Origin of the sequence: Pantoea sp. SM3, from assembly GCF_000963995.1 — a bacterium.
GTDB classification, from domain to species: Bacteria; Pseudomonadota; Gammaproteobacteria; order Enterobacterales; family Enterobacteriaceae; genus Pantoea; species Pantoea rwandensis_B.
The window spans coordinates 57,672-115,342 of sequence record NZ_JZRD01000014.1 but is presented as its reverse complement, the minus strand read 5'-3'; the positions used below and the strand labels follow the sequence as shown (position 1 = coordinate 115,342).

Sequence of the window (57,671 nt, the reverse complement as noted above, 5' to 3'; positions counted from 1 at the left end):
AATGCGGCTGCAGAAACGCGCGAAAATCGCGCCGCTAACCTTCATTGCCATGCTCAAAAGTTTGCTCTGCTAGCTCCTCTTGATTGCCATGCTCAAAAGTTTGCTCTGCTAGCTATCCTTGATTGCCATGCTCAGAAGTTTGCTCTGCTAGCTCCTTTTGATTGCCATGCTCAAAAGTTTGTTTTGCTAGTTGCCCTTCCTTGCTCTGCTTAGCAGCCCAATCGTCTGGCTAAACATTACTTCTCAATCGGTAAATCGTCACGGCTGCCCCATTCGCCCCATGAGCCGTCATACAGCGTGACGTCACGCACGCCCAGCGACGTTAGCGCCAGAATCACTACCACCGCCGTCACACCCGAACCACAGCTGGCGACAATGGGCTGATCCAGTTTAATACCTGCTTTTTCAAACAAATCGCGGAGTTCAGCCGCTGGTTTCAGTTCGCCGTTTACCACCAGATTATTCCACGGCATATTCAGGCTATTCGGGATGTGTCCGCGCAGCAGACCGGGGCGAGGCTCATCCACTTCAGCATTGAAGCGATTGGCGGCACGGGCATCAACGATTTGTGCGCCGCCTTCGTGGCTGATCAACAGCACATCGGTCAGGCGCTTCACCAGCCCACTGTCGTAGTTAGCTTCAAATTCGCCCTCCGGCAGATCAACCGGGCCCGAAGCATTCTCAAAACCTGCCGCTTTCCAGCCCTGCAAACCGCCCGCCAGAATCGACACATTGACGCAGCCAAAGGCGCGCAGCATCCACCATGCACGGGGCGCGGAGAACAGATTGCCCTCGTCATACACCACCAGATGTTTATCCTGATTGACCCCCAGTTCGCGCATCGCCACGGCAAAAGCTTCCGGGCGCGGCATCATATGTGGATATGCGCTGGTGTGATCGGACAAGGCTTCGATATCGAAGAACGGCGCATCCGGTAAATGCCCTGCCAGATATTCCGCCTGAATATCGCGAACCGCTGCCTGACCTGGCGGCAACATGCGCGCATCTAAAACCTGCAACGTTTCATCGGTGTAATGCTCTTTTAACCAATCGGCAGAGACAAACAGGGGAGCTGTCATCGCAACAACCTCTTCTCAATCATCAGAAAACGGAAAGACCCAGTGTCCGGGAATGTGAACGCTATCTCAAGGGTATCGTTGCTAATGTGAGTAGGTTGATGTGAAATTGCGCAGCATACGACTTTTAACCTTTTGGGGCTGGTGAGGGACTTACCATGGTAAAACGTGTTGATCGACTGCTGCTCAGCGTGCTGTTCGGCGGGATACTTTTAGGCGGCACATTGCTGCCGGTGCAAGCGGTTGATGCGCCAGCGGTACAACGCGCGCCACAAGCGCTTTCCGTTATTGACCTCTCAGAGTTGCAACTGGATGGCGCTGCGGCGTTAGTGTTGACCTTCAACACCGCTATCGATAACAAGCAGGACCTCAACGCGCTGATCCACATCAGCGATGAAAAAAGCGGCAAAGTGGATGGCGGTTGGGAGCTGGCGCAAAACGGCAAGGCGCTGCGCTTCCGTCATCCTGAACCTGCGCGCAAGCTGACCATCTCAATTGATTCAGACCTGAAAGCCGCCGATGGTCGCACCTTAGGCAGCCCTTTCAGCCAGACACTTACCACCCGCGATATCCAGCCGATGGTGGGCTTCGCCAGCCGCGGATCGCTGCTGCCGCTGCGCCTGACGCAGGGATTGCCGGTGCTGGCGCTTAATGTGAACAACATTGATGTTGATTTTTTCCGGGTAAAAAGTGCCGCCCTGGCCGATTTTCTCGCCCAGTGGAATTACGGCAATAATCTGTCGTACTGGGAATCACGCGACCTGCTAAAAAATGCCGATCTGGTCTACAGCGGACGTTTTGATCTCAATCCGGGCCGCAACACGCGTGAGAAGATGCAGTTGCCGCTCGGCGACGTTGATGCGCTTAAACAGCCTGGTGTTTATCTGGCGGTGATGAAACAGGCCGGCACTTATAACTACACTCAACCGGCAACCCTGTTCACGCTCAGTGACATTGGTTTATCACTGCACAGCTTTCCGGATCAACTGGAACTCTTTACGCAAAGTCTCGCCAATGGCGCACCGCTGGAAGATGTTAACGTGCGACTGCTGGACGATAAAGGCCAGCAGCTGGCGAGTGGCGCCAGTGATAGCAATGGCCATCTGCGCCTGCCAGCTAACGCCAAAGGCAAACTGTTGCTGGCAACGCAGAAAGGGCAAACCTCGCTGATCGATCTCAATCGCCCGGCGCTGGATCTGGCCGAATTCCCGATTGATGGTCCGCAGGGCTACGATAAACAGTTCTTCCTGTTCGGTCCGCGCGATCTCTATCGCCCTGGTGAAACGGTCATCGTTAATGCGCTGCTGCGTGATGCCGATGGCAAGCCGTTGCCGCCACAGCCGGTCAAAGCCGAAGTGGTGCAACCCAATGGTGAAGTCACCCAGACCTTCGTATGGCAGCCAGAAAATGGGGTATACCAGCAGCGCTTTGCTCTTCCGGCTTCAGCCATGACCGGTGAATGGACGCTGCGCATCAACAGCGGTGATAACCAGCCGCGCAGCTGGTCGTTCCACGTAGAAGATTTTCTGCCTGAACGCATGGCGCTGGCACTAAGCAACAGCGCACAGCCCGTGAAACCAGATGCAGCAGTGACCTTTGATGTTGAGGGTCGTTATCTGTATGGCGCACCGGCCGCCGGCAATGAGTTGCAAGGGCAGCTGTTCCTGCGCCCGGCGCGTGAAGCCGTGGCAGCGCTGCCCGGCTATCAATTTGGCGATATCACTGAAGAACTAAAACGCAGTCTCGATGACGTTGATGACAAGCTGGATGAGAGCGGCAAACTGCAGTTAAACGTGGAAAGCAGCTGGGCAGAAAGTCACTCGCCGCTCAACCTCATCCTGCAAGCCAGCCTGCTGGAAACGGGGGGCCGTCCGGTGACACGCCGCGCGACCCAATCGATCTGGCCCGCGCCCGCGCTGCCGGGGATTCGTCCGCTGTTCAATAGCGAATCGGTGTATGACTATCGCACCGATCGTTATCGTGACGAACCCACCGTACCGGAGAACGGTCTCGCGGAGTTCGATGTGGTGTATGCCAACCCGCAAGGTGAGAAGCTGGCTGCACAGGATCTGGATGTGCGTCTGATTCACGAACGTCGTGACTATTACTGGAGCTTCTCGGACAGCGAAGGTTGGCAGTCACGCTATGACCAAAAGGATCTGCAGGAAGATGAGCAGCGGATCAACATTGCGGCGGGGGGCAGCCAGAAAATCAGCTTCCCGGTGGAGTGGGGTACTTATCGTCTGGAAGTGCATGCGGGTGAGAATATCATTAGCAGCGTGCGCTTTAATGCGGGTTACTGGTGGCAGGACAACACTGATGGCACCGGTGCGTTACGTCCCGATCAGGTCAAACTGAAAATTGATAAAAGCGCCTACCAACCGGGTGATACTGCAAAAGTACAGGTGGAATCACCGGCTGCGGGTAAAGGCTATCTGATGGTGGAGTCCAGCAGCGGCACGCTGTGGTGGCAGCCACTGGATGTTCCTGCCGGTGGCACGACCATTGATGTACCGATTAATGAGAGCTGGAAGCGTCACGATCTCTATCTCAGCGCCATCGTGGTGCGTGACGGCGATAAAGCCAACGGCACCACGCCGAAAAGGGCGGTGGGGCTGCTGCATTTGCCGATGGCGACCGAAGCGCGACGTCTCAATCTGGCGATGGATGCGCCTGAAAAAATCCGCCCTGAGCAGACGATAAAAGTGAAGGTGAAAGCCAGCCGTGAAGGCGGCGAGTTGCCTAAGCAGGTTCAGGTCTTGCTGTCAGCGGTGGACAGTGGCGTATTGAGCATCACTGATTACCCAACGCCGGATCCGTGGGACGCCTTTTTTGGCCGTAAGCGTTACAACGCCGATCAATATGATGTGTATGGTCAGTTGATCGAAGGCGGCGGCAAGCTGGCGGCACTGCGTTTCGGTGGTGATGGCGACGATGCCGATGCATTGTCACGCGGCGGTAAAAAGCCGGTCACCGATGTGCAGATCGTTGCACAACAATTGCAGCCAGTCACGCTGGATGCCAACGGTGAAGGCACGATCGAACTCCCCATTCCGGCCTTTAATGGCGAGTTACGCTTGATGGCGCAAGTGTGGAGTGCAGACAGCTTCGGCTCAGCAGAACGCAAAATGGTCGTGGCCGCGCCGCTCATCAGTGAACTGGCGACGCCGCGCTTTATGGCCAGCGGTGACCAGTCGACGCTGGCGCTGGATCTCACCAACCTGACCGATCAACCGCAGACGTTAAAAGTCGATGTGACCACACAGGGGCTGATAGCCCTGAACGGCACAGTCACCTCCAGCGTGCAACTGGCGAAGGGCGCACGCACGACCTTGCCAATCCCGGTTAAAGCGCAGGGCGCCTTTGGTGAGGGGGCAGTGCAGGTCAAGGTCTCAGGTATGAGTCTGCCGGGTGAGACGCTGGCGTCGAGCGAGCGTAAATGGACCATTGGCGTGCGTCCGGCTTATCCGGCCCAAACCCTGAGTTTCGACAACGTGATGCAAACTGGCCAAAGCTGGCAGGTGGTGGCAAGTGCCTTTAACGGCCTGCAAAAGGATACGCTGACGGGACAGTTGTCGCTGAGTAATCGTCCACCTCTGAATATCGCCAGCTTTATCAGTCAGCTGTATGCCTATCCCTATGGCTGTCTGGAGCAGACCGCCAGTGGCATCTGGCCATCGGTGTTCACCAACAAAGCGCAGCTGGATGCGCTGGGTATCAAAACCAGCACCGATGAGGCTCGCCGGGCATCGATTGCCACGGGTATTGCGCGCCTGGCGGGTATGCAGCTCGGCAATGGCAGCTTTGGTTTGTGGAGTAAAGAGAGTCAGGAAGAGTTCTGGCTGACAGCTTACGTCACCGATTTCCTGCTGCGTGCCAGCGAAGCCGGTTACAGCGTGCCGGAAGGGGTGATCGGCCGTGCCGATGAGCGCTTGCTACGTTATCTGCAAGATCCGGCGCAAATCGAAACCAGCTGGAGCAGCGATGCTGATGGATTGCGCTTCAGTGTGCAGGCTTATGCGGGTCTGGTTTTGGCACGTCAGCAGCAGGCGCCGCTCGGTGCTTTGCGTGCGCTGTATGAAAAGCGTGAGCAGGCGAAGTCTGGCCTGGCGCTGGTGCAGTTGGGAGTGGCGCTGAAGCTCATGGGCGATCAGCAGCGTGCGCAGTCAGCGCTGGCGCAGGGCATCGGGCTTGAGCGCAAACCCAACAACTGGTTAGGCGATTACGGCAGCCCGGTGCGTGACCGTGCGCTGATTCTCGCACTCCTCACAGAAAATCAGTTACTGCCCGATATGCAGGGGCCGCTGTTGATTGATTTGGCAAAAGCGGTACATGGCCAGCGCTGGTTCTCCACCCAGGAAAACAATGCGCTGTTCCTCGCTGCACGTACCTTGCAGCAGCACAAAGGTGAACAATGGCAGGCCACGCTTCAGGGAAGAGGCGAGCCGCTGAGCAGCAATCAGACGCTCAATATGGGCATCAGCGAAGATCAGCTGCGACAGGGCTTGTTGGTGAAGAGCGACAATGCCTCACCGCTGTACGGCACGCTCAATGTCGTAGGCTATCCGCAAACGGCACCGTCGCCGATCAGCAACGTGCTGAAGATCACCCGTGAGTATTTCACCCTGGACGGTAAGCCTGCCGACCTCACCAACCTGAAAAGTGGTGAATTGCTGGTGGTGCGATTGAAAGTGGCGGCCAGCGAGCGGGTCAGTGATGCGCTGGTGGTGGATTTACTGCCTGCGGGGCTGGAACTGGAAAACCAGAACCTGAGCGACAGCAGCGCCAGCCTGGGCGACAGTGCTGATGCGCTGAAGGAGAGCATGATGGATATGCAGCAGGCCAACATCAAACACATCGAGTTCCGCGATGATCGCTTTGTCGCCGCACTGGCGCTGGATGGCTACACGCCGGGCACGCTGCTGTATCTGGCGCGAGCCGTGACGCCGGGCAGCTATCGCCTGCCGCCACCGCAGGTTGAGTCAATGTATGTGCCAGAGTGGCGCGCGATTGGCACCACGCCGGAAAAATTAAATGTGCGCTAAGCGGTAATGAAAAAAGGTTACGCATGGAAGCGGTGGCGCTGGCTGCCGCTTTTTTTACTGCTGATGCTCGTCGGTATAGGGCTACTGGATCGACTCGATCCCCTGCCGCTGCAGGAAGTGCAACCTGCGCGCGTGGTGGTCGCTGAGGATGGCACGCCGCTATGGCGTTTTGCCGACAAGCAAGGCATCTGGCGCTATCCGGTGACGCTTGAAGAGGTTTCACCCGAGTATATTCAGGCGCTGCTGACTTACGAAGACCGTTGGTTCTGGCACCATCCCGGTATCAATCCGATGGCGATTGTGCGTGCCATCGGGCAAAACCTGCTGCATCACGGCATCGTCTCAGGTGGCAGTACGCTGACCATGCAGGTAGCGCGGTTGATCGATCCACAACCGCGTACGCTGCGTGGCAAGGTGGTGCAGGCCTGGCGAGCGCTACAGCTGGAGTGGCACTTATCCAAGCGCGACATTCTCACACTCTATCTCAATCGGGCGCCGTTTGGCGGCACGGTGGAAGGCATTGGCGCAGCAAGCTGGATGTGGCTGGGTAAGCCGCCGTCTCAGCTCACCAAAGGTGAGGCAGCGTTGCTCGCCGTGCTGCCACAGGCACCAAGCCGTCTGCGCCCGGATCGCTGGCCGCAACGTGCGGAAGTGGCGCGCAATAAAGTGCTGGATCGACTGGCAGAGTATCAGGTGTGGTCAGCGCAGGATGTAGCGGAGATCAAACAGGAAGCGGTGTGGCTACCGCCGCGTCAGGTTCCACAAATGGCACCGTTGCTGGCGCGTCGCCTGTTGTCGCTCTCACCCGACAACAAAATTCGTTCGACCATTGATGTGTCGCTGCAGCGCGAGCTGGAAAGTCTGGCGTCATCGCTAAAAAACCAGCTGCCACCGCGCACTTCGCTGGCGTTGCTGGTGGTGGATCACCGCAGCATGAAAGTGCGCGGCTATGTTGGCTCAGTGTCCTTCAATGACGACAGTCGCTTTGGGCATGTCGATATGATCTCCAGCGTGCGATCCCCCGGATCGGTGTTGAAACCTTTTGTTTACGGCATGGCGCTGGATGAGGGGCTGATCCACGGTGAATCACTGCTGCAGGATGTGCCACGCCGTTTTGGTGATTACCGTCCCGGTAATTTTGACGCCGGTTTTCACGGCCCGGTAAGTGCCAGCGAGGCGCTGGAGCGTTCACTGAATTTACCTGCAGTCCAACTTCTGGATGCGCTTGGCCCGAAAACGGTGGCGGCGCGTCTGCGTAACGTTGGATTGAATCTGCGCTTTCCGGCAGGGGCCGAACCCAATCTTTCACTGGTGCTCGGCGGCACGGGTGCGCAGCTGGATGAGATTGTCGCGGCATATAGCGCTTTTGCCCGTCAGGGGAGTGCCGCGCAGCTGCGCTGGCTGCCCAATCAGCCATTGCAAGAGCGGCCACTGCTTTCGCCGGGCGCAGCCTGGATTGTGCGGCGCATTCTGGCTGGAGAAGCTCAGCCATCAGGCGCCGTTCCGGATATTGCACCGCTGGCCTGGAAAACCGGCACCAGTTATGGCTACCGCGATGCATGGACGATTGGCATTACGCCCCGCTATTTAATCGGCGTGTGGGTTGGCAGACCGGATGCCACACCGGTTGCCGGTCAGTTTGGTTTTGCTTCTGCGGTACCGGTGATGAACCAGGTCAATAATCTGCTGGCGGGGCATATGTCAGTGCGCGCTGCGCCGCGCGATCCGCGGCCGGATTCAGTCAGCGCCATGAGCATTTGCTGGCCCGGAGGCCAACCCTTGCCAGTGGGTGACGATAACTGTCGCCAGCGTCGCCAGAGCTGGATACTGAACCGAACTGTGCCACCCACACTGCTGGCACCCGGTCAGGAAGGTGTGAATGGTTTACGTCAACGTTATTGGGTCAACCTTCAGGGCTTACGTGTGGCGGCAGATTGCCCCGGCGCACAGAGCCAGGAGAGTCTGATGTGGCCACTGCCGCTGGAACCCTTGCTGCCGCTGTCTGAGCGCCGCGAGCAGCGCCTGCCGCCGGTCGATTCTCGCTGCCCACCCTTAAATCAGGGCAGCGCGCCACCGCTCTTAATCACCGGCGTGATTCAGGGGCAACGCGTGCAGCCGTTGCCGGGCAAAGTGGTATTGGTGCTGCCGGTTGCCGTACAGGGCGGAAGGGGATCGCAGCGCTGGTGGTTTTTGAACGGGCAGCCGGTCGAACAGCAAGCGGGGCAAAACAGTGCGGCGCTGGTCCTCAGTGAACCGGGCCAGTATCAACTGGTGGTCATGGATGAATCGGGTCAACTGGCATCCGTCTCATTTATTCGGGGTTAAATAGCCGCGTATGCCAGATTCTGCGCGTGTTCGCCCCGACAAAAATCAATTATTTTCGATAATTCCACCAATCGGCAATAGGCAACGCCCGATGATGTCCCTATAATCGGCGCGTTTTCTTACCGGGAGCGAGTTCCCGGTTTCTTCAGGATGCTAACTAGAGGTCATCATGGCAATCGAACGTACTTTCTCAATCGTTAAACCAAACGCCGTCGCTAAGAACGTGATTGGTGCTATCTACAACCGTTTTGAAAGCGCAGGCTTCAAAATCGTTGGCGCGAAAATGCTGCACCTGACCAAAGAGCAGGCTGAAGGTTTCTACGCTGAGCACAAAGGCCGTCCATTCTTCGATGGTCTGGTTGAGTTCATGACTTCTGGTCCCGTTGTTGTTTCTGTTCTGGAAGGCGAAAACGCCGTTCAGCGTCACCGTGACCTGATGGGTGCAACCAACCCAGACAACGCGCTGGCCGGTACTCTGCGTGCTGACTACGCTGACAGCTTCACTGAGAACGCGACCCACGGTTCTGACTCAGCTGAATCTGCTGCACGCGAAATCGCTTACTTCTTCGCTGAAAACGAAGTTTGCCCACGCACTCGCTAAGTGCGTTGCTGCCGATGCGGATAAACGTCTTTACACCTTTTCAACATCGGTAAAGTCGTTCCCCTGGCATCATGCAGCAGATGTAGTACAATAATGCGCCCTTGTTGAGCCCGTCTCAGCGAGGGCGCTATTTTTTCCTATTCTTAACCAGAGCCGTAACGTGTAACAACGAGGCCAGAGAACATTATGTCCGAACAGATTGTGACGCCGTCGTCCGCTTCCTCCGTGGTTGTTTCCCCAAAAAACGAAAAAATTAACCTGCTGGATCTTAACCGTCAGCAGATGCGCGAATTCTTTTTAGAGATGGGTGAAAAGCCGTTCCGCGCCGATCAGGTCATGAAGTGGATGTACCACTACTGCTGTGATGATTTCGAGCAGATGACTGATATCAACAAAGTGCTGCGTGGCAAATTGATGCAACGCGCTGAAATCCGTGCGCCGGAAGTGGCGGAAGAGATGCGTTCCAGCGATGGCACCATCAAGTGGGCGATTCGCGTGGGCGATCAGCTGGTCGAAACCGTGTATATCCCGGAAGCTGACCGTGCAACACTGTGCGTCTCCTCACAGGTAGGCTGTGCGCTGGAGTGCAAATTCTGTTCGACTGCGCAGCAGGGCTTCAACCGTAACCTGCGCGTTTCCGAAATCATTGGTCAGGTATGGCGCGCGGCGAAAATTATCGGCGCGGCGAAAATTACCGGCCAGCGTCCGATCACCAACGTGGTGATGATGGGCATGGGCGAGCCATTGCTCAACCTCAACAACGTGGTACCAGCGATGGACATCATGCTGGACGACTTCGGTTTTGGTTTGTCTAAACGTCGCGTGACGCTGTCAACCTCGGGTGTCGTGCCGGCGCTGGATAAACTGGGCGATATGATCGACGTGGCGCTGGCGATTTCACTGCATGCGCCGAACGATGCCATCCGTGACGAAATTGTGCCGATCAACAAAAAGTACAACATCGAAACCTTCCTCGCGGCGGTTAAACGCTACATTGGGAAATCGAACGCCAATCAGGGCCGCGTGACCATTGAGTATGTGATGCTGGATCACATCAATGACAGCACCGACAATGCGCACGAACTGGCTGCACTGCTGAAAGAAACGCCGTGCAAAATTAACCTGATTCCATGGAACCCGTTCCCAGGCGCGCCTTATGGCCGCAGCTCAAACAGTCGTATCGATCGCTTCTCCAAAGTGCTGATGGATTACGGTTTCACCACCATTGTGCGTAAAACGCGTGGCGACGATATTGATGCGGCTTGTGGTCAGTTAGCGGGGGATGTTATCGACCGTACCAAGCGCACCTTGCGTAAGAAGATGGCCGGTGAAGCCATCTCTGTGAAGGCGCTCTGAAACACAGTGCCTGGTGATACCCACCGGGCGTAAGCCATGCCAGTCTCTCCGCTCGATGTCAGAGGGAGAGACTGAAATGCACAAAGGATTATCGGCAGTGGTGTTGGCGGGCTTTGTTGTAACCGGTTGTGTCAACCCGCCGGTTCAGCAAGGTGCTGCGGATATCAGGCTACAGCTAGGGTTGCACTACCTGGCGGTGAAAGATTTTGCTGCAGCACAGCGTAATTTATTGCGCGCTGAGCGGGCAGCACCGCGAGATTATCGTGTGCCGTTGGCGCTTGCACGGCTGGCACAGGCGCAGCAGAATAGCGCGCAGACCCATTGGCACTACCAACGCGCCCAGCAGTTAGCGCCAGCGAATGGCTACATCGCTAACAATTACGGTGCGTTTCTTTGCGGTTTAAGGCAGTATGGCGAAGCGCATCAACAGTTTAAGCTGGCGATGGCTGCACAGGAAATCGAAGCTCGTCAGGATGCATTTCTGTTTTCGGGCTATTGTTACCTGCAGGCTGGAGAGAGTGCCTCAGCGCGCGAGTCTTTGAGCAACGCGCTGATTGCCGCACCGGAGCAGGGCAGTCAACTGCTTTTGGAAGTGGAAAGGCGGCTTGAACAGCAGGATCGCATGGCGGTTCCGCTGCTATTAGAAGTGTACCACCAGCGTTTGCCCGCAACGGCAGAGAGCCAGTGGTTACAAATACGTTTCGCCGCGCAACAGGGAAACGCTGCTGACGTTACACGTTATGGCGACCGGTTGGCGCGAAGTTTTCCACAATCGATACAGTACCAGCGTTATTTAGCTAATGAATACTGAAGCCACTCAAGAGAATTCTGCAGTACATTCCACAGGTGAACGCCTGCGTCTGGCCCGTGAGCAGATGGGGCTGACTCAGCAAAATGTCGCTGAACGCCTGTGCCTGAAACTTTCTACCGTACGAGACATTGAAGAAGATAAGTCGCCAGCTGATTTAGCTTCGACGTTCTTGCGCGGTTACATTCGTTCTTATGCTCGTCTGGTGCATGTGCCGGAAGATGACCTGTTGCCGATGATGGCGAAGCAGGCTCCCGTGCGCGCGGCCAAAATTGAGCCAATGCAGAGCTTCTCGTTAGGTAAGCGGCGTAAAAAGCGTGATGGCTGGTTGATGATTTTCACCTGGTTGGTGATTTTTGTCGTCATCGGTCTGACCGGCGCGTGGTGGTGGCAAAATCATAAAGCCTCGCAGGCCGATCTGGTCTCAATGGCTGACCAGAATGGCAGCAGCAACGATAACAGTCAGTCTATTCCGCTGGGTGAAAACAGCACTGACAGCGCGACCGACAGTGATACCAATGCCGCCGGTACGCCGGTGGATAACGGTGCCGGTGCGGTTGCGACACCGAGTACCAGCAACAACGCCGCTTCGGCAGCCAACACCACTGCGCCTGCGACCAGCAGCGATAACGCCGTGGTTTCGCCGAGCCAGGCACCGATCGATAACGCACCGCCAGCAGCCACCTCTCCGGCACCTGCCAACAGTGTACCGGCAGGTCAAATGCCGACCAGCAACGCGGCGGTCAGTCAGCCTGCGGGCGACCCAAATGCGGTTGTGATGAATTTCAAAGCCGATTGCTGGCTGGAAGTCACCGACGCCACTGGCAAGAAGCTGTTCAGCGGATTGCAACGTAGCGGCGGTAAGCTCAGCTTGTCCGGAACGGCTCCGTATCGTCTGAAAATTGGCGCACCGAGTGCGGTTGACGTGCAATATCAGAATCAGCCCGTTGATTTAAGTCGTTTTATCCGTAATAACCAGGTTGCCCGTCTGACGCTGGGTGCGCAATAACGCGCAGCGCGCTTTCCGGGTAATTGTGGAGAGAGAATATGCATAACGAAGCACCCATTATCCGTCGCAAATCAACACGGATTTACGTCGGCAAGGTGCCGGTTGGTGATGGCGCGCCCATTGCCGTTCAGTCAATGACCAACACCCGCACCACGGATGTGGACGCCACGGTTAACCAGATTCGCCAGCTTGAGCGTGTCGGTGTCGATATCGTGCGCGTCTCTGTTCCAACCATGGATGCGGCGGAAGCGTTCAAACTGATTAAGCAACAGGTCAATGTGCCGCTGGTGGCGGACATTCATTTTGACTATCGTATCGCACTGAAAGTCGCCGAATATGGCGTCGATTGCCTGCGCATCAACCCCGGCAATATCGGTAACAATGAGCGTATCCGCCAGGTAGTGGATTGTGCCCGCCATTACAACATTCCTATTCGTATCGGCGTGAATGCCGGTTCACTGGAAAAAGATCTGCAGGAAAAATACGGTGAGCCAACGCCACAGGCGCTGCTCGAATCCGCGATGCGCCATGTTGATCACCTTGATCGCCTCAACTTTGATCAGTTCAAAGTGAGTGTAAAAGCCTCTGACGTATTCCTTGCCGTTGAATCCTATCGTCTGCTGGCAAAAGCTATCGATCAGCCACTGCATCTCGGTATTACCGAAGCGGGTGGCGCGCGCGCCGGTTCAGTAAAATCAGCGATCGGCCTGGGCTTGCTGCTGGCGGAAGGGATCGGCGATACGCTGCGCATCTCTTTGGCGGCGGATCCGGTGGAAGAAGTCAAGGTCGGTTACGACATTCTGAAATCGCTGCGCATTCGCTCTCGCGGCATTAACTTTATTGCCTGCCCAACCTGTTCACGTCAGGAATTTGATGTGATCGGCACGGTGAATGCGCTGGAAGAACGTCTCGAAGACATCATCACGCCAATGGATATCTCGATTATTGGTTGTGTGGTGAACGGTCCTGGCGAAGCCACGGTTTCCACCATGGGCGTGACCGGCGGCAGCCGCAAAAGTGGTTTCTATGAAGACGGCGTGCGCCAGCGCGATCGCCTCGATAACGACAACATGATCGACCAGCTGGAAGCACGTATTCGTGCCAAGGCCAGCATGCTGGATGAAAGCCGCCGCATTAACGTGCAGCAGCTGGAAAAATAAAGGACGGTGCGCGCCCGCCGCGCGCCAGTTTGTGATTGAACCTGTGCGGTTTCATCCTCATAAGGTATGATGCCGGACAGGTTTTTTTGTATTAAGAGATTCTAACGTGGCGAAGAATATTCAAGCGATCCGTGGGATGAACGACTACCTGCCGGCGGACACCGCGATTTGGCAGCGTATTGAGGGCACCCTGAAGCAGGTGCTGGCCAGTTATGGCTTTAGTGAAATCCGTTTGCCGATTGTAGAGCAGACCCCGCTGTTTAAACGCGCTATCGGTGAAGTCACCGATGTGGTTGAAAAAGAGATGTACACCTTTGACGACCGCAACGGTGAAAGTCTGACCCTGCGTCCGGAAGGCACGGCGGGCTGTGTGCGCGCCGGTATTGAGCATGGTCTGCTGTACAATCAGGAACAGCGTTTGTGGTACATCGGTCCGATGTTCCGCTATGAGCGTCCGCAGAAAGGCCGTTACCGCCAGTTCCATCAGATTGGTGCGGAAGTGTTTGGTCTGCAAGGCCCGGACATCGATGCTGAACTGATTATGATGACCGCGCGCTGGTGGAAAGCGTTAGGTATCGCTGAACACGTGAGTCTCGAACTCAACTCTATTGGTTCACTGGAAGCACGCGCAAACTACCGCGATGCGCTGGTGGCCTTCCTTGAGCAGCATAAAGACAAACTGGATGAAGATTGCAAACGTCGTATGTATAGCAATCCGTTGCGTGTACTCGACAGCAAAAATCCTGACATCCAGCTGTTGCTGAACGATGCGCCGACGCTGAATGAATATCTCGATGAAGACTCACGCGCGCACTTCGACGGGCTGTGCAGCCTGCTGAATGACGCGGGTATTGCTTACACCGTGAACCAGCGTCTGGTGCGTGGCCTCGATTACTACAACCGCACCGTGTTTGAGTGGGTGACCAACAGCTTAGGTTCACAGGGCACCGTCTGTGCCGGTGGACGCTACGATGGTCTGGTTGAACAGCTGGGTGGTCGCGCTACGCCAGCGGTCGGTTTTGCCATGGGTCTTGAGCGTTTGGTATTGCTGGTTCAAGCGGTTAATCCAGAATTTGAACCGACGCGCATTGTTGATGTCTATGTTATCGCTTCGGGGCAGGGCGTTCAGTCCGCCGCGATGCAACTGGCGGAAAAACTGCGTGATGCAGATCCGGCGCTGAAGCTGATGACCAACTTCGGTGGTGGTAACTTCAAGAAGCAGTTTGGCCGTGCAGACAAGTGGGGCGCACGCATTGCGCTGGTGCTGGGCGAAGACGAAGTGAAAGCGGGCCAGGTGGTGATTAAAAACCTGAGCACTGGCGATCAACAAACCGTTGCCCAAAGCGAAGCCGCTGCGACATTGCGCACGCTGCTGCAGTAAACGCAGCACTGCAACAGCCATTTAAAGGAGAGGGATTGCGTGGAAGTTTACAGCAACGAAAACGAACAGGTTGACGCACTGCGTCAGTTCTTTGCGAATAACGGCAAAGCGCTGGCTGTGGGTGTGATCATCGGCATTGCTGCACTGGGTGGCTGGCGTTTCTGGACCAGTCATCAGGATGGTGCGGATAAAGCTGCGTCGGCACAGTATCAACAACTGACCACCGCGATGCAGGCGGACAAGCCGCAAACGCTGGAAGCGGTTGCCGCCTTTGCCAATGAAAATAACAACACTTATGGCGCACTGGCTTCGCTCGATTTAGCGAAACAGTACGTTGAAGCGAATCAGTTAGATAAAGCCATTACGCTGCTTCAGAGCGGGCTGAAAGATACCAAAGATGCCAACCTGCAGGCGGTGATTAACCTGCGTCTGGCGCGCATTCAACTGCAGCAAAATCAGGCCGATGCCGCACTTTCAACCCTTAACAATGTTAAGGGTGATGGCTGGACAGCCATTATTGCGGACATTCGTGGCGAAGCACTGCTGAGCAAAGGCGACAAGCAGGGCGCACGTGATGCCTGGAGCAAAGGTGCTGAATCGCAGGCCTCTCCTGCGTTGAAGCAAATGCTGCAGATGAAGATGAATAACTTAAGTTAAGCCAGTCAAGAGAGCGCACATGGAATTACGTAAATACCTGCTGCCAGGGCTGATTTCAGTCACTCTGCTCAGCGGTTGCTCGCTGTTCAGCGGCGAAGAAGATGTAGTAAAAATGGCTCCGCTGCCGAAAGTGGAAAACCAGTTTACGCCACAGACTGCCTGGAGCACCTCTGTGGGTGATGGCGTTGGCGATTTCTATTCCAATCTGCATCCGGCCTGGCAGGACGGCACCGTCTATGCGGCCGACCGCTTTGGCGTAGTAAAAGCCCTGGATGCCAGCAACGGTAAAGAGAAATGGAAAGTCGATCTCTCTGAGAAAACCGGCTTCTTCTCGAAAAACATCTCAGCTCTTCTCTCTGGCGGCATCACCGCTACCAGCGATCGCATCTATATCGGCAGCGAGCGCGGCCAGGTCTTTGCACTGAACAATAGCGATGGCAGCATCGCCTGGCAGACGAAAGTCGCCGGTGAAGCGTTGTCGCGTCCAGTCGTGAGCGATGGCCTGGTGCTGATCCACACCAGCAACGGTATGTTGCAGGGGCTGGACCAGAGCACTGGCGCGATCAAGTGGAGCGTGAACCTCGATATGCCTGCGCTGTCACTGCGCGGTGAATCTGCGCCGACCGTGGCATTCGGTGGTGCGATTGTCGGTGGTGACAATGGCCGCGTGAGCGCAGTGATCATGAACCAGGGGCAGTTGATTTGGCAGCAGCGTATTTCGCAGCCAAGCGGCGCAACAGAGATTGATCGTCTGAGCGATGTGGATACGACGCCAGTTGTGGTTAACGGTGTGATCTACGCGCTGGCTTACAACGGCAATCTGACCGCGCTGGAACTGCGTTCAGGCCAGATTCTGTGGAAACGCGAAATCGGCGGCGTGAAAGACATGGTGGTTGATGCGGGTCGTATTTACCTGGTCGATCAGGATGACCGTGTGATTGCCCTCAATGCCGACGGTGGCGTGGCCATCTGGCGTCAGAGCGATCTGCTGCATCGCAACCTGACTTCACCAGCGCTGTTTAACGGTTATCTGGTGGTCGGCGATAGCGAAGGCTATGTGCACTGGATCAACACCCTGGACGGGCGCTTTGTTGCGCAGCAGAAACTGGACAGCGATGGCTTCCAGACTGACCCGGTGGTTGCGGGTGACAAGCTGCTGATCCAGGCGAAGGGCGGCGAAGTTTACGCCATCACTCGTTAAGATTAGGCTTTGCAGGAACCGGCTTCCTGCTCGCTAATACGGCTCCTGATTCGTCAGGGGCCGTTTCGTTTTTAGTCAGGCATGGTATTCTTAGCGCCTTCAGCCTGACGCCTTCTGGCAAATGTCGTTATAATCACGCCATTCGGGCGATTTATTTTTAAAACTGAGGCAAGTGTTATGGTACCTGTGGTCGCGCTGGTTGGGCGTCCCAATGTGGGAAAATCTACGCTATTTAACCGCTTAACGCGCACTCGTGATGCGCTGGTAGCGGATTTTCCTGGACTGACTCGCGATCGCAAATATGGTCGCGCCGAAGTGGAAGGGCGCGAATTCATTGTTATTGATACCGGCGGTATTGATGGCACCGAGGAAGGCGTCGAAAACCGCATGGCAGAACAATCGCTGCTGGCGATTGAAGAAGCGGATGTGGTGCTGTTCCTGGTGGATGCGCGTGCGGGTGTGATGCCGGCCGATCAACAGATCGCCAATCACCTGCGTTCGCGCGAAAAAGCCACCTTCCTGGTGGCGAACAAAACTGACGGTCTCGATCCTGATGCCGCCGTGCTGGATTTCTATGCGCTGGGCTTGGGTGACATTCATCCGATTGCGGCTTCGCACGGTCGCGGTGTGAACAACCTGCTTGAAGCTGCGTTGCTGCCATGGATGGAAGAAGCCGTTCCAGAAGTGGAGTTGACGGAAGAAGAAGAAAACGCCGCTTACTGGGCCGCGTTAGAAGAAGAAGAGGACGAGAAGGCGCTGGCGGAAGAGGAAGAAGAAAACTTCGACCCAACCACATTGCCGATCAAACTGGCTATCGTTGGCCGTCCTAACGTCGGCAAGTCAACGCTGACTAACCGCATCCTGGGTGAAGACCGCGTCGTAGTTTTCGACATGCCGGGCACCACGCGTGACAGCATCTACATTCCAATGGAACGTGACGAGCGCGAGTATGTGTTGATTGATACCGCGGGTGTGCGTAAACGCGGAAAAATCACTGAAACCGTAGAGAAATTCTCTGTCATCAAAACGCTGCAGGCCATTGAAGATGCCAACGTGGTGATGCTGGTGATTGATGCACGTGAAGGCATTTCCGATCAGGATCTCTCACTGCTCGGCTTTATCCTGAACAGCGGTCGCTCATTGGTGATCGTGGTCAACAAGTGGGATGGCATGACGCAGGAAGCGCGTGATGAAGTGAAAGAGATGCTGGACTTCCGTCTGGGCTTTATCGATTTCGCGCGCATTCACTTTATCTCGGCGCTGCACGGCAGTGGCGTAGGTAACCTGTTTGAATCCGTGACCGAAGCTTACGACTGCTCGACCAAACGTGTCGGCACCGCGATGCTGACGCGCATCATGACTATGGCTTCTGACGACCATCAGCCGCCGCTGGTGCGTGGTCGCCGCGTGAAGCTGAAGTATGCCCATGCCGGTGGTTACAACCCACCGATCGTGGTGATTCACGGTAATCAGGTGAAGGACCTGCCCGACTCCTACAAACGTTACCTGATGAACTACTTCCGTCGTTCACTCAACGTGATGGGTACACCGATTCGCATTCAGTTTAAAGAAGGCGACAACCCGTACGCGGGCAAACGTAACCTGCTGACACCGACGCAGCAGCGCAAACGCCAGCGACTGATGTCGCATCTGAAGAAGAACAAGCGTTAATCTGAAGAGGGCCCTGATGCGGCCCTTTTTTTCGCCCTCACCGCACGATTCCAGCGACATATCCCACTCTGACTTCTTCTTAACATCAAAAATTACACTTTGATTCAGCCTCATATTTATTAATAACTTATGACTGGTTTTGTAGCAAAAATGCTATTGCCCAGTAACTCCTTCGTTATGGATGTTCACTTTCTAATGAACCAGGTGGTACAATCCTGCCGCCTTGTAGCGAGAATCACTCTTACCTGCGATGTGTCCTTGCTCACAAGCGCCGAATTACGGGCATTGCACCCGTACCAATAGATATAAAATAAAGCGTAACGGATTGGTTCCTGTCCCCCATCGTTGGCAGGAGCATTGTTACCGGCTACAGCCTGTTAGCCGGCACCAGCGCGTTATTTTTTTCAGGAGAGTTTTTGTTATGGCAGAAAATTCCGCTCGTCCCTGCAAAGGGTTGAGTATCTGGTCTGTATTGTTCGGGCTGGTCCTGCTGGCTGTCGGTCTGTTCTTCGCGATCGGCGGTGGCAAGTTGGTCGCTCTGGGCGGCAGCTGGTACTTCCTCATTTCCGGTATTGTGATGTTGCTGTCGGCGATTCAGTTCTTCCGCCGCAAATCATCCGCCGTGACCCTGTTTATTCTGGTCTTCGTTGGCACCCTGATTTGGGCGCTGTTCGATGCGGGCTTCCATTTCTGGCAGTTGGTTTCACGCCTGATGGTACCTGCGGGCCTGATGCTGCTGGCCTTCCTGACCTGGCCAGCGCTGCGTAAACGCGAAGGCAAAAACTCTCTGGCCAAAGTTTCTTATGTGCTCTCAGCGGTCATCGCCGTCGGCATGGTGGTCACTTTCGTGCAGATGTTCCAGCCGCACCCAACCGTCGCGTTCGACGGCAAACAACTGCCGCTGATTCCTGTCGACAAGTCTAAGCCACAGCAAGACTGGAGCAGCTACGGCCGTACGCCTGAAGGTGACCGTTTTGCGGCGATCGACCAGATCACCCGTGACAACGTCAAAGATCTCCAGGTTGCCTGGACCTTCCACACTGGCGATACCCCAATCAGCCCAACCGGTAACGGCGCGGAAGATCAGCAAACCCCGCTGCAGGTGGGCAACACCCTTTACCTTTGCACCCCACACAACAACGTGATTGCGGTTGCAGCGGATACCGGTAAGCAGATCTGGAAGCGTGAAATCAACGCACAGGCTGAAGTGTGGAACCGCTGCCGTGGTCTGGCGTATTTCGATGCGACCAAACCGGTACAGCAGCCAAGCCAGCCGGGCTCAACACCGGTTCCTGCGCCAGTGCTGGCGGCAGGTGATACCTGTCAGCGTCGTATTCTGATGAACACCATCGATGCGCGTCTGATCGCTATCAATGCTGACAACGGTGAGTTCTGTGAAAACTTCGGCGACCACGGTGTGGTTGACCTGAAAAAAGGTCTGGGTAAAGCGCCCGATCCGCAGTATCAGCTGACGTCTGCACCACAGCTGGCCGGTACCACCGTGGTGGTTGGGGGTCGTGTGGCAGATAACGTCCAGACCGATATGCCTGGCGGCGTACTGCGCGGCTTTGACGTCATCACCGGTCAAATGCGTTGGGCGTTTGACCCAGGCAATGATGACCCGAATGCCATCCTGATGCCGGGCAAAGACTACACCCGTAGTACCCCGAACTCATGGGCACCGATGTCCTACGACCCGGCGATGAACACTGTGTTCCTGCCAATGGGTAGCTCGTCGGTGGATCTGTGGGGTGCGAATCGTACCAAACTGGATCACACCTACGGCGCATCAATTCTGGCGCTGGATGCGACTACCGGTAAGCAAAAATGGGTTTATCAGACCGTACATAACGATCTGTGGGACTTCGACCTGCCAATGCAGCCGAGCCTGGTCGACTTCCCAATGAAGGATGGCACCACTAAGCCTGCCGTCGTTATCGGTGCAAAAACCGGTATGATTTGGGTGTTGGACCGTCTGACCGGCAAGCCTTTGACCAAAGTTGAAGAGCAGCCAATGCCGCAGGGCCACATCCCGAACGAGCAGTATACCAAAACGCAGCCGCACTCAGTGGAGATGCCAAACATTGGCAATCAGAAACTGAACGAGTCTGACATGTGGGGTGCAACGCCGTTCGATCAGCTGGTGTGCCGTATTGCCTTCAAAGGCATGCGTTACGATGGCCTGTTCACCGTTCCGGATACTGACAAGTCACTCAGCTTCCCAGGTTCACTGGGTGGTATGAACTGGGGCAGCATCTCGTTTGACCCGAACAACCAGTACATGTTCGTCAACGACATGCGTCTGGGCCTGTGGGTGCAGATGATTCCTCAGGACACCAGCAAAGATGCAGCCAGCAATGGCGGTGAAGCGATCAACACGGGTATGGGCGCCGTTCCGTTGAAAGGCACCCCTTACGCTGTTAACAAAAACCGCTTCATGTCTCCGCTGGGCATTCCGTGTCAGGCGCCGCCGTTCGGTACCTTGTCAGCCATCGACATGAAAACCCGTCAGATCGTGTGGCAGGTGCCAGTCGGTACTGTGCAGGATACCGGTCCATTCGGTATTAAGATGCGTGCACAAATGCCAATCGGCATGCCAACGCTGGGTGGCACCTTAGCAACTCAGGGTGGCCTGGTGTTCATCGCCGGTACGCAGGATTACTATCTGCGCGCTTTCGATAGCTCAACCGGTAAAGAAGTGTGGAAAGCACGTCTGCCAGTCGGCAGCCAGGGTGGCCCAATCAGCTACGTTTCGCCGAAAAATGGCAAACAGTACATCCTGATCTCCGCAGGTGGCGCACGTCAGTCACCAGACCGTGGTGATTACGTGATTGCTTACGCGCTGCCAGACAGCAAGTAAGCCTCAGTAAGAAGAAAGGCCGACATCATGATGTCGGCCTTTTTTTTTTTTTAACCTTCCGTGGCGTACTTCACTCCTTAAGGTACCTTATTCACTGCTGCTTGGAGGGGCGACGGCTTTTTTGACCTCCTTTTCTTCCAGCTTCCCTGGCTCTTTCAGGATCGTTTCTGAAATTACCCCCACTGACTTTGCCGCCAGCACTGCCGGCTTCCCTGGCGCGCTCCGGGTCCTCTGCAAAGTTCCCGGCACCACCTCGTTGCTTTTTTTGTGTCATAGCAAAGACCTCATCTAAGGGTGTTTTCTTCGACGTGGACTAGCTAGCCACATTAATGATTATAGTCAGTAAGTTACAGGTTGCCTTGGGAGATCTCCGAGTTCTTCACTGGCCGTCGCGCCAAAGTGCTTCTAATTCAGGCGAGGCTGCGGTTTCAGGAATCAAAATCACGATAGAGCCCGCTTCATGATGGGTGGCATAGGTGATTTGAATACGAAAATAACGCTGATCGCCGCGTCCAAGATTCGCCGCCTGATCTTCCGGTTCCCCCAACGGTAATGCCTGCTCCAGCACGTTACACACCCGCTGTTTTTGCGGTTCTGGCAGTTGTGCCAGAGTAAAGCGGCGCTCGCCTCGCAGGTTGGGGATAAAAGCAATGCCGCCTTCACGCGCCAGTTCGATAATGGCGTCATCAGTCAGTTGAATATTCACGTTACGCCTACCTGTTGCCAGGCGGATTGAATTGCTTCCGCCACCGAGCGGTTAAATCGCTTGCCACCATGTTCAATGGTGAAACGGGCAAAGGTACTGAAGTCGGCATCCTGCGGCAGCGTCTTGTCGCAGAGCGTGTCATACCAGGCATGACCCGCCAGCTCCCAGGCAAAGCCGCCTAACGCCTTCGCGGCGAGATAAAAAGCGCGATTTGGAATGCCTGAGTTGAGATGGACACCGCCGTTGTCATCACGTGTCTCTATGTAATGATCCATATCCGCCGGTTGCGGGTCTTTGCCGAGTTTCGGATCATCGTAAGCCGTGCCTGGTGCGGACATCGAGCGCAGCCCACGCCCCTTAATGCCGGCTGCTAACAAGCCCTCACCAATCAACCAGTCAGCCTGATCGGCCGTTTGCTGCAGGTGGAACTGCTTCACCAGCGAGCCAAACACATCAGACATCGATTCATTCAATGCACCGGATTGCTGGAAGTAAACCAGTCCCGCTTCGTTTTCCGTCACGCCATGGGTGAGTTCATGCGCCACCACATCCAGCGCAATAGTGAAGCGATTAAAGATCTCGCCATCGCCGTCACCAAATACCATCTGCTGACCGTTCCAGAAGGCGTTCTGATACTCCTTGCCGTAATGCACGGTGCCATCCAGCTTCAGGCCTTTGTTATCCAGTGAATTGCGCTTGAAGATTTGCCAGTAGAAATCGTAGGTGATGCCGAGATAATTCCAGGCTTCTTCAGCCGCCACATCGCCATTGCCCGGCTGGCCTTCATCGCGGATCAAGGTGCCGGGCAGATTTTGCATATTTTCAGCATCATAGATGGCACGCAGCACGGTTCCGGGCTGTGAGGTGGCCGCGCTGGCCGCTTTATGGTTGTGTTCAGCCATCAGTTGCTGAACATGGGTTAGGGTGCGGCGAGCAGACTCCTGCGGCGCACCCGAACAATGGTCAATAATATTGCGAAGAATATACGGAGGAATAACGCTGTAGGTCATATTAACTCCTGGCCGTGAGGGAACATGCCAGAAGTATAGTTTTTCAGCTAGGAGCGTGCTTTACGGGGGCGTGATTTCTGCGGTTCAAGTGCGGTCACCTGGCTTTCCACCCAGCCGTCATCGAGGCGGGTGCGCAGTAAATCACCTTTATGCAATTGCTGGGTTTTCTTCACCAGTTGGCCTTGCGTATCCGTGGTCACGCTAAACCCGCGAGCCAGTGTGGCGAGCGGACTGACGCCCTCCAGTTGCGCGGCCAGATTACCAAAGCGCTGACGATTGTGATTCAGCTGCTTCTCCATGCCCTGTTGCAGGCGATACTGCCATTGCTGCATCTGCTGCTGTGCACGCAGGATGCGGCCCTGCGGTTGCTGATTATTGAGGCGCTGTAACATACGATCCTGCTGGCGATTAGCCACGCGCAGGCGCTGATCCATCGCTTCACCGAGGCGACGTTGCAACTGGAACAGTGTGGTTTGCTGGCGTGCCAGACGCAACTGTGGATGTTGCTGCTGCAAACGATGTTGTAGGCGGGTAAAACGGCGTTGCTGCTCTGCAATGTAGAAATCCATTGCCATTTCCATACGCTGCTGCTGTGACTGCAAACGGCGCAGCAGTTCGATCTGATTGCGGCTCACGACTTCTGCCGCCGCAGATGGGGTAGGGGCGCGCAGATCGGCGACAAAGTCGGCGATGGTGACGTCTGTCTCGTGGCCGACGGCACTGACGATCGGCAGGCGACTGGCAAAAATAGCACGCGCCACGCGCTCATCGTTAAAACTCCACAAATCCTCCAGCGAGCCGCCGCCACGGCCGACAATCAGCACGTCACACTCATCACGCTGGTTCGCCAGTTCAATGGCACGCACGATGGCTGCGGGCGCATCGACACCTTGCACTGGCGTGGGATAGATAATCACGGGCAGCGAAGGATCGCGGCGATGCAGCACGCGCAGCACGTCATGCAGCGCCGCGCCGGTCGCGGAGGTGATGACGCCAACCTGACGTGCCGGATCGGGCAGCGGCTGTTTGAACTGCTGATCGAACAACCCCTCTGCCGCCAAACGTGCTTTTAGCTGTTCGAACTGCTGCTGCAACAAGCCTTCACCCGCTGGATGCATGCTTTCGATAATCAGTTGATAGTCGCCACGCGGTTCATACAGCGTAATGCTGGCGCGCACCAAAACTTGCTGACCATGCTGGGGACGGAAGGTGACGCGGCGGTTGCTGTTTCGGAACATCGCGCAGCGAACTTGTGCGCCATCATCCTTTAAGGTGAAGTACCAGTGACCGGAAGAGGGCTGGCTAAAATTTGAGATCTCAGCGCTGAGCCACACCAGGCCCATCTCATTTTCCAGCAGTTGGCGCACCGTGGTATTCAGGCGGCTGACAGTAAAAATATTGGCGGTTGGCGGTAGCGACATGTGATGTAGATCAAATTTTAAATCAGAGGGTTAATCAACCGATACTACATTGCTCACCCGAAGGATCAAGACTTTTTCCTAAAAAACACTGGAGGCAATCGATTTCGGCCTGTATAATGCCGCGGCAATATTTTATCTGTTTTAATCGTCCCCAGGTGGAGATATTGCAATGCTAAGAATCACTAAAGAAGCCCTCACTTTTGACGACGTTCTGCTCGTTCCAGCTCACTCCACTGTCTTACCGAACACCGCTGATCTCAGCACCCAACTGACGAAAAACATCCGTCTGAACATCCCTATGCTGTCTGCTGCTATGGACACCGTGACCGAAGCCGGTCTGGCAATTGCACTGGCGCAGGAAGGTGGTCTGGGCTTTATCCACAAAAACATGTCGATTGAGCGCCAGGCGGATGAAGTTCGCAAAGTGAAAAAACACGAAAGTGGCGTAGTGACCGATCCGCAAACTGTGCTGCCAACCACCACGCTGGCGGCAGTGCAAGAGCTGACCGAGCGCAACGGCTTTGCGGGTTATCCGGTTGTGAACACCGACAACGAACTGGTCGGTATCATCACCGGTCGTGACGTGCGTTTTGTGACGGACCTGAGCCTGCCAGTTTCCGCTGTGATGACGCCGAAAGAGCGTCTGGTCACCGTTAAAGAGGGTGAAGCGCGCGACATCGTACTGCAGAAAATGCACGAAAAACGTGTTGAGAAAGCGCTGGTTGTGGATGATAGCTTCCATCTGCTGGGCATGATTACCGTTAAAGATTTCCAGAAAGCAGAGCGTAAACCTAACGCCTGTAAAGATGCGGAAGGCCGTCTGCGTGTGGGTGCTGCGGTTGGTGCGGGCGCAGGTAACGAAGAGCGTGTTGACGCGCTGGTTGCTGCGGGCGTTGACGTTCTGCTGATCGACTCTTCTCACGGTCACTCTGAAGGCGTTCTGCAGCGTATCCGTGAAACCCGTGCGAAGTATCCAGACCTGGACATCATCGGTGGCAACGTGGCGACCGGTGCAGGTGCATTGGCACTGGCCGAAGCGGGCGTGAGCGCGGTGAAAGTGGGTATCGGCCCTGGCTCAATCTGCACCACGCGTATCGTGACTGGCGTAGGTGTACCACAGATCACCGCCGTTTCTGATGCGGTTGCTGCGCTGGAAGGCACCGGTATCCCGGTTGTGGCTGATGGTGGTATTCGTTTCTCAGGTGACATCGCCAAAGCGATCGCCGCAGGCGCGGCCGCGGTGATGGTCGGTTCTATGCTGGCGGGCACTGAAGAATCTCCAGGCGAAATCGAGCTGTATCAGGGCCGTTCGTTCAAATCTTACCGTGGTATGGGTTCACTGGGCGCGATGTCTAAAGGCTCATCTGACCGTTACTTCCAGACCGATAACGCGGCTGACAAACTGGTACCAGAAGGTATCGAAGGTCGCGTAGCGTACAAAGGCCGTCTGAAAGAGATCGTGCACCAGCAAATGGGCGGTCTGCGCTCTTGCATGGGCCTGACCGGTTGCCCAACCATCAACGATCTGCGTACTAAAGCCGAGTTCGTGCGCATCAGTGGCGCAGGTATCAACGAAAGCCACGTGCATGATGTGACCATCACCAAAGAGTCACCGAACTACCGCATGGGTTCATAATCCCGTAAGATTCAACGCCCGGCACCTGCCGGGCGCTTTTATTATTAAGTCCATCCCAATGGAAACGCCTCAATGACGACTGAAAATATTCATAAACATCGCATTTTGATCCTCGATTTTGGTTCTCAGTATACGCAGCTGGTCGCGCGCCGCGTGCGTGAGCTGGGCGTCTACTGCGAACTCTGGGCGTGGGATGTCACCGAAGAGCAGATTCGTAGCTTCAATCCAAACGGCATCATCCTTTCTGGTGGCCCGGAAAGCACCACTGAGCTGAACAGCCCACGTGCACCAGAATACGTGTTCAATGCTGGCGTACCGGTGCTGGGCGTGTGCTACGGCATGCAGACCATGGCAATGCAGTTGGGCGGCAAGGTTGAAGGCTCCAACGAGCGTGAGTTTGGATATGCGCAGGTTGAAGTGCTGACCCAGAGCGCACTGGTGCGTGACATCGAAGACGCCATCAGCGCTGCCGGCAAACCGTTGCTGGACGTGTGGATGAGCCACGGTGACAAAGTGACCGCCATCCCAGCAGGTTTTGAAACGGTTGCCAGCACCGAAACCTGTCCGTTCGCCATCATGGCTAACGAAGAGAAGAAATTCTACGGCGTGCAGTTCCACCCAGAAGTGACGCATACCCGTCAGGGCCTGCGCATGCTGGAGCGCTTCATCCGTGACATCTGCGGCTGTGAAGCACTGTGGACCCCAGCTAAGATCATCGAAGATGCGGTAGAGCGTATTCGTGAGCAGGTCGGTCAGGACAAAGTGATCCTGGGCCTGTCAGGTGGCGTGGATTCCTCTGTCACCGCGATGCTGCTGCACCGTGCCATCGGCGATCGTCTGACCTGTGTGTTCGTAGATAACGGCTTGCTGCGTTTGAACGAAGCTGAGCAGGTCATGGACATGTTTGGCGACCACTTTGGTCTGAACATCGTTCACGTTGCCGCTGAGAATCGTTTCCTTGACGCACTGGCGGGCGAGAACGATCCAGAAGCCAAGCGTAAGATTATCGGCCGCGTGTTCGTGGAAGTGTTCGACGAAGAAGCGCTGAAGTTGACTGACGTGAAATGGCTGGCACAAGGCACCATCTATCCAGACGTGATCGAGTCTGCTGCTTCTGCTACCGGCAAGGCACACGTGATCAAATCGCACCACAACGTGGGCGGTCTGCCGAAAGAGATGAAGATGGGCCTGGTTGAGCCGCTAAAAGAGCTGTTCAAAGACGAAGTGCGTAAGATAGGTCTGGAACTGGGTCTGCCATACGCCATGCTGTATCGCCATCCGTTCCCAGGTCCAGGTTTGGGCGTGCGTGTCCTCGGCGAAGTGAAGAAAGAGTACTGCGACCTGCTGCGTCGTGCGGATGCCATCTTCATCGAAGAACTGCATAAAGCTGACCTGTACAACAAAGTTAGCCAGGCCTTCACCGTGTTCCTGCCAGTGCGCTCTGTTGGCGTAATGGGCGACGGTCGTAAATATGATTGGGTTGTTTCACTGCGTGCAGTAGAAACCATCGACTTCATGACCGCGCACTGGGCACACCTGCCGTACGATTTCCTCGGCCGTGTCTCCAACCGCATCATCAACGAAGTGAACGGCATTTCTCGCGTGGTTTACGATATCTCTGGTAAGCCACCGGCCACGATTGAGTGGGAATGAGGCTATTATTTAACCTATTGTTTTAATCTATTTAGTGAGTGCCATTGATGATATTAACTACATTATCAATGGCATTTTTCATGGTATAAGGCCGGCGCTGAATCGAAGATATAGCAAATACCATGTGACCGTATCAGCAAATGCCATGGTATCGACAACCCGGTGCAGTGCTGTGCTGATGCGATCGATGCCCGCTTTTGGTCAGAACAGCTCTCTCGACCCAAACCTCCAGATCCTTAAATATGTGCCAGAGGAGCACCTCGTGATCGAAATTGTGAACAAGACAGCCGCCGCTCGGAATCGAAGTCTCCATATGGGTGAATAAAGTTTGCGGAAAACACGCTGAGAAAATAGAAAAGCTTCAATGACGGAACATAGCAATGGCGATTAACGGAGAGCACGGTGTTAGTGCAGTCACCGTGGATGAACTACTCAAGCAAGGCCTTCGGATACCGAACTATCAACGCCCATACAGTTGGGAAGTAACAACCGCTCTACAACTGGTGGATGATCTCAGCGAAGCTCTTCAAGATACCGAACGAAAAAAGATTCCCTATGTTTTGGGTGCAATCATTCTTCACGATGATGGTGAGTATCTCAATGTAGTCGACGGACAGCAACGTCTGCTGACTTTGCGAATGATTCTTGCGGCCTTAGATCCGATAAATCATCAGATTTCGGTGTCTGGTAACAGCGAAACCCCTGTCTCCCTTGTTTGGATGGAGCTTCAAAGGCGCCTGTCGCATTTGGAAGATAAAAAAGAGTTTTTGGATTTTATCTGTCACAAATGTCAGTTGGTGCGCATTGTGACGGACGATATTGATGAGGCATTTCGTGTCTTTGATTCCCAGAACTATCGCGGCAAACCGCTTGCCCCTCACGATTTACTCAAAGCACACCACCTGCGCGAAATGTACGATGAGTCCGCTGCTATGAAAGTGGCTGTCGTTGAGGCTTGGGAAGCCGTAAAAGATGAGGATCTGGACAGGCTTTTTTCTACTTTTTTATACCGGATATCCAAGTGGTCACGAGGCGAAAGCTCGCTCGAATTTGCTATTCGGGACATCGGCATGTTCAAGGGAATTTCATCACGATCCCCCAGATCATTTTCGCCAAATCTGCGATATCACCTTGCAGCACAAGCCGCTATGCCACTTCTAAGTGCATGGGCAGTGTCCTCTACACATGATGCACGAAATGCCGGGCGCAGCCGCTTTCAGCTTGATGCCCCGATAATCGCTGGGCGCTCATTTTTCGAGATGGTGACATTCATGCTTGACGAATTGAAGATATTGGAAAAAGAGGTTATCGACAGAGGTTTCAAAAACTTTGGCCCATCTCAAAGTCGCTACCGCTACGTGTACGAATTGTTCATTGCCGCGCTGCTTTGCTATACAAACAAGTTTGGCGATGAAGATGTGGATGAAGTGCGAAATAGGTTATTCGCATGGGCATATGCCTTGCGGGTCGAATTACTTCGTGTGCAATTTGTATCTGCTGACAACCGAGCGCGAGGTAAAAACGATGCAAATAAATCGCCTTTTGTTTTGCTACGCAATGCGATGACTGGAAGTGTTGTCCGCAAACTTCCAATAGCAAGTCAGCCATACAACGATAACCACGAAAAGGAACTCGTTGCTTTTATCAAGGGGCTGCAATGAGCAAGAAGGAGTTGAAACCCGAACTGCTAACAGTAGGCAAGCTATTCACGGGCAATTATCTGATTCCTATTTATCAACGGAACTATGCTTGGCGGGCCGAACAGATTGAGCAACTCATCAGCGATATTCAAGACTCGGTGGTTGGGGGCCAGGGCGGCTATTTTCTTGGGAACCTTGTTGTAATCAAGCGGGGTAGAGAGGACGAGTTCGAGGTCATAGATGGACAACAACGACTTACAACCCTCTATCTGCTTCTGACCTTCCTGGAGCAAGACGGTGAGGGTGAGAAGCCGTCGGTTGGCCATGCAGGCCACTTGCAATATGAGTCGCGCTCACGGGCAGCGGAAGCCCTGCGGCGAGTAGCACAGGAGGCGGCTAAGGAGCACGTCCGACCGCAGGGCTCCACGAGTAATGCAGATGCTGGCATCCATGAAGGCTACAGCATCATCAATCAGTTCTTCAAACAAAATGAAACCCTTAATCGCTCACGCGAAAAATTCTCCGATTTCTTGCTAACGAAGGTGACTGTCGTCCGTGCCTCGCTGCCATCCAATACCGACCTCAATCGCTACTTCGAGATCATGAACACTCGTGGGCAGCAACTCAAGCAGGTTGATATAGTTAAGGCTCGCCTGATGAGCAAGCTGCCCAATCAATATGAACGCGAATGCTTCGCGTGGGTTTGGGATGCCTGTGCTGACATGGATTCTTATGTCCAGATGTCTCTGACCCGTGGTGACACCAGTTTGCGAAACAAAGTATTTGGCGATGAATGGTCCTGGCTGGAGGTGACCAGCTTCGCGTCGCTAATGGAAAGTCGTCCGCAATCCGGCATCAATTCATCAAGGCAATCCTCCGAGGGGGTATCGTTGTCCTTGGATGAGGCGTTGTCAAAATACGCTAAAGAGATCGAGTCAAATTCCACTGAAGACGAGGGCAACGAGCGGTTTCGTTCGACTATTGAGTTTCCGGCCTTTCTGTTACACGTTCTAAGAATTATGAAAGGCGATGAGGTCGAAGACGAAGGCCAGCTTGACGATAAGCGTCTCATCAAGTCATTTGACGACGCCGTAAATAATGTACCTGATGCTAAAGCCGATTGGGTGCGTAGCTTTGCATTCATGCTTCTCAAGTGCCGCAACCTCTTCGATGGCTTCATCTTGAAGCGTCAATTCACGGCGAACATCGGTGACGATGGCGATTGGTCTCTCCAGCGATTGAAGAAAGGCGGCGCGGACAAGAAGCCAACCCCGACGTACATCCATGTTTTCTCGGGAAGCAATGGAAACTTAGAGGAGGACGGCGGTGCTGACCCACATACCCGAGATGTATTGCTGCTTCAGTCCATGCTTCGGATTACCTACACTTCTCCGCGAACGATGCACTGGATTACCAAAGTTCTTCGCTGGCTATCCGTTAAAGCCCCTCAAGACACGAAACATGCGGATCTTGCCGATTTGTTGAAGGGGTATGCCCGCAGCAAGGTTAAAGAGACATTCCCCTTTGAGGAAGATCAGCAACCACAAGGGTTTGGTATCAGCCGTATCGTCTTTTCGTATCTCGACTATCTTCTGTTGAGCGATTCCTCAAAACGAGATTTCAAATTTCAGTTCAGAACTTCCATTGAGCACTTTTATCCACAGCATCCGGACAAAGAACAGTCGGGCGCGGTTGTTTCAGGTTCTAGCCTTAACCTGCTTGGCAACCTTGCGCTCGTAAGCGTCAGCGCGAACTCAAAATTCAGCAATAGCCTTCCCAGAGCGAAGGCCGAAACCTTCAAGGGTACGATTGAACTTCAAAGTCCCAAGCTCAAGAGAATGGCGGAAATCACTCGAAATACAAGCTGGGACGATCAGCAGATAACAGCACATCATGAAGAGATGGTGACATTGCTTCGTGATGATGTAAGTCTGGTGGAGGCAAGCGGAAGATCCTACCCGGGGCATTGACTTCTTTGAATAACCGCTTTTGGACGAATGTCCCTTGTGGAGTGCAAGTTGTCAGTCTAAAAGCGTTTTGCGTCGGACGACACGATCAGTACAGCTTCAAGGTTTTCTTACCATGGTATTTTTGTGTGGTATCGACATGCAAATAAAATGATATTCTTTTGATTTTATAGTGTTTTAATGTGGCATTGAGCATCGGGTGGGAATGATTTCCGTTAACTGAATCGCCTATCAAGCCCGCTTAAATGCGGGCTTTTTCTTTAGGGGTGAGGGATAAGCCTCACGCCAGCTGCACGGGTAATCTCTGTAAGGGTAGTGAGCGTTGGATTTCCTTTTTCAGAGAGTGTCTTGTACAACTGCTGGCGCGACAATCCGGACTTGCGAGATATTTCGCTAATGCCACCTCGGGCTTCAACAACCCGGCGAAGGGCGATCAGAAAGGCAGCAATCCCGCCTTCTTCGTAGATGTCTTCCAATGCTGTTTGCAGGTAGATTTCAGCGTAATCAGGGTTTGCTCGCAGCTCTGCTACCATCGCATCGTCGTGGCTGACTGCTGTTTTCTTTGGTACAGATTGATTGATGATAGTCATGCTGTTACCTCGTTTGATATTCACGCCAAAATTTTACGGCTTTTGCTAAGTCTTGTTTTTGGGACGCTTTATCTCCCCCAACAAGAAGCAAAATTATCCTATCTCCATCAAGTGCGTAGTAGACGCGATAACCGGGGCCATAATTGATTTTTAATTCCCACACACCCTCTCTTTCAAATCGGTAGTCGCCAAAATTTCCACTCTCAGCGCGATCCACTCGGGTATCAATTTTTGCCGCAGCGCGAGGATCCTTTTTCCTTAATTTGATTATCCATTCGGTATAGGGAACTTTGCCATCAGCATCCTGATAACGTTGGGTGGTATACAGCATAGCGTCCTCGCAAGCATTCAATCCAGCAAAAATTGTCTTTTATAAGCGACATTGACGCAAGGCAAGGGGCAAATAAGAGTGCGCAACTGCGAGATGCATTCCAATCTCTTGTGTGTAACCAACATCAGTTTTCACAACGATTTGCCCTATCGCATAGTTAGTGAATACAAACTCACCTAAACCCATGCATGATGACGGGTGAATGATTACTCATCAGGATGCCGTCGATGCTGCCATTGAAAGCCTTTCTACTCTCTTTCCTCTGTATTGTGTTGCTCTCGCTGGCAGCCAGCCTGGCGCAGGCCACGCGCACCGGTGAGTTGACCAGCGAGCGCGGTGGTTGGGCGACGGCGCGACGGGATTCGGCCGGGTTAGCGCCGGACCCACACCAATATATCAATCTGGCTATTGTGCAGGTCTATGCCGCGCCCACCTATGGTTGGAAGGGCGCTGTCGCGGTACATCCGTGGATTATTTTTAAGCGTGCCGGGGAGACGCAGTACAACCGTTACGAAGTGATCAGCTGGGGCAGCGGGGATAAGGTGCGTCGCAACGCAAACCTGCCGGATGGATACTGGTACGGCGCAAAACCGCGCTTGCTGGTGGAGCATCGTGGTAAGGAAGCCGAAGCGATGATTCCGCAGATCGAAGCGGCGATAAAATCCTACCCATGGCCAACGACCTATCACGCGTGGCCGGGACCGAACAGTAACACCTTTATGGCGCACATTGGCCGTGAAGTGCCTGCGTTGAAGCTGGATTTGCCTGCCAATGCTTTAGGCAAAGATTATCGCTCTCTGCTTCATCCAATTGGATTACCACCGTCGGGGCGCGGGTTACAGGTGTCCTTGCTGGGTGTGTTAGGCGTCACCCTGGGGGCGGAAGAAGGGCTGGAAGTGAATGTGCTGGGATTGAATCTGGGGCTGGACTTCACGCCATTTAAACTGCGCTTGCCGTTTATTGGCGGGATTGGGCAAGATAATCTGCAAAAGGACAATCCGTGATTGTCTGCGTTCACGTCGTGCAATAAATTGCGTAATGCCATTCACTTAAGCCTGTAAGCGCTTTTTAACCCGGTACGCATGAATGCGCACTCTACGAAAACCGCACCAAACAATGTAAGGGCGTCATTAACCGCACCGAGCAATGTAGGGCGTCATTCATGGCGATCAAAACCAGGCATAACACAATAAATTACGCCGCTATGGCAGGGTGCACTGACCAGAAGCGGCGCTATTTATCGCGTAACGGAAGCATCAGCACACGCCGAAATCGCCCTCTTCATGATACAAATTCACGCTATCTGCTCTGACCTCGATCTTACGTTTGATGGGATCGTCAATACGCGCGCACCATAGCAACTCACCTTCCACCCGTGTGACCTGCATCTTTGGGCCACCGGTCTTCGACTGCACAAAATCATCAACTTTAAACATGCTGTTTCTCCCTCAGGTCAGTGATAGCGCTAAGTGTATATGCGCTTGAACTCAGGCGCGCTCGATTTTGTGCGCTGTTTTCCAACAACAATATAAGCATGGATTCTCAGGACACTTCTTGTTTTTTCTCGCCTTAAATACTGCTGACATAACCTCTGAATATTCGTGATGGTTGTCAATTGACAACCATAAAATCAAAGTATAAGGTGGCATGCAATGTCAGAACGGAAGCGACACCCGCACAAAGAGATTGAGAGCGTTTTACGTTATGCGGAAGTTCAGGGATGGAAAATTGTGCAAGGTGGGCATCATGCGTGGGGCAAAATGTATTGCCCGGAGAATTCAGCAGAGTGTCGATGCGGTGATTTCTGTATTACCTGCATTTGGAGCACGCCTAAGAGCCCTGAAAATCATGCCAGGATGTTAAAGCGAGTGGTGGATAACTGCTCAAGAGTGAAACGATAAGGATGTAAAAATGGAATTTGAATTCACGTTACGTTTTCAGTTGAGTGACGCTGTTTCTGATGACGAAGCCCTGGAGCGACTCGGTGCTGCCGGTTGCACTGATGCGCTAGTGGGTACTGGCGTAGCCGGTAAATTGAGTCTGATGTACTGCCGGGAAGCGGAGAGTGCGCAGCAAGCGATTCGCGATGCTTTAGCCGAAGTCATTCAGGCTTTACCCGATGCCGAACTGATTGAAGCGGCCCCCGATCTGGTCGGCCTTACGGATATCGCCGAGTTGATCGGCGTATCGCGCCAAAATATGCGGAAGTTAATGCTCACTCACAGCCCGCAGTTTCCACGTCCAATTCATGATGGTAAAACCGCGCTGTGGCACCTTATCGATGTGGTCGAGTGGTTAAATCAACGCGGCTCATCGCGCGTAACACCAGGCATCCGCGAACTGGCGCACGCAACGTTGCAACTCAATTTGCAGCAAGCGCTGCAACGTTACGCACACTGCCTTTGAACTTAGTGGTGCAGCAAAAAAACCGTCGCCAATCCAAGGAAAATAAAGAAACCACCGGTGTCAGTGATGGCGGTGATCAGCACGCTGGAGCCTACCGCCGGATCGCGTTTCATTTTGGTCATGATCAACGGAATCAGTACACCCATGAGCGCTGCCAGCAGCAGATTAAGCACCATCGCCAGCATCATTACGCCACCGAGTTGCATATTGTCGTACATTAACCAGGTGATGCTGCCCATGATTCCGCCCCAGAACAGCCCGTTAATCAGCGCAACGCCGAGTTCACGAACCACCAGGAAGGAGAAGTTACTGGGTTCCACCTGATGTAGCGCCAGCGCACGCACAATCATGGTGATGGTTTGGTTACCGGTGTTACCGCCAATCCCGGCGACGATAGGCATCAGCGCCGCCAGCGCCACCAGTTGAGAAATGGTCTCTTCAAACAAGCCAATGACGCGAGAAGCGATAAATGCGGTACACAGATTGATGGCGAGCCACGCCCAGCGTTTACCCACCGCTTTGCGCACCGGCGCGAACACGTCCTCACCCTGGCTAATACCGCCCATCTTACGAATGTTACTTTCGTTCTCTTCGTTAACCAGATCGATCACGTCTTCCACGGTGATACGGCCAATCAACTTGCCTTTCGCATCAATAACGGCGGCAGAGATCAGGTTATAACGCTCAAAGGCACTGGCTGCATCTTCGGCTTTGTCGTCGAGCTGAAAGGTGGTCGGGCGCGCATTCATCACGTCAGAAACCAGCGTCTTTGGCTTGTTGAGTAAAATGTCGGTGAGTGTTAACTCACCCAGCAACTGATTCTGTTCGTCAGTAATAAAGATTTTATCGGTACCATCCGGCATGCTTTTGCGCTTGCGCAGAAAGCGCTGCACGGTGGCGAGGGTCACGTCAGATCGGACGGTCAGAATATTGAAATCCATCACCTGACCCACGCGGTCGCGATCAAGCTCGATCACTTCCAGCAGGCGTGCACGCAGGTTTGGCTCCAGCGTGGTGAGTAAACGTCCGGTTAAATCGCGCGGCAGATAGCGTGCCAGATATACCTGATCGTCGATGTCCAGCGGCTCAATAGCGTGCAGAATCTCGCGATCAGTCATACCTTCCGTCAGGCTGGCCCAGACGGTTTCAGAGGCTTCGACCAGCACGCGACCGCGCTGTTCGGAGGGCACAAGGCGCCATAATGCCAGACGCTCTTGTTCTGGTAGCGCTTCGAGGATATCCGCTAAGTCAGCTGCGTGCAGTTGATGTAGCTCTTCTTCCAGCTGATGGCGCCAGTCGGTGATCTCCCGCAGCTCTGCGGCATTAAGATCGATAGATTTATCCAGCAGTACATCAACGAGATCGTCTTCGCTGAGGAGCAGATGCAAGATGCGCTGGCGGATTTCAGTTAATTGTTGTGCATACGGAGCAGACATAACGCGTCCCTTGTGTCTGTAAAGTCAGGTCAAAGTGTAGCGCGTTGCGGGTAATCAGGGCGCATTAAGCAGCATTGTCACAATCGGGCAATGTGAAGCGGCAAGCAACGATGACCCGCAAGTTCCTTAGCGCGAATCGCTGGTGCTCAGTGTGGTGACCGGCTCAGGTGCGGCTTTTTTTTGCTGATGATGCTCAATCGCACCGGGGATAATGAAAATCAGACGGCCAACCAAAATGAAGAAACTGATCAGCAAAATAATGCGAGTCATGGTACCGGTTTTGGGACGTCTTCGTGCAGGGATGGCGCTGTTCACGCAGGGTGGTTCCTGTAAATGCCCGGCTGGGCGATGGCAACATTTAGTCACAGTTAGATTGTCAGGTCAATCGCTGTGTGAAAAATGAGCAGTAACGGTTAAGGGTGCGTTAATCAAAATCAGATGAGGCCGCACTCCGCGGCCTCGTCATCAATAGCTGGCTTTTTGCACCAGTAGCGTGGCGAAACGGTATTTGATGCGATCGCCGTTTTCATCGCGACGATGCAGTTCACCGATATCCTCGTTGTACTTCACGATGTGCCAGTTGCGATAGTAATGGCTCAGCTCACCGGATTTGAACGTAAACGGGAAGTTCTGCGAGTTGGGATAATCATCCGTGCTCATCGCCGCCACAATCAGGTTATAGCCATATTTCAGCGTACTGGCCTGCATATCGGCAATCAGCTGTGGGATGGATTCCGGTTGCAGGAACATCATCACCACCGTGGAGAGCACGAACTGATAGCCGCCATTGAAACGTACCTGGTTGAGATCGCACAGCTCAGTGCGAATGTTCTCCAGATTCTCTTCCTGAATAATGCTATTCAGACGCTCAAGGCTCACGGGATTGCTGTCCCAGGCCGTCACATCAAAGCCGTGCTGATTCAGGAACAGGCTGTTTCGGCCCTGGCCGCAACCGAGATCTAACGCTTTGCCCACTTCCAGTTTTGGCAGTGCAGCCAGCACTTCGGAGTGGGTCGGCGTCAGACCATATTTTTCCGCGAAATAGTTATCGGGGCGTATTGTCATAGTGATACAGCGGGCCAGCAGCCCGCATTACTCCTCTTCCAGCGTCAGTTTCCAGCCGGTAACATCATTCCAGTAAGCTTGCTCGCGCTCCAGATCCAGCTGCACCAGCGTATTCTGGCTCAGATAGCCACGCGGGAAAGTGAGCGTCCAGGTGCTGTCATCGGCCTTGAGCTTGAGCGAGTCCGGCTTGGTTGTTGCCTGGCGCTGATTATTCAGCAGCGTGCCCAGACGCAACAGGAACACCATCGGCAGGAACTGTTTCTTTTTGAACAAGGTGAAACGGGGCATTTCATCCTGCTTCACCGCTTTACGGTGATAGCGTACCAGCATGGCCAACAACATCTGTTGATCCTGATTAAAACCAGGCATGTTGGAGTTCTGCAGGATGTAAGCTGAATGGCGCTGCATGCCGCTGTGATTGATGGTCAATCCGACTTCATGCAGCAGTGCAGCCCATTTTAGCAGCGCGGAAAGCTGTGGATTTGCCAGCTTAGGATTTTGATCCAGCCACTGCAGATACAGCTGCTCGGTGGTTTCCAGTACACGACGCGCCTGATCGCTATCGATGGCGTAATGGTTTGCCAGACTTTGTGCGGTGCGGCTGCGAATATCCTGATGGCGGAAACGGCCTTCCATCTCATACAGCACGCCTTCACGCAGTGCGCCATCAGACAGGCGCAGCTCACGAATTGCCAGCGCATCAAACACGCCACACAGAATCGCTAACCCCGGCACAAACACCGCTTTCCGCTCTTCAGACAAGCCCGGCAGGCTCAACGCATTAAACGACTTGTGCTTCAGCACCTCAGAGACCAGCATCTCCAGCGTTTCCGGCGTGATCAGCTTCTCTTTTTCACCCATTGCCAGCAGCACTTCGCAGGCCGCTTTGATCGAGCCTGAAGCGCCGAGCGCATACTGCCAGCCGTGCAGACGATATTGCCAGGCCATGGTTTCCAGCTTTTGCGCTGCGGACAAACGCGCGCGACGGAAGTGTTCAGGCGAAATTTCCCCTTTCGGGAAATAGAGATTGGCAAAGCTGACACAACCCATGCGGCGGCTTTCCACCAGCTGCGGTTCAAAATCCTCACCGATCACCAACTCGGTTGAACCGCCGCCGATATCGATCACCAGCTTGCGGCCTTTCTCCGGCTGCGTATGCTCCACGCCCATGAAAATCAAACGCGCTTCTTCGTTGCCAGAGATGACTTCAATCGGATAAGGGATCACCTCCGCCGCACGCTGCAGGAACTCTTCGGCATTGGTGGCGATACGCAGCGTGTGCGTACCGACGATAGTGACGTTTGCCGGGCTGAACCCCTGTAAACGCTCCGCAAACAGCGCCAGGCAGCTCAAGCCACGCTCCATAGCCTCATCGCTCAGGCGATTTTGCGCATCTAACCCATCGGCCAGATGCACGCGCTGTTTCAACCGCCCCAACACTTGCAGGGCGCCATCGACCACACGGGCAATCACCATGTGAAAGCTGTTTGAGCCCAGATCGATGGCAGCAAATTCCTGCGGTTTCGGCGTACTTTTATGGGAAATTGGCATAGGCGTTATTCGGGTTGTTCCAGTTTCTTGATGTAATCGTAAATCGCCAGCTGCGAGCGCACCTTCTTGCGATTGCCGCGCGGAACATAACGGTTACTCAGTTCTTTGTCCACGATGCGCGCTTTTACGGTATCACTCAACAGAATGGCAATGATATCCAGAATGCGCTGCTTCACGCGGGGATCGAGGATCGCCACGGCCACCTCAATGCGGTGATCGATATTACGCGTCATCCAGTCTGCGGAAGAGAGATAAACCTTTTTCTCGCCGCCGCTCTCAAAAATATAGACGCGGTCGTGCTCAAGATAACGGTCAACGATGCTGGTAATGCGAATATTTTCACTGATGCCCGGTAAATCAGGGATCAGAGAACACATGCCGCGCACCAGCAAATTGATCTTCACGCCCGCAGATGACGCGGCATAAAGACGATCTACCAAGCCGTTATCGACGAGGTTATTGATTTTCAGCGTAATGCCGGCCGGTTTTTTCTGCTGAGCATTGGCGATCTCGGCATCGATCAACTTATACAGCATGTCGCGCGAGTTTTGCGGCGACACCAGTAAGTGCTCGAACGTCACCGGGCGGTACGGGTTTTCAATAAAGTTAAACACGCGACGCACTTCATTGGTGATACGCGCATCGGCAGTCAGCAATGAATAGTCAGTATAAATGCGGGCGGTTTTTTCGTTGAAGTTGCCGGTACCGATATGCGCATAACGCACGATTTCATCGCCTTCACGACGTGAAATCAGGAACAGCTTGGCGTGAATTTTCAAGCCTGGCGCAGAGAAGATCACGTGCACGCCCGCTTCGGTCAGGCGTTTCGCCCAGCGAATGTTGGCTTCTTCATCAAAGCGCGCCTGCAGCTCAACCACCACCGTGACTTTTTTACCGTTGTAGGCGGCGTGGATCATCGCATCCATGATGCGTGAGTTTTTGGCCACGCGATAAATGTTGATCTTAATCGCCAGCACGCTTGGGTCGAATGACGCCTGGCGCAGCAGCTCCAGCACGTGCTCAAAGGTGTGATAAGGATAGTAGAGCAGCACATCACGATTACGGATGGCATCGAAACCGTTGCGGAAGCCATCAAAGCCGATGTGGCGAATTTGCGGCAGCGGACGGTTTTCCAGGTTGGCTTTGCCGACGTTCGGGAAGCCGATAAAGTCTTTAAAGTTGTGGTAACGACCGCCCGGCACAATCGAATCGTAGTTCGAAATCGACAGCTTATGGCGCAGCATTTCCACCATCGCATCCGGCATATCACGCTGATACACAAAGCGCACCGGTTCTGCGTTGAGACGCTGCTTCAGGCTGGAGGACATCAATTCCAGCAGGCTCGATTCCATCTCAGTAACCAGATCGTACTCAGCATCGCGCGTCATCTTCATTGAATAAGCATTCAGCGCATCGTAATCGAAGAAGCCCTTGAAAATTTCGTCCAGGCAATAGCGCAGGATGTTATCCAGCAGAATCATCGGTTTGCGGCGGCGTGGCGATTCAGCCGGTAAGTTGACGAAACGGGGAACTTTGTCGGACGGGATTTCCAGCAGCGCATAACGAACATCGTCGCCGCGAATGATCTCGACCGCCAGATAGGTGTAGTCGTCTTTGAGGAATTCAATCAGATCGGTGTCGTGGTTAATCAGAATCGGCGTGACGTGCTGGCGTAATTGATGTTTGAAGTAATAGCGCAGCCACTCTTGCTGATTCGGCGACAGCTGGCGTTCGTTAATCAGGAAGATCTGATTACGGGCCATTTCCAGCAGCAGGTCGTTGTACAGCGCATCGAATTCCTGATCCGATTTCTGCACCCGCAGCTGAATTTTTTTCAAGATATGACGAAGGGTCGTCGGCGTGCCCTGTTCCTCACCAATCAGAATGCGACGTTTCAGATCGGCGAAGCGCACTTTGTAGAACTCTTCGAGATTGTTGGAATAGATTCCCAGGAAGCGCATGCGCTCAATCAGCGGGTTAGTCTTGTCCGCTGCTTCCTGTAACACACGTTCGTTGAAGCTTAACCAGCTTATTTCTTTTTCTATATACAGCTTTTCCTGACCCATTCTGACTCCGTGAGGCTGTTGCTGGACGGATTGTCCGGCGGGAAAATCGCAAAAATGCGCCTCCGCTCAGTGTCCGTCACCATTATGGCGAGAGTATGGCAAGCTTGTCCAACGCCAAAGGTTGTCTTATCAATCAGCTACGGGCAACATAGCGACGTGTTTTCACCTGTAACCTGGCCTGCATGAGCATAAATCGTATCCCTGTCCATTTCAGCGACCGCCGTCGCCGCGCTGTCGATCAGTTGGTTCGTCGCGTGGTGACAGGCTGCGGCGTGGGCATTTTACTGCTGATGCTGCTGCTTTTCTTCTGGCTGATTTGGGTGGTGTTACCCCTTTTCAGCGCGCCGGGCATGCAAGCCACCACTAATATCCAACTTTGGGATAAAGCGCCGGTGCTGGCGATGGGCAGCGATGGACAGCTTGGCTGGCGCATCAGCCGCAATGAGGCGCGCTTTGTTCCGCTCGATGGACAGCCCGCCGCTGAGGCACTGGCGCTGCAACAGCATCCTGATGCGGCGGTCAACAGCAGCAATAGCAGTAGCGTATTACTCAATATGCAGGGCGCACTGCTGCTGATGCAACCGCTGATCCACGAAAATCATGGCCAGTGGTTCTTCCCGTTTGGCGATCGTCCGCTGCGTCTGGCGCAGGGCGCAGTGACCACCATGGCGCTGACCTCGCTGAGCGATCACCAGTGGCGGATTGCCGCCCAAACGCCTGCGGGCATCAGCGTGATGACGCTGGAGAACCAGCAAACCGTCAATCAGATTTTGCTGCCACAGCAGCAAGCCGAGCATCTGCTGTTATCCCCCGATGGCACATTGCTGTACGCCAGTGAAGGGCGCTTGTTGCGTGTGTGGCAAATCACACCAGAAGGCGCACAACTGCGTGAAACGCAGACCCTAAACCAGCGTCCGCAAAGCCTGCATATCCTCACCGGCGGCCGCACGCTGCTGATTCAGGATGCACAGGGGGTGAAACAGTGGTTCGCCATTGCGAGCGATAAAGGGCCACGGCTGCAGGAAATACACACCTTTGAGCACAGCCAGGATGCGGTGAAGATCGTACCTGAGGCGCAACGGCGTGTGTTTGCCACCTTTAATGCGGCGGGGGAAGTCAAACTGTTCGCCAGCAAGCAGCAAGGGCCAATCTTGACGCGGCAGTTAGCTCCCGGTATTCAGGCGCTGGCATTTTCACCCCGCGGTGATGCGCTGATCGTGGAGCGGGAAGGGCAGTGGCAACAGTTTGCGCTGGATAATCCCTGGCCCGATTTCACCTGGCGCAATCTGTGGCAAAAAATCTGGTACGAAAACTATCCGCAGCCGGATTGGGTATGGCAATCCACTGCGGCTGGCGACAGCTATCAGGCCAAATTCAGTCTGATACCGATGGTGCTGGGCACACTCAAAGCCGCCTCGCTGGCGCTGCTGTTTGCCACGCCGCTGGCTCTGGCGGCGGCAATGTACACCGCATGGTTTATGTCGCCGGGGTTACGCCGCTGGGTGAAGCCGGGCATTGAGATGATGGGTGCGTTGCCGAGCGTGGTGATTGGATTGATAGCCGGGGTTTGGTTGGCACCCCATGTGAGTACTGCGCTGGTCGGCGTGCTGCTGTTGCCGCTGGTGCTGGCGGTCACTTTATTGCTGTGCGGCGTGCTCAGTCCGCACTTGCCCTTGCGTTGTCGTCGGCCCGGTTTTGAAGTGATTCTACTGCTGCCGGTATTGCTGGCCGTGACCCTGTTAACGCTGTGGTTGCCCACGCAGCTGTGGCCGGATATCGGCGAGCGGCTGGCGCACTATGAGCAACGTAACTTATTGGTCGCAGCGCTGGCGATGGGCTTTGCGCTGGTTCCGCTGATTTTCACGTTGTCTGAAGATGCCCTATTCAGCGTGCCAGGCGCACTGGGACAAGGTTCACTGGCGCTGGGCGCCACGCCGTGGCAAACCCTGACGCGTGTGGTGCTGCCAGGCGCATCGGCGGGGATTTTTGCTGCCCTGATAATCGGTTTTGGCCGCGCAGTAGGTGAAACCATGATTGTGCTGATGGCCACCGGTAACACGCCGGTCAGTGAAGGCGGCTTGTTTGCACGGCTACGTGCGCTTTCGGCCAACATCGCCATTGAGATGCCTGAAGCGGCAGCAGGCAGTGCGCATTACCGAATTCTTTTCCTGAGTGCGCTGTTGTTACTGATATTCACTTTAGTGATCAACACCGTCGCGGAGTTGATTCGTCAGCGTCTGCGCCAGCGCTACAGCCAGCATGAGGGACAGGGATGAAAGCGATGCGTCAAAACGATCGCTGGCGCTGGCTAACAGCCGGTGCGGTGGCCGTGTGTTTACTGGCGTTTACCTTGCTGATTGGCCTGCTGGCATGGCAGGGCATGCGCGCCTTCTGGCCACAACCGGTGGATCAATACCTGTTCCAGCCGCCGGAAGGCTCGGCGGTGATGGTGCTGGGCGAAACGCTGCATAAACAGCCGCAGGGCGAGCAGTGGCGCTATGTGGTGAAAACCGGCAATCGCGATTTTGCCGCACCGGATTTCCGTGTGCTGTATAGCCAGGGCGCGGCGAAAACGCGCCGTCCAGCAGATGCGATGGTGTTACAGCGCCGCAGCGGCGGCAATGCTTACGGCTGGCTGATTGAGTTGCGGGAAGACAACGAAGTGCTGACCGCACGCGATCGTGATGCGCTGTTGCACCAGCGGTTGGTGCAGGTGCATGAGCAGTTACGTCAGGCCAACCATATTCGTCGCGTGCAAATGGCACGCCTTAATGCACAGCTGGAAAGCCTGCAGCAGCAAGCTGATGATCAACGTCAGCGCGGCACGTTCACCCTGCAGGATCAATCGGAATTCGATGCCAACAGCGTGGCGCTGCAGCGGCGCTTTAGCGCACTAGCGCAACAGCTGACCCATTTGCAACATGAGAGCGAACGCGACACCTTGGTGCTGCGCGATGTGCAGGGGCAGGATCACATTATTCCGCTGGCGCAGGTGGTGGATGCCTGGTATCCAAATGCGATGTCGTTTGGGCAGAAGTTGCAGCACTTCTTCAGTCAGATCTGGCAGTTTGTCAGCGATTCACCCACATCAGGCGGCGGCGAGAGCGGGGCGTTCCCGGCGATTTTTGGCACGGTGCTGATGGTGTTACTGATGTCGATCATTGTGATGCCGCTGGGCGTGGTGGCGGCAGTGTGGCTGCACGAATATGCCGGACGTAATGCCTTAACCCGTCTGGTGCGCATTGCGGTGGTGAATCTCGCCGGCGTGCCATCCATTGTGTATGGCGTGTTTGGTCTGGGCTTCTTTGTCTGGTTGATCGGCGGCACTATCGACCAGCTGTTTTTCTCACGCGCACTACCGAATCCGACGTATGGCACACCGGGCCTGCTGTGGGCGGCACTGACGCTGGCGCTGCTGACATTACCCGTGGTGATTGTCGCCACCGAAGAGGGGCTGTCACGCATCCCGGATAATCTGCGCCAGGGCTCGCTGGCGCTGGGTGCCACGCAGGCGGAAACGCTGTGGCGCGTGGTGTTACCGCTGGCGGTACCGGCTATGCTCACCGGCCTGATTCTGGCCGTGGCGCGTGCGGCAGGGGAAACCGCCCCGCTGATGCTGGTGGGTGTGGTGAAAATGGCCCCGGAACTGCCGGTGGATGCGGTGTTCCCGTATCTGCACCTCGACCGCAAATTTATGCACCTCGGTTTTCAGATTTACGATTTGGCCTTCCAGAGCCCGAATATCGATGCTGACCGACCGCTGGTTTACGCCACCGCCTTGCTGCTGGTGGTGATTATCCTGTCGCTCAATCTGCTGGCGATGGCGCTGCGGCATCGGCTGCGCGAGCGTTACCGCCTCATGACGCACTAGAAAGGTTTTTAGATGACGCCCGATTACGACATCGCGTTAACCGTTAACCAGCTGTCGCTGTGGTACGGCGAGCGCCAGGCGCTGAACAATATCGATCTGCACATCCCCAAAAACCGCATCACAGCGCTGATTGGACCGTCCGGTTGTGGCAAGTCGACGCTGCTGCGCTGCTTTAATCGCATGAATGATGTGATTGATCGTTGCCGCATAGAGGGCGAAATTCTGTTGGATCAGCATGCAGTGATGCAGGCCAATCAGGATCTGCCCGCGCTGCGTCGCCGCATTGGCATGGTGTTTCAGCGGCCGAATCCGTTCCCAAAATCGATCTATGAGAACGTGGTGTACGGTTTGCGGCTGCAAGGGGTGCGCGATCGTCGCGTGCTGAATGAAGCTTGTGAACGTGCGCTGCGTGCGGCGGCACTGTGGAGTGAAGTGAAGGATCAGCTGGCGCAGAATGCGTTGACGCTCTCCAGCGGTCAGCAGCAGCGTCTGGTGATTGCGCGCGCCATTGCCATTGAGCCGGAAGTATTGCTGCTGGATGAGCCAACATCGGCACTCGATCCGATATCCACGCTAGTGATCGAAGAGTTAATGACCACGTTAAAGCAGCATTTCACGCTGGTGCTGGTGACGCACAACATGCAGCAGGCGGCACGTGTGTCAGATTACACGGCGTTCATGCATAACGGGCAACTGGTGGAGTTTGATGAAACCGATCGTATCTTCACCTCGCCAAAAGCGCGTAAAACCGAAGATTACATTACGGGTAGATTTGGTTAAGGGATGAGCAACTTGCTCTACGTTTTCAGGGCGTAGAAAGGCAGCAGGTTTTAGCAGCCCCAGGCGCTGACATCAGCCAGTGACTGGGGTGAATTAAGCGGGGCAACGTGTCTGCAAGCGGCTGAATAAGGTGAAAATCAGTCGTGTGCGTAACCCTGCGGTGGCAGCGGTTGCCCATCCAGCCAGGCTTTTCCATCACGCATCTGCAAGCGTCCATCGACGAACCAGCTGATCACCAGCGGATAAATCGCATGCTCCTGATGCTGCACGCGTGAGGTGATCTCTTCTTCATCATCTTCAGCAAATACCGGAACGCGCGCCTGCAAAATCACTGGTCCGCCATCCAGTTCGTCAGTAACAAAGTGCACCGACGTACCGTGTTCCTCATCACCATTCTCTAGTGCCTGACGATGGGTATGCAGTCCGGGATATTTCGGCAGCAGCGACGGATGGATGTTCACCAACCGGTCGTGATAATGCGCGACAAACGCCTGACTGAGAATGCGCATGTAACCGGCCAGCACCACCAGGTCGGGTGCATAGGCATCGATTTCCTGCATCAGTTGGCGGTCAAATGCATCGCGGTCGGCAAAGTCACTGGCGGCGAGGCTATGACCCGGTACGCTGGCTTCCTGCGCACGCGTCAAACCCAACGCTGAGGCTTTATTACTGAAAACGGCAGCGACGCTGCCGTTGATACGCCCGCTTGCGCAGGCGTCGAGGATGGACTGAAGATTGCTTCCGTTACCGGAGATCAGTACAACCAGTTTTTTCATGGATTAATAACCACTCGCTCTTCTGAGTCAGAGGCTTTAATCACGCCGATTTTCCACGCCTGTTCGCCAGCGTCGGTCATCAGCTTTACCGCTTTATCGGCATCGGCCGGGCTCAGCGCGATGATCATGCCCACGCCGCAGTTAAAGGTACGATACATTTCATGACGGCTGACGTTGCCTGCCTGCTGTAACCAGCTGAACACGGACGGCCACTGCCAGCTCTTCTCGTCAATCACTGCCTGAGTATTGTCTGGCAACACACGTGGGATGTTTTCCCAGAAGCCGCCACCGGTCAGGTGAGAAATCGCGTGCACATCCACCTGTTCGATCAGGCTGAGGATGTTTTTCACGTAGATGCGAGTCGGTGCCAGCAGGTGATCGGCCAGTGGTTTGCCATCCAGCTGTTTGGTTTCTGGATCAGTCTGGCTGACTTCCAGAATCTTACGCACCAGTGAATAACCGTTCGAATGCGGGCCGCTTGAGCCCAGGGCGATCAGCACGTCGCCGTCCTGCACTTTCGAACCGTCAATGATTTCTGATTTTTCCACCACGCCGACGCAGAAACCGGCCACGTCGTAGTCTTCACCGTGGTACATGCCTGGCATCTCAGCGGTTTCACCGCCGACCAGCGCACAACCTGACTGCAGGCAACCTTCGGCGATGCCGGTGATCACCGCAGAAGCGGTATCCACATCCAGTTTGCCGGTCGCGTAGTAGTCGAGGAAGAACAGCGGCTCAGCGCCTTGCACAATCAGGTCGTTCACACACATCGCAACCAGATCGATGCCGATGCTGTCATGACGTTTGAGATCCATCGCCAGACGCAGCTTGGTGCCGACGCCATCGGTTCCGGAGACCAGCACAGGCTCGCGGTATTTCTGCGGCAGCGCACAGAGCGCGCCAAAGCCACCCAGTCCACCCATCACTTCCGGGCGACGAGTTTTCTTTACTACGCCTTTAATACGGTCAACCAGATCGTTACCAGCATCGATATCAACACCGGCGTCTTTGTAGCTGAGAGAGGTTTTGTCGGTCACTGCGGAATCCCCACGCGAATTGCGGTTGGTGGCAAAAATTAAGCGCGCTAATTCTACCAGTGCAGGCAAACGTTTGCGAGTCCCATCTCATGCCGCTTTGCACAGCGCTGATTTTTCGCCAATCCTTATGATCACGCGGATCGCGCTAAGCCATTGACCAATGACAAGTGGCGCAGCGGCAAAAAGGCGGTATAATCCGGCGATTTTTTTTTAGCTCAACTCAATTCCGGGAGAACAATCATGAAGATCGTGGAAGTCAAACACCCGCTGGTCAAACATAAACTGGGCCTGATGCGTGAGCATGATATCAGCACCAAACGCTTCCGCGAGCTGGCCTCTGAAGTCGGCAGCCTGCTGACTTATGAAGCCACCGCCGATCTGGCCACCGAGCGCGTCACCATCGAAGGCTGGAACGGCCCGGTTGATGTCGATCAAATCAAAGGCAAAAAAATCACCGTGGTGCCGATCCTGCGTGCCGGCCTCGGCATGATGGAAGGCGTTCTGGAACACGTGCCAAGCGCGCGCATCAGTGTCGTTGGTGTTTATCGTGACGAAGAGACGCTGGAGCCGGTTCCTTATTTCCAGAAGCTGGTGTCAAACATCGAAGAGCGTCTGGCGCTGGTGGTTGACCCGATGCTGGCGACCGGTGGTTCGATGATCGCAACCATCGACCTGCTGAAAAAAGCGGGCTGCAACAGCATTAAAGTGCTGGTGCTGGTGGCGGCGCCAGAAGGGATTGCGGCGTTGGAAAAAGCGCATCCAGACGTTGAGCTTTATACCGCGTCAATCGATCAGGGATTGAACGAGAAGGGCTATATCATTCCGGGTCTCGGCGACGCCGGCGATAAGATCTTCGGTACCAAGTAATGACCGCTCCGGGCTATTTTGCTTGTCACTTTGCCCCCGGGCAGTGCTCGAAATCCTCACGTACTTCAGTACGCTGCGGTTTCTCCGCGCTGGCCGTGAACAAATTGCCTGCGCCAATAACGCCCGGTCTGCCAATGTGGGCAGAATATGCATTCGCATTATTGAATGAAAAGTAGTTAAGCAGCCGGCCGAAGAGTCGGCTTTTTTTTGGCAAAAACACAACAATCATCCCCAAAATAGTTCGAGCTGTAGCAAGGCGGCAAACGAGCAAATCCCGATGAGCTTACATCAGTAAGTGATTCGGGTGCGCGAGAGCCGCCAACGCGGCTACAGCTCGAAATATGACGGGGAGAGGGGATAAATGATGACTCGTAGGGCTATTGGTGTCGACGAACGTCCACCGCTGCTGCAAACCATTCCGCTCAGCCTGCAACACCTGTTCGCCATGTTTGGTGCCACAGTGCTGGTGCCAATTCTGTTCCATATCAACCCGGCCACCGTGCTGCTGTTCAACGGCGTCGGTACGTTGCTGTATCTGTTTATCTGTAAAGGCAAAATCCCGGCGTATTTGGGTTCGAGCTTTGCGTTTATTTCACCGGTGCTGCTGCTGTTGCCACTGGGTTATGAAGTGGCGCTCGGCGGCTTTATTCTCTGTGGTTTCCTGTTCTGCGTGGTGGCGTTGATTGTCAAAAAAGCCGGCACCGGCTGGCTTGACGTGATGTTCCCCCCCGCCGCGATGGGCGCGATTGTTGCGGTGATTGGTTTGGAACTGGCGGGCGTGGCGGCCAATATGGCCGGTCTGCTGCCAGCCGATGGCACGTCACCTGACAGTAAAACCATCATCATTTCCATGGTGACGCTGGCGGTCACGGTGTTTGGTTCCGTGCTGTTCCGCGGCTTCCTCGCCATCATCCCGATTCTGATTGGTGTGCTGGCAGGCTACGCGCTCTCATCCTTTATGGGCATTGTGAACTGGCAATCGGTCGCCGATGCGCCGTGGTTTGCACTGCCAACCTTCTACACGCCGCGCTTCGAATGGGCCGCGATGTTGACCATCCTGCCTGCGGCGCTCGTGGTGATCGCTGAGCACGTTGGCCACTTAGTCGTTACCGCCAATATCGTGAAAAAAGATCTGATCCGCGATCCCGGCCTGCATCGCTCGATGTTTGCTAACGGCTTGTCCACCATGATCTCCGGTTTCTTCGGTTCCACGCCAAACACCACTTACGGTGAGAACATCGGCGTGATGGCGATTACCCGCGTATACAGCACCTGGGTGATTGGCGGGGCGGCGATCTTCGCGATTTTGCTCTCTTGCGTCGGTAAACTGGCGGCCGCGATTCAGGCGATCCCGGTACCGGTAATGGGTGGTGTTTCTCTGCTGTTGTACGGGGTGATCGGGGCTTCCGGTATTCGCGTATTGATTGAATCTAAAGTGGATTACAACAAAGCACAGAATTTGATCCTGACCTCGGTGATCCTGATCATCGGCGTCAGCGGCGCGAAAGTGCATATCGGCGCTGCAGAACTTAAAGGCATGGCGCTGGCCACTATCGTTGGCGTCGCGTTGGCACTGATTTTCCGCGTAATCAATCTGTTACGGCCCGAGGAAGTGGTACTGGATGCCGAAGAAAAGCGCGAAAGTTAATGCGCTCTGCCGGGCAGGGAAGCCTGGTTCATCTCTTGCAAGGATCGTGATAAACTTGCGCCGTTTTCTGCCTGCTCATCCGTTGAGGTACTTCTGAACACGCCGGCACAGCTTTCACTGCCACTCTATTTACCCGATGATGAAACCTTTGCCAGTTTCTGGCCGGGGGAAAATCCGTCTTTGCTGGCGGCGCTGCAAGGCGCACTTTCTCAGCAGCACGGCAGCTATCTCTATTTCTGGTCACGCGAAGGCGGCGGCCGCAGCCACCTGTTACACGCGGCCTGCGCGGAGATGTCGGCGCGTGGTGAAGCAGTAGGTTATGTTCCGCTGGATAAGCGCACCTGGTTCGTGCCGGAAGTGTTGGATGGCATGGAGAATCTGGCGCTGGTGTGTATCGATAATATCGAATGCATTGCCGGTGATGCGGAGTGGGAGATGGCGATTTTCGATCTCTACAACCGCATTCTTGAAATCGGCAAAACGCGTTTGTTGATCACTGGCGATCGTCCTCCGCGTCAGCTCAATCTTGCACTGCCCGATCTCGCATCACGTCTCGACTGGGGCCAGATTTATCGCTTACAGCCGCTGTCTGATGAAGACAAACTCCAGGCGATGCAGTTGCGTGCGGGGCTGCGTGGTTTTGAGTTACCGGAAGATGTCGGGCGCTTCCTGCTGAAACGCCTCGACCGCGAAATGCGCACGCTGTTTGATACGCTTGATCGATTGGATCGCGCCTCTATCAGCGCGCAACGCAAGCTCACCATTCCCTTTGTGAAAGAAGCGCTGGGGCTTTAAATAATCTCCAGCACCGCTTCAGGTGGACGACCAATACGCGCCTGGTCACCGTTGATCACGATGGGACGTTCAATCAGTTTGGGATTGTCCACCATCGCCTGAAGCAACTGCTCTTCACTCAACTGCACGTTGGCCAAATTCATCTCTTTATAGAGGTCTTCTTTACGGCGCATCAGATCGCGCGCACTGCTCATGCCTAGCTGCCGCAGCAGTTTTTTCAGCGTCTGCACGTCAGGCGGTGTCTCAAGATACAGCACCACATCGGGTTCAATGCCTTTATCCTGCAGCAGCACCAGGGTTTCGCGGCTCTTGCTGCAACGCGGGTTGTGATAAATGCTCACCATTATTTTTATCCTTTCTGATACTGACGGAACCGCTTCTGCAGTTCGCGGAACTGATCGATGCGTGCATCGTAACGTGCCTGTTTCAGGCTGCCGAGTGGCACCTGGGCGCTGGCACTGCTCAGGGTGGTGATCGCCTGATCGAGCTGGCCATTGAGTGCTAATCCTTCCGCTCGTGCCGACAACTCCTCATCCCGTAATCCCTGTGCTGCTGAGGCTTGTGCCAGCAAATCCCAGGCATTGACGTCATCGGGATGGGCAAAGGTATAACGATTGAGGATGCGCGTGGCGTTAGCGGGCTGTTTCGCCTCGACATAAGCGTTAGCGAGGTTGAGCTGTAGCACCGGATTGGTGCTGCTACCTTTGGCACTGGTTAGCATGTTGATCGCCTGCTGAGGCTGGTTCAGACCGATGTCGATATCCGTCATGATATCCAGCAACCAGACGTTATCCGGCTGTTTCGCCAGCATCGGGGTGATGATTTTTTTCGCACTGTCGAAGCTTTTCGCCTGCAGGAACTGCACTGCTTTGCCATATTGCGACGCCATCTGCTCACGCGAATTCCCTTTAGCGTATTCATTTAACAGATCATCGGTCAGCTGATTACGGCCTGTGGCATACATGCCCAACGAGCGCACCTTCGCCATATAGAAGCCTTCAGATGACTGAACCACCACCGAGCGCATCTGGTTGGCACGGTTACGCGCATCGGCTAAACGGCTATCCGGTAAGGGGTGAGTGAGCAAAATTTCCGGGGGTTTAGAAGAGAAGCGGCTTTGATCGGCGAGCTTTTGCAGGAAACTCGGCATCGCCTGCGGATCGAAACCGGCGCGTTGCAGCACCTGAATACCGATGCGGTCGGCTTCCTGCTCGTTGGCTTGAGTGAAGCTGATCATGCCCTGCTGCGTGCCCGCCAACGTACCGGTCAATGCTGCCATCCCGGCTTGTGGGCTGGCAATGGCCAGCAGAATCGACCCCAATGCACCCACCCAGGTGAATGGCGCATTACGCTTCTGCTCTTCCATCGCACGTGCCAGATGACGTTGGGTGACGTGGGAAATTTCGTGCGCCATCACCGACGCCAGTTGGCTTTCGTTATCGGTGTAGCGGAACAATGATGAATGCAGCACGACGTTGCCGCCGAAAAAGGCGAAAGCGTTAAGTTCGTCATTCTGAATGAGAAAGAAGTGAAACGGCGTGCGCACCGAATTGGCATGCGCCACCAGGCGCTGCCCTAACTCATTGATGTATTGATTTAATAGCGGATCGTTAATCAGCGGCGCACTGGCGCGCAGTTGGCGCACGTAGAAGTCGCCAATTTGTAATTCCTGATTAATGGATAGCGTCGAACCCGCTGTGGTTCCCATATCGGGCAGATTATCACTCACGTCCGCGCGCACGGAGAGCGCGGGCGTCAGCAGCAGCGTAGGAATAAGGGCCGCCAGCACTGATTTTTTCAACCGGTTAAACATGCCTTGATCCTGTATAAGTCACCTGCAATTGGACAGGTAAGTCGTTCAAATGTTCTGCGCGTACTTTCCTTTGACGCAGCGCTTCTATCTTAACCAGCGCGTGGTAACAAGCAAATGAAGAAGCGACATAGACTTAAAATGAAAAAAATGGCTACAGCGGGCTCTAATTGCAGCAAAAAATTGAATGGTCCGCCGCGACCAGGTTAGCGCTTTTACAGGTTCAGAAGTTAAAGTTACGTAAAGTTGCTCAAAATAATTGAATCTGGCATGAAATTTTCCAGGTTTACTCTGAAAAACAAACGTCAAAACAGTGAACTGGCCTGTTTTATCCATCAGTGATTTTAATGGTGATTTTTTATAGGGTCGCCTAAATTTTAGTTAAGTATGGTCATATTTTCAGCGACACTGGCTTGATAAAACCTAAACAGATAGCAGTCGATTAAAGCCAGTTATTTTTTTAGGCATCTCTTCGGCTCAATCGAAAGCATTATTCAATTAGCCTGACTAATTATTATTTCCGCAATGAAAACCCCGGACAGGCCAAAACTGCAGGACTTTTGCCCTGCTCACGCTGTGATATAGATAAGGCACTTTATTCAAACGGACTGTGAATTAGCGCAGTGCATGCCGGAGAGTTTTTATGCGTTCTGTTGTCTCTTACGCCCTGATTGCGATCGTGGGTGGGTTTGTTGGCGCCACCGTCAGCAAAAGTGATGATATTTATCAGCGAGTGGTGAGCCATTTTTCTGCCGAGCCAACCGATCCGGACGGGTTCTGGAGCACGCCTGCTATCGATGGTTACGGCAAAATCCATTACGAATCTGATGCCGCCTTTAAACCGGTCGTCGGGCTGAGCAACAAAGTGGTGTTTCAAATCACCAAAAGCGAAGGGGACATGAAGCGGCCTAATCTTGGGCTGGAGCGCGTCGCCCGCGTCGTCAACCTCTACATCGCTTCAGGCGTGCCGGCCGATCAGTTGCACTTTGTGGTCTCTGTGACCGGTGATGCCACGCCTGCCATGCTGGATAACGCGCATTTCCAGCAATTCTACAAAGCTGACAACCCCAACCTGGCGCTGATCGGGGAGCTCAACAAATTAGGCGTCAAAGTGTCGGTGTGCGATCAGTCAGTGGCGTTCCATCACTTCCCGAAAGACTGGATTGATCAATCGGTTATTCATGCGTTGTCCAGTCCGACCACGGTGTCGACGCTGGAAAATCAGGGTTATGCCTTCCTGCAAATGTAATTGGGCTTAGGGTCTTCTATCGAGGAGAAGTGAAATGCGTCCAGCGTCCTATATTGTCATCGCCGCACTGGCGGGTTTCGTGGGCGGTAATGTGTTACAGCTTCCAGAGCTGGTGGATAAAGTCAGCAGCAAGTTTGCTGACAACAAAAGCGAGCCAGCGGACTTCTGGAGCACGCCAGCCATCGCGGGCTACGGCAAAATCCATTTTGTGAATACGCCGGATTACAACCCCGCGAATACGCCAGGCCTGAGCAATAAGATCGTTTTTCAGATCAACCGCACGGAAGGGGATGTGCGTCAACCTAACCTCGGGCTGGAACGCGTGGCGCGTGTCACCAACCTTTATTACGCTGCCGGGGTGCCGCTCAATCAGCTGAATTTTGTGGTGTCAATCAACAGCGATGCCGTGCCTGCCGCGCTGAATAACGATCAATTCCGCAAAGCTTACGGCACAGATAACCCGAACCTGAAATTGATCGATGAGTTAAAGCAGGCGGGAGTGAAGGTGACCATCTGCGATCAGTCGGTGGCCTTCCATCAGCTACAGCGGGACTGGATCGATACCCGCGTGACGCACACCCTCTCCAGCGGTACCACGGTTGCCTCGTTGCAAAACGAAGGTTACGCCTTCCTGATGTTGTAATCCCCGCCTGACAGCAGTTCGCGCTGCTGTCATTTTTTCGTCATCTCTCCGCGATGTTGCTGTCACAGTTCGCCGCTACTTTAAGCGCCAATGAGATCGATCTCATTGCTCATTCACGAGGCGAACATGTCCGATTTAATCAGTGTGGCAAAGCTGGCTGGCGTATCTCGCGCTACCGCCGCACGCGCATTTTCTGATCCCCATCTGTTGCGGCCTGACACGCTGGAAAAGGTGTTGGCGGCATCAGAGCAACTCGGATTTCGCCCCAATCACATTGCACGTCAACTGCGTACGCAAAGCTCCACCACGTTGGGTGTGCTGCTACCTTCGCTGCTTAACCCGATTTTCTCACGCCAGTTACAGGCGATGGAGCGTCAGGCGCGTGCGGCCGGATACGGTTTGCTGGTGGCGACCAGTGATTACCAGCCAGAGCGTGAAGCGGCGATTGTCGAACATATGCTGCGCCAGCGTGTGGCGGGATTGGTGTTGACCGTGGCCGATGCGGATAACAGCGCGGTCCTGACTACGCTGCATGAAGCCAGCATGCCATTTGTGTTGGCGCACAACGTCCCTCAGCAAAGTCACTGGCCCGCCATTTGCGTCGACAACCGCCAGGCGATGCGTGAAGCCACAGAACATTTGCTGTCTCTCGGGCATCGCCATATCGGTATGGTCGCCGGGCCGATGCTGCAATCGGATCGTGCGCGCCTGCGCTATCAGGGCTATGGCGACGCTATGCACAGCGCCGGGCTGTCTGCGCTGCCGGTGATTGAGATGACCAGCCATACCCATTCTGATTTCGCGCTGCTGCAACCGCAGTTGCAGGGCGCAGCACCGCTGACGGCGGTGATTTGTACCAATGATTTGCTCGCCATCAGCCTGATTGGTGCGGCGGCGCGTGCCGGTGTACGCATCCCGCAGCAACTTTCGGTGATGGGCTTCGACGGCATCGATATTGGCGAGCAGATTGCGCCGTCACTGGCGAGCGTCACTCAGCCAGCCGACATGCTCGGTGCCTGTGCCATCGATATGTTGTTACAACAAGCCAGTCGCGGCACCCGCGTGCTGGCCCATCGGTTGCGGAGCGGTGAGAGTATCGCCGCGCCAGCCACCGCTTTTTGATACCAACACCAGGGAACCACCATGAAATTCCAACGAAAAATGAAAATTTTTGCAGGAGCGATCGCGCTGACCGCCGGTTCGCTGTTCAGTATGATGACGCAGGCCGCCGAAACCGCGATCTGCTACAACTGTCCGCCCGAGTGGGCTGACTGGGGCACACAGCTCAAAGCCATTGCCAAAGATACCGGCATCACCGTGCCACAAGACAACAAAAACTCCGGCCAGGCGCTGGCGCAAATGGTGGCGGAGAAAGGCAATCCGGTGGCAGATGTGGTGTATTACGGCGTCAGTTTCGGCATCCAGGCCGACAGCGCGGGCGTCATCACCGGCTATAAGCCCGCACACTGGGATGACATCCCAGCCGGAATGAAAGATCCGAACGGTAAATGGGTCGCGCTGCACTCGGGCGCCATTGGCTTTATGGTCAACGTGGATGCGCTCGGCGGCGCGCCAGTGCCACAATCCTGGGATGACCTGCTGAAACCAGAGTACAAAGGGATGATTGGCTACCTCGATCCGGCCAGTGCCTTTGTCGGCTATGTGGCGGCGGTAGCGGTCAACCAGGCGAAAGGCGGCAACATGCAGGACTTCACGCCTGCACTGAACTGGTTTAAGAAGTTGCAGGCCAACCAGCCAATCGTACCGAAGCAAACTGCCTACGCGCGCCTGCTCTCTGGCGAAATCCCGATTCTGCTCGACTACGACTTCAATGCTTATCGCGCCAAATATAAAGATCACGCCAACGTCGCGTTTGTGATCCCGAAAGAGGGCACAGTGACCGTTCCTTATGTCATCAGCCTGGTGAAGAACGCGCCACACGAAGCCAACGGCAAGAAAGTGATCGATTATGTGCTGTCGGACAAAGGTCAGGGGATCTGGGCCAATGCCTTCCTGCGACCAGTGCGTACTTCAGCGATGTCACCCGAAGCGAAAAAATTCTTCCTGCCGGATAGCGACTACGCCCGCGCCCAAACCGTCGACTATCAGCAGATGGCCGATGCGCAGAAAGCCTTCTCTGCTAAGTACCTGAGCGAGATCCACTGATCATGTCGATTTCCGACACCCTGGCGGCTTCACGCCGCCAGGCTCGCACTTTGCCGGGCAGCCGCTGGCTGTGGCTGACGCTGCCCGCACTGCTGTTTTTCTGTGCCTTCTGGCTGCTGCCATTTGCCCGTCTGCTGCAAATCGGTATGCAGAACGATCGCACCACACAGCACAGTGGCTACTGGACGGTGATCAGTCAGCCCAATTACCTGTTCAGTCTGTTGAATACCGTGTTGTTGTCATTGGCTGTCACGCTCGTGACGCTGGTGATTGCCGCTGTTGTCGGCTGTTTTCTGGCGCGTCAACGCTTTGCGGGGCGCGGCACTTTGCTCGCCTTGTTGACCTTCCCGCTGGCCTTTCCCGGCGTCGTGGTCGGTTTTCTGGTGGTGATGCTGGCTGGCCGTCAGGGCTTGCTGGCGCAAATTAGCATGAGCCTGGTGCACGAGCGCTGGACGCTGGCTTACTCACTGACCGGCCTGTTTATTGGCTATCTCTATTTCTCGCTGCCGCGCGCCATCGTCACGCTTGTTGCGGCCAGTGAAAAACTTGACCGTTCGCTGGAAGAGGCGGCACGTTCACTCGGCGCCAGCCAGTGGCGAATTACCTGGGATGTGATTGTGCCGGGTTTGCAGCCGGCGTTGCTCTCGACCGGCGCACTCTGTTTCGCCACCAGCATGGGCGCGTTTGGTACCGCTTTTACCCTCGGCACCAATTTGGCGGTGTTACCGCTGACCATTTATGGCGAATTTACGAACTACGCTAACTTCGCTACGGCGGCGGCGCTGTCAGTGGTCATGGGCGCGGTCGCCTGGCTGGCGCTCATGCTGGCGCGCCGTCTGGCACACAAGGGGGCAGCATGAATCGTCGCGGATTGTTTAGCCTGCAGCTGCTGGTCACCACGCTCACCGCGCTGTTTATGATCGTGCCGGTGGTGCTGTCGATGCTGGCAGGTGTCACCAATAACTACTTTATCGGCCTGCGCAGCGGTTTGACCCTGAAATGGGTTGAGCAAGTGTGGGAAATGTATGCCGACACCTTTTGGCTGTCGTTGCTGATAGCGCTGTTCTGCTTGCTGGTCACTCTGGTGATTGGCGTGCCAGCCGCGTGGGGTTTATTGAAAGCGCCCGGTCGCTGGGCAGCACGTATTGAAGAGTGCCTGATGTTGCCCGTGGCGCTGCCCGGCTTAGCCACTGCGCTCGGCATCATTCTGCTTTACGGCCAGTTTTCCGGCCTGCGTGACAGTTGGGTGTTTATTCTGATTGGTCACGTGCTGTTCACGCTGCCGTTTATGATGCGACCGGTGCTGGCGGTGATGCAGGCGATCGATATGCCGCGTCTGGAAGAAGCTTCCGCCAGCCTCGGTGCCAGCCTGTGGCAGCGCTTCTTTACCGTGGTGGTGCC

The 57,671-nt window shown here is 54.7% G+C and carries 48 protein-coding genes (1 of these 48 only partly in view); 31 read left to right on the top strand and 17 right to left on the bottom strand.

Annotated features, from left to right (window positions below; genetic code table 11):
• Positions 1 to 236: 236 nt before the first annotated feature.
• On the bottom strand, positions 237 to 1,079 hold the full coding sequence (gene sseA, locus VI01_RS09420; protein WP_045814923.1) for a 3-mercaptopyruvate sulfurtransferase: 843 nt from the start codon (positions 1,077 to 1,079) through the stop codon (positions 237 to 239).
• 155 nt (positions 1,080 to 1,234) lie between these two features.
• On the opposite strand from sseA, the gene VI01_RS09415 reads away from it, so the two are divergent.
• The 12 genes from VI01_RS09415 to VI01_RS09360 all read left to right on the top strand — a co-directional run bounded on the left by VI01_RS09415 (position 1,235) and on the right by VI01_RS09360 (position 21,150).
• On the top strand, positions 1,235 to 6,121 hold the full coding sequence (locus VI01_RS09415; RefSeq protein ID WP_045814922.1) for an alpha-2-macroglobulin: 4,887 nt from the start codon (positions 1,235 to 1,237) through the stop codon (positions 6,119 to 6,121).
• 6 nt (positions 6,122 to 6,127) lie between these two features.
• Positions 6,128 to 8,446, top strand: a complete 2,319-nt coding sequence (pbpC, locus tag VI01_RS09410) for a peptidoglycan glycosyltransferase PbpC (RefSeq protein ID WP_045814921.1) — start codon at positions 6,128 to 6,130, stop codon at positions 8,444 to 8,446.
• 169 nt (positions 8,447 to 8,615) lie between these two features.
• On the top strand, positions 8,616 to 9,047 hold the full coding sequence (ndk, locus tag VI01_RS09405; protein WP_007884899.1) for a nucleoside-diphosphate kinase: 432 nt from the start codon (positions 8,616 to 8,618) through the stop codon (positions 9,045 to 9,047).
• Between the two features lie 186 nt (positions 9,048 to 9,233).
• Entirely contained in the window at positions 9,234 to 10,403 is a 1,170-nt protein-coding gene (locus VI01_RS09400) for a bifunctional tRNA (adenosine(37)-C2)-methyltransferase TrmG/ribosomal RNA large subunit methyltransferase RlmN (protein WP_045814920.1), read from the top strand.
• A 76-nt stretch (positions 10,404 to 10,479) separates the two neighbouring features.
• Positions 10,480 to 11,214: a type IV pilus biogenesis/stability protein PilW gene (gene pilW / locus VI01_RS09395; RefSeq protein WP_045814919.1), complete on the top strand. Its 735-nt coding sequence runs from the start codon at positions 10,480 to 10,482 to the stop codon at positions 11,212 to 11,214.
• Positions 11,204 to 12,220, top strand: coding sequence for a cytoskeleton protein RodZ (rodZ, locus tag VI01_RS09390; protein WP_045814918.1), 1,017 nt, complete (start codon positions 11,204 to 11,206; stop codon positions 12,218 to 12,220). Before pilW ends, rodZ begins: the two co-directional genes overlap by 11 nt.
• A gap of 38 nt (positions 12,221 to 12,258) precedes the next feature.
• A complete protein-coding gene (gene ispG, locus VI01_RS09385) occupies positions 12,259 to 13,380 on the top strand; it encodes a flavodoxin-dependent (E)-4-hydroxy-3-methylbut-2-enyl-diphosphate synthase (RefSeq protein ID WP_034825671.1) in 1,122 nt (373 codons plus the stop codon).
• A gap of 106 nt (positions 13,381 to 13,486) precedes the next feature.
• Entirely contained in the window at positions 13,487 to 14,761 is a 1,275-nt protein-coding gene (hisS, locus tag VI01_RS09380) for a histidine--tRNA ligase (RefSeq protein ID WP_038645415.1), read from the top strand.
• A gap of 39 nt (positions 14,762 to 14,800) precedes the next feature.
• Entirely contained in the window at positions 14,801 to 15,418 is a 618-nt protein-coding gene (locus tag VI01_RS09375; RefSeq protein ID WP_045814917.1) for a YfgM family protein, read from the top strand.
• A gap of 19 nt (positions 15,419 to 15,437) precedes the next feature.
• A complete protein-coding gene (bamB, locus tag VI01_RS09370; protein ID WP_038645419.1) occupies positions 15,438 to 16,619 on the top strand; it encodes an outer membrane protein assembly factor BamB in 1,182 nt (393 codons plus the stop codon).
• A 177-nt stretch (positions 16,620 to 16,796) separates the two neighbouring features.
• A complete protein-coding gene (der, locus tag VI01_RS09365; protein WP_034825679.1) occupies positions 16,797 to 18,290 on the top strand; it encodes a ribosome biogenesis GTPase Der in 1,494 nt (497 codons plus the stop codon).
• A 421-nt stretch (positions 18,291 to 18,711) separates the two neighbouring features.
• Positions 18,712 to 21,150, top strand: coding sequence for a glucose/quinate/shikimate family membrane-bound PQQ-dependent dehydrogenase (locus VI01_RS09360; protein ID WP_045814916.1), 2,439 nt, complete (start codon positions 18,712 to 18,714; stop codon positions 21,148 to 21,150).
• Positions 21,151 to 21,241: 91 nt separating this feature from the next.
• Here VI01_RS09360 and VI01_RS09355 read toward each other — a convergent pair whose 3' ends face one another.
• The 4 genes from VI01_RS09355 to xseA all read right to left on the bottom strand — a co-directional run bounded on the left by VI01_RS09355 (position 21,242) and on the right by xseA (position 24,287).
• On the bottom strand, positions 21,242 to 21,424 hold the full coding sequence (locus tag VI01_RS09355; protein WP_045814915.1) for a general stress protein: 183 nt from the start codon (positions 21,422 to 21,424) through the stop codon (positions 21,242 to 21,244).
• Between the two features lie 105 nt (positions 21,425 to 21,529).
• Complete coding sequence (locus VI01_RS09350) at positions 21,530 to 21,856, bottom strand: protealysin inhibitor emfourin (protein WP_045814914.1); 327 nt, start codon at positions 21,854 to 21,856, stop codon at positions 21,530 to 21,532.
• Positions 21,853 to 22,866, bottom strand: a complete 1,014-nt coding sequence (locus VI01_RS09345; RefSeq protein WP_038645425.1) for a M4 family metallopeptidase — start codon at positions 22,864 to 22,866, stop codon at positions 21,853 to 21,855. Before VI01_RS09345 ends, VI01_RS09350 begins: the two co-directional genes overlap by 4 nt.
• 47 nt (positions 22,867 to 22,913) lie before the next feature.
• Entirely contained in the window at positions 22,914 to 24,287 is a 1,374-nt protein-coding gene (xseA, locus tag VI01_RS09340) for an exodeoxyribonuclease VII large subunit (protein ID WP_045814913.1), read from the bottom strand.
• Positions 24,288 to 24,456: 169 nt separating this feature from the next.
• On the opposite strand from xseA, the gene guaB reads away from it, so the two are divergent.
• The 4 genes from guaB (at position 24,457) to VI01_RS09315 (ending at position 31,186) form a co-directional block, all read left to right on the top strand.
• On the top strand, positions 24,457 to 25,923 hold the full coding sequence (gene guaB / locus VI01_RS09335; protein ID WP_034825688.1) for an IMP dehydrogenase: 1,467 nt from the start codon (positions 24,457 to 24,459) through the stop codon (positions 25,921 to 25,923).
• Positions 25,924 to 25,995: 72 nt separating this feature from the next.
• The gene (gene guaA, locus VI01_RS09330; protein ID WP_038645431.1) at positions 25,996 to 27,576 is read left to right on the top strand and encodes a glutamine-hydrolyzing GMP synthase; all 1,581 of its coding nucleotides are present in this window, start codon (positions 25,996 to 25,998) and stop codon (positions 27,574 to 27,576) included.
• Positions 27,577 to 27,956: 380 nt separating this feature from the next.
• A complete protein-coding gene (locus tag VI01_RS09320) occupies positions 27,957 to 29,237 on the top strand; it encodes a DUF262 domain-containing protein (RefSeq protein WP_045814911.1) in 1,281 nt (426 codons plus the stop codon).
• Positions 29,234 to 31,186 (top strand): DUF262 domain-containing protein, encoded by a 1,953-nt coding sequence (locus tag VI01_RS09315; RefSeq protein WP_045814910.1) that lies wholly within the window; start codon positions 29,234 to 29,236, stop codon positions 31,184 to 31,186. Before VI01_RS09320 ends, VI01_RS09315 begins: the two co-directional genes overlap by 4 nt.
• Before the next feature lie 257 nt (positions 31,187 to 31,443).
• Here VI01_RS09315 and VI01_RS09310 read toward each other — a convergent pair whose 3' ends face one another.
• Complete coding sequence (locus VI01_RS09310; RefSeq protein WP_045814909.1) at positions 31,444 to 31,773, bottom strand: addiction module antidote protein; 330 nt, start codon at positions 31,771 to 31,773, stop codon at positions 31,444 to 31,446.
• 4 nt (positions 31,774 to 31,777) lie between these two features.
• On the bottom strand, positions 31,778 to 32,104 hold the full coding sequence (locus tag VI01_RS09305; protein ID WP_045814908.1) for a type II toxin-antitoxin system RelE/ParE family toxin: 327 nt from the start codon (positions 32,102 to 32,104) through the stop codon (positions 31,778 to 31,780).
• A gap of 227 nt (positions 32,105 to 32,331) precedes the next feature.
• Here VI01_RS09305 and VI01_RS09300 point away from each other — a divergent pair, with 227 nt between their 5' ends.
• Positions 32,332 to 33,108: a DUF3750 domain-containing protein gene (locus VI01_RS09300; protein WP_045814907.1), complete on the top strand. Its 777-nt coding sequence runs from the start codon at positions 32,332 to 32,334 to the stop codon at positions 33,106 to 33,108.
• A 252-nt stretch (positions 33,109 to 33,360) separates the two neighbouring features.
• Here the strand turns inward: VI01_RS09300 and VI01_RS09295 are convergent, their stop codons facing one another.
• Positions 33,361 to 33,540 (bottom strand): hypothetical protein, encoded by a 180-nt coding sequence (locus VI01_RS09295; RefSeq protein ID WP_045814906.1) that lies wholly within the window; start codon positions 33,538 to 33,540, stop codon positions 33,361 to 33,363.
• Positions 33,541 to 33,756: 216 nt separating this feature from the next.
• Between VI01_RS09295 and VI01_RS25730 the strand changes: the two genes are divergently transcribed.
• Both VI01_RS25730 and VI01_RS09290 read left to right on the top strand, forming a co-directional pair.
• Positions 33,757 to 34,005, top strand: a complete 249-nt coding sequence (locus tag VI01_RS25730) for a hypothetical protein (RefSeq protein ID WP_071845604.1) — start codon at positions 33,757 to 33,759, stop codon at positions 34,003 to 34,005.
• Between the two features lie 10 nt (positions 34,006 to 34,015).
• Entirely contained in the window at positions 34,016 to 34,510 is a 495-nt protein-coding gene (locus VI01_RS09290) for an AlpA family transcriptional regulator (protein WP_034825714.1), read from the top strand.
• A gap of 2 nt (positions 34,511 to 34,512) precedes the next feature.
• Here VI01_RS09290 and mgtE read toward each other — a convergent pair whose 3' ends face one another.
• The 5 genes from mgtE to ppk1 all read right to left on the bottom strand — a co-directional run bounded on the left by mgtE (position 34,513) and on the right by ppk1 (position 40,628).
• Entirely contained in the window at positions 34,513 to 35,946 is a 1,434-nt protein-coding gene (mgtE, locus tag VI01_RS09285) for a magnesium transporter (RefSeq protein ID WP_034825715.1), read from the bottom strand.
• Positions 35,947 to 36,072: 126 nt separating this feature from the next.
• Positions 36,073 to 36,261, bottom strand: a complete 189-nt coding sequence (locus VI01_RS09280) for a YfgG family protein (RefSeq protein ID WP_034825717.1) — start codon at positions 36,259 to 36,261, stop codon at positions 36,073 to 36,075.
• A 150-nt stretch (positions 36,262 to 36,411) separates the two neighbouring features.
• Complete coding sequence (tehB, locus tag VI01_RS09275; protein ID WP_045814905.1) at positions 36,412 to 37,011, bottom strand: tellurite resistance methyltransferase TehB; 600 nt, start codon at positions 37,009 to 37,011, stop codon at positions 36,412 to 36,414.
• Positions 37,012 to 37,038: 27 nt separating this feature from the next.
• Positions 37,039 to 38,562 carry an exopolyphosphatase gene (ppx, locus tag VI01_RS09270; protein ID WP_045814904.1) on the bottom strand — a complete coding sequence of 508 codons (1,524 nt, stop codon included), beginning with the start codon at positions 38,560 to 38,562 and terminating at the stop codon, positions 37,039 to 37,041.
• A 5-nt stretch (positions 38,563 to 38,567) separates the two neighbouring features.
• Positions 38,568 to 40,628 (bottom strand): polyphosphate kinase 1, encoded by a 2,061-nt coding sequence (gene ppk1, locus VI01_RS09265; RefSeq protein ID WP_045814903.1) that lies wholly within the window; start codon positions 40,626 to 40,628, stop codon positions 38,568 to 38,570.
• A gap of 182 nt (positions 40,629 to 40,810) precedes the next feature.
• Here ppk1 and VI01_RS09260 point away from each other — a divergent pair, with 182 nt between their 5' ends.
• From VI01_RS09260 to pstB, 3 genes are read left to right on the top strand one after another with little or no spacing between them, the layout of a single operon-like run.
• Entirely contained in the window at positions 40,811 to 42,904 is a 2,094-nt protein-coding gene (locus VI01_RS09260) for an ABC transporter permease subunit (protein ID WP_045814902.1), read from the top strand.
• On the top strand, positions 42,901 to 44,499 hold the full coding sequence (gene pstA / locus VI01_RS09255; protein ID WP_045814901.1) for a phosphate ABC transporter permease PstA: 1,599 nt from the start codon (positions 42,901 to 42,903) through the stop codon (positions 44,497 to 44,499). The genes VI01_RS09260 and pstA overlap by 4 nt, the downstream gene beginning before the upstream one ends.
• 12 nt (positions 44,500 to 44,511) lie before the next feature.
• Positions 44,512 to 45,279 (top strand): phosphate ABC transporter ATP-binding protein PstB, encoded by a 768-nt coding sequence (gene pstB / locus VI01_RS09250; RefSeq protein ID WP_038645455.1) that lies wholly within the window; start codon positions 44,512 to 44,514, stop codon positions 45,277 to 45,279.
• Positions 45,280 to 45,416: 137 nt separating this feature from the next.
• Here the strand turns inward: pstB and purN are convergent, their stop codons facing one another.
• Together purN and purM are read right to left on the bottom strand one after the other, a co-directional pair.
• Complete coding sequence (purN, locus tag VI01_RS09245; protein ID WP_038645457.1) at positions 45,417 to 46,055, bottom strand: phosphoribosylglycinamide formyltransferase; 639 nt, start codon at positions 46,053 to 46,055, stop codon at positions 45,417 to 45,419.
• Positions 46,052 to 47,092, bottom strand: a complete 1,041-nt coding sequence (gene purM, locus VI01_RS09240; protein ID WP_045814935.1) for a phosphoribosylformylglycinamidine cyclo-ligase — start codon at positions 47,090 to 47,092, stop codon at positions 46,052 to 46,054. The genes purN and purM overlap by 4 nt, the downstream gene beginning before the upstream one ends.
• A gap of 240 nt (positions 47,093 to 47,332) precedes the next feature.
• Between purM and upp the strand changes: the two genes are divergently transcribed.
• The 3 genes from upp to hda all read left to right on the top strand — a co-directional run bounded on the left by upp (position 47,333) and on the right by hda (position 50,402).
• Entirely contained in the window at positions 47,333 to 47,959 is a 627-nt protein-coding gene (upp, locus tag VI01_RS09235; RefSeq protein WP_034825735.1) for a uracil phosphoribosyltransferase, read from the top strand.
• Between the two features lie 364 nt (positions 47,960 to 48,323).
• Positions 48,324 to 49,607: a uracil permease gene (gene uraA / locus VI01_RS09225; RefSeq protein ID WP_038645460.1), complete on the top strand. Its 1,284-nt coding sequence runs from the start codon at positions 48,324 to 48,326 to the stop codon at positions 49,605 to 49,607.
• A 93-nt stretch (positions 49,608 to 49,700) separates the two neighbouring features.
• Complete coding sequence (gene hda, locus VI01_RS09220) at positions 49,701 to 50,402, top strand: DnaA inactivator Hda (protein WP_034825971.1); 702 nt, start codon at positions 49,701 to 49,703, stop codon at positions 50,400 to 50,402.
• Here hda and arsC read toward each other — a convergent pair.
• The gene (gene arsC, locus VI01_RS09215) at positions 50,399 to 50,746 is read right to left on the bottom strand and encodes an arsenate reductase (glutaredoxin) (protein WP_045814898.1); all 348 of its coding nucleotides are present in this window, start codon (positions 50,744 to 50,746) and stop codon (positions 50,399 to 50,401) included. The two genes, hda and arsC, sit on opposite strands and share 4 nt — an antisense overlap.
• Before the next feature lie 5 nt (positions 50,747 to 50,751).
• A complete protein-coding gene (locus tag VI01_RS09210; RefSeq protein ID WP_045814897.1) occupies positions 50,752 to 52,215 on the bottom strand; it encodes a M48 family metallopeptidase in 1,464 nt (487 codons plus the stop codon).
• A gap of 640 nt (positions 52,216 to 52,855) precedes the next feature.
• On the opposite strand from VI01_RS09210, the gene VI01_RS09205 reads away from it, so the two are divergent.
• The 6 genes from VI01_RS09205 to VI01_RS09180 form a co-directional block, all read left to right on the top strand.
• Complete coding sequence (locus tag VI01_RS09205) at positions 52,856 to 53,461, top strand: DsrE family protein (RefSeq protein ID WP_038645469.1); 606 nt, start codon at positions 52,856 to 52,858, stop codon at positions 53,459 to 53,461.
• A 34-nt stretch (positions 53,462 to 53,495) separates the two neighbouring features.
• The gene (locus VI01_RS09200; protein WP_038645471.1) at positions 53,496 to 54,104 is read left to right on the top strand and encodes a DsrE family protein; all 609 of its coding nucleotides are present in this window, start codon (positions 53,496 to 53,498) and stop codon (positions 54,102 to 54,104) included.
• 126 nt (positions 54,105 to 54,230) lie between these two features.
• Entirely contained in the window at positions 54,231 to 55,226 is a 996-nt protein-coding gene (locus tag VI01_RS09195; RefSeq protein ID WP_038645473.1) for a substrate-binding domain-containing protein, read from the top strand.
• 39 nt (positions 55,227 to 55,265) lie between these two features.
• Positions 55,266 to 56,270 (top strand): ABC transporter substrate-binding protein, encoded by a 1,005-nt coding sequence (locus VI01_RS09190; protein WP_231638488.1) that lies wholly within the window; start codon positions 55,266 to 55,268, stop codon positions 56,268 to 56,270.
• A 2-nt stretch (positions 56,271 to 56,272) separates the two neighbouring features.
• Positions 56,273 to 57,130, top strand: a complete 858-nt coding sequence (locus VI01_RS09185) for an ABC transporter permease (protein WP_045814895.1) — start codon at positions 56,273 to 56,275, stop codon at positions 57,128 to 57,130.
• Positions 57,127 to 57,671, top strand: partial view of an ABC transporter permease gene (locus VI01_RS09180; RefSeq protein ID WP_034825754.1) — the 5' portion only. It continues 268 nt past the right edge of the window; only the first 545 of its 813 coding nucleotides appear in the window; it begins with the start codon at positions 57,127 to 57,129; its stop codon lies beyond the right edge, outside the window. The genes VI01_RS09185 and VI01_RS09180 overlap by 4 nt, the downstream gene beginning before the upstream one ends.

Coding starts and splice junctions, on each gene's coding strand:
- sseA (WP_045814923.1), bottom strand. CDS start 1,079: ATGACAGCTCCCCTGTTTGTCTCTGCCGATTGGTTAAAAGAGCATTAC.
- VI01_RS09415 (WP_045814922.1), top strand. CDS start 1,235: ATGGTAAAACGTGTTGATCGACTGCTGCTCAGCGTGCTGTTCGGCGGG.
- pbpC (WP_045814921.1), top strand. CDS start 6,128: ATGAAAAAAGGTTACGCATGGAAGCGGTGGCGCTGGCTGCCGCTTTTT.
- ndk (WP_007884899.1), top strand. CDS start 8,616: ATGGCAATCGAACGTACTTTCTCAATCGTTAAACCAAACGCCGTCGCT.
- VI01_RS09400 (WP_045814920.1), top strand. CDS start 9,234: ATGTCCGAACAGATTGTGACGCCGTCGTCCGCTTCCTCCGTGGTTGTT.
- pilW (WP_045814919.1), top strand. CDS start 10,480: ATGCACAAAGGATTATCGGCAGTGGTGTTGGCGGGCTTTGTTGTAACC.
- rodZ (WP_045814918.1), top strand. CDS start 11,204: ATGAATACTGAAGCCACTCAAGAGAATTCTGCAGTACATTCCACAGGT.
- ispG (WP_034825671.1), top strand. CDS start 12,259: ATGCATAACGAAGCACCCATTATCCGTCGCAAATCAACACGGATTTAC.
- bamB (WP_038645419.1), top strand. CDS start 15,438: ATGGAATTACGTAAATACCTGCTGCCAGGGCTGATTTCAGTCACTCTG.
- der (WP_034825679.1), top strand. CDS start 16,797: ATGGTACCTGTGGTCGCGCTGGTTGGGCGTCCCAATGTGGGAAAATCT.
- VI01_RS09360 (WP_045814916.1), top strand. CDS start 18,712: ATGGCAGAAAATTCCGCTCGTCCCTGCAAAGGGTTGAGTATCTGGTCT.
- VI01_RS09355 (WP_045814915.1), bottom strand. CDS start 21,424: ATGACACAAAAAAAGCAACGAGGTGGTGCCGGGAACTTTGCAGAGGAC.
- VI01_RS09345 (WP_038645425.1), bottom strand. CDS start 22,866: ATGACCTACAGCGTTATTCCTCCGTATATTCTTCGCAATATTATTGAC.
- xseA (WP_045814913.1), bottom strand. CDS start 24,287: ATGTCGCTACCGCCAACCGCCAATATTTTTACTGTCAGCCGCCTGAAT.
- guaB (WP_034825688.1), top strand. CDS start 24,457: ATGCTAAGAATCACTAAAGAAGCCCTCACTTTTGACGACGTTCTGCTC.
- guaA (WP_038645431.1), top strand. CDS start 25,996: ATGACGACTGAAAATATTCATAAACATCGCATTTTGATCCTCGATTTT.
- VI01_RS09320 (WP_045814911.1), top strand. CDS start 27,957: ATGGCGATTAACGGAGAGCACGGTGTTAGTGCAGTCACCGTGGATGAA.
- VI01_RS09315 (WP_045814910.1), top strand. CDS start 29,234: ATGAGCAAGAAGGAGTTGAAACCCGAACTGCTAACAGTAGGCAAGCTA.
- VI01_RS09310 (WP_045814909.1), bottom strand. CDS start 31,773: ATGACTATCATCAATCAATCTGTACCAAAGAAAACAGCAGTCAGCCAC.
- VI01_RS09305 (WP_045814908.1), bottom strand. CDS start 32,104: ATGCTGTATACCACCCAACGTTATCAGGATGCTGATGGCAAAGTTCCC.
- VI01_RS09300 (WP_045814907.1), top strand. CDS start 32,332: ATGCTGCCATTGAAAGCCTTTCTACTCTCTTTCCTCTGTATTGTGTTG.
- VI01_RS09295 (WP_045814906.1), bottom strand. CDS start 33,540: ATGTTTAAAGTTGATGATTTTGTGCAGTCGAAGACCGGTGGCCCAAAG.
- VI01_RS25730 (WP_071845604.1), top strand. CDS start 33,757: ATGTCAGAACGGAAGCGACACCCGCACAAAGAGATTGAGAGCGTTTTA.
- VI01_RS09290 (WP_034825714.1), top strand. CDS start 34,016: ATGGAATTTGAATTCACGTTACGTTTTCAGTTGAGTGACGCTGTTTCT.
- mgtE (WP_034825715.1), bottom strand. CDS start 35,946: ATGTCTGCTCCGTATGCACAACAATTAACTGAAATCCGCCAGCGCATC.
- tehB (WP_045814905.1), bottom strand. CDS start 37,011: ATGACAATACGCCCCGATAACTATTTCGCGGAAAAATATGGTCTGACG.
- ppx (WP_045814904.1), bottom strand. CDS start 38,562: ATGCCAATTTCCCATAAAAGTACGCCGAAACCGCAGGAATTTGCTGCC.
- ppk1 (WP_045814903.1), bottom strand. CDS start 40,628: ATGGGTCAGGAAAAGCTGTATATAGAAAAAGAAATAAGCTGGTTAAGC.
- VI01_RS09260 (WP_045814902.1), top strand. CDS start 40,811: ATGAGCATAAATCGTATCCCTGTCCATTTCAGCGACCGCCGTCGCCGC.
- pstA (WP_045814901.1), top strand. CDS start 42,901: ATGAAAGCGATGCGTCAAAACGATCGCTGGCGCTGGCTAACAGCCGGT.
- pstB (WP_038645455.1), top strand. CDS start 44,512: ATGACGCCCGATTACGACATCGCGTTAACCGTTAACCAGCTGTCGCTG.
- purN (WP_038645457.1), bottom strand. CDS start 46,055: ATGAAAAAACTGGTTGTACTGATCTCCGGTAACGGAAGCAATCTTCAG.
- upp (WP_034825735.1), top strand. CDS start 47,333: ATGAAGATCGTGGAAGTCAAACACCCGCTGGTCAAACATAAACTGGGC.
- uraA (WP_038645460.1), top strand. CDS start 48,324: ATGACTCGTAGGGCTATTGGTGTCGACGAACGTCCACCGCTGCTGCAA.
- arsC (WP_045814898.1), bottom strand. CDS start 50,746: ATGGTGAGCATTTATCACAACCCGCGTTGCAGCAAGAGCCGCGAAACC.
- VI01_RS09210 (WP_045814897.1), bottom strand. CDS start 52,215: ATGTTTAACCGGTTGAAAAAATCAGTGCTGGCGGCCCTTATTCCTACG.
- VI01_RS09205 (WP_038645469.1), top strand. CDS start 52,856: ATGCGTTCTGTTGTCTCTTACGCCCTGATTGCGATCGTGGGTGGGTTT.
- VI01_RS09200 (WP_038645471.1), top strand. CDS start 53,496: ATGCGTCCAGCGTCCTATATTGTCATCGCCGCACTGGCGGGTTTCGTG.
- VI01_RS09195 (WP_038645473.1), top strand. CDS start 54,231: ATGTCCGATTTAATCAGTGTGGCAAAGCTGGCTGGCGTATCTCGCGCT.
- VI01_RS09190 (WP_231638488.1), top strand. CDS start 55,266: ATGAAAATTTTTGCAGGAGCGATCGCGCTGACCGCCGGTTCGCTGTTC.
- VI01_RS09185 (WP_045814895.1), top strand. CDS start 56,273: ATGTCGATTTCCGACACCCTGGCGGCTTCACGCCGCCAGGCTCGCACT.